34 protein-coding genes are annotated in these 41,690 nt (G+C 70.6%); 17 read left to right on the forward strand and 17 right to left on the reverse strand.

Going from position 1 to position 41,690, the window contains the following annotated elements; all coding sequences use genetic code 11:
- Window positions 1–100 precede the first annotated feature (100 nt).
- The 4 genes from Aut01nite_RS41680 to Aut01nite_RS41695 all read right to left on the reverse strand — a co-directional run bounded on the left by Aut01nite_RS41680 (window position 101) and on the right by Aut01nite_RS41695 (window position 2,455).
- The gene (locus tag Aut01nite_RS41680; RefSeq protein WP_236642840.1) at window positions 101–1,024 is read right to left on the reverse strand and encodes a methyl-accepting chemotaxis protein; all 924 of its coding nucleotides are present in this window, start codon (window positions 1,022–1,024) and stop codon (window positions 101–103) included.
- On the reverse strand, window positions 1,021–1,563 hold the full coding sequence (locus tag Aut01nite_RS41685) for a PAS domain-containing protein (protein WP_043527376.1): 543 nt from the start codon (window positions 1,561–1,563) through the stop codon (window positions 1,021–1,023). The genes Aut01nite_RS41680 and Aut01nite_RS41685 overlap by 4 nt, the downstream gene beginning before the upstream one ends.
- An 80-nt stretch (window positions 1,564–1,643) precedes the next feature.
- Window positions 1,644–1,997 (reverse strand): DoxX family protein, encoded by a 354-nt coding sequence (locus tag Aut01nite_RS41690; RefSeq protein WP_043527378.1) that lies wholly within the window; start codon window positions 1,995–1,997, stop codon window positions 1,644–1,646.
- Entirely contained in the window at window positions 1,994–2,455 is a 462-nt protein-coding gene (locus tag Aut01nite_RS41695) for a DUF6232 family protein (RefSeq protein WP_043527380.1), read from the reverse strand. The genes Aut01nite_RS41690 and Aut01nite_RS41695 overlap by 4 nt, the downstream gene beginning before the upstream one ends.
- 79 nt (window positions 2,456–2,534) lie before the next feature.
- On the opposite strand from Aut01nite_RS41695, the gene Aut01nite_RS41700 reads away from it, so the two are divergent.
- Complete coding sequence (locus Aut01nite_RS41700; RefSeq protein WP_043527382.1) at window positions 2,535–3,308, forward strand: enoyl-CoA hydratase/isomerase family protein; 774 nt, start codon at window positions 2,535–2,537, stop codon at window positions 3,306–3,308.
- A 42-nt stretch (window positions 3,309–3,350) separates the two neighbouring features.
- A complete protein-coding gene (locus Aut01nite_RS44565; RefSeq protein ID WP_268871715.1) occupies window positions 3,351–5,645 on the forward strand; it encodes an Hsp70 family protein in 2,295 nt (764 codons plus the stop codon).
- Between the two features lie 577 nt (window positions 5,646–6,222).
- Here the strand turns inward: Aut01nite_RS44565 and Aut01nite_RS41710 are convergent.
- The 3 genes from Aut01nite_RS41710 to Aut01nite_RS41720 all read right to left on the reverse strand — a co-directional run bounded on the left by Aut01nite_RS41710 (window position 6,223) and on the right by Aut01nite_RS41720 (window position 7,464).
- A complete protein-coding gene (locus tag Aut01nite_RS41710) occupies window positions 6,223–6,555 on the reverse strand; it encodes a PLDc N-terminal domain-containing protein (protein ID WP_043527384.1) in 333 nt (110 codons plus the stop codon).
- 38 nt (window positions 6,556–6,593) lie between these two features.
- A complete protein-coding gene (locus tag Aut01nite_RS41715) occupies window positions 6,594–6,947 on the reverse strand; it encodes a DUF202 domain-containing protein (protein WP_052163991.1) in 354 nt (117 codons plus the stop codon).
- A gap of 142 nt (window positions 6,948–7,089) precedes the next feature.
- A complete protein-coding gene (locus tag Aut01nite_RS41720) occupies window positions 7,090–7,464 on the reverse strand; it encodes a YidH family protein (RefSeq protein WP_043527386.1) in 375 nt (124 codons plus the stop codon).
- A gap of 411 nt (window positions 7,465–7,875) precedes the next feature.
- Between Aut01nite_RS41720 and Aut01nite_RS41725 the strand changes: the two genes are divergently transcribed.
- From Aut01nite_RS41725 to gatA, 9 genes are all read left to right on the forward strand, one after another.
- Entirely contained in the window at window positions 7,876–8,652 is a 777-nt protein-coding gene (locus Aut01nite_RS41725; RefSeq protein WP_043527388.1) for an electron transfer flavoprotein subunit beta/FixA family protein, read from the forward strand.
- Window positions 8,653–8,672: 20 nt separating this feature from the next.
- Window positions 8,673–9,605: an electron transfer flavoprotein subunit alpha/FixB family protein gene (locus Aut01nite_RS41730; protein WP_043527389.1), complete on the forward strand. Its 933-nt coding sequence runs from the start codon at window positions 8,673–8,675 to the stop codon at window positions 9,603–9,605.
- A 389-nt stretch (window positions 9,606–9,994) separates the two neighbouring features.
- Window positions 9,995–11,170 carry a cysteine desulfurase family protein gene (locus tag Aut01nite_RS41735; RefSeq protein ID WP_043527391.1) on the forward strand — a complete coding sequence of 392 codons (1,176 nt, stop codon included), beginning with the start codon at window positions 9,995–9,997 and terminating at the stop codon, window positions 11,168–11,170.
- A gap of 9 nt (window positions 11,171–11,179) precedes the next feature.
- A complete protein-coding gene (gene mnmA, locus Aut01nite_RS41740; RefSeq protein ID WP_043527393.1) occupies window positions 11,180–12,277 on the forward strand; it encodes a tRNA 2-thiouridine(34) synthase MnmA in 1,098 nt (365 codons plus the stop codon).
- Window positions 12,270–13,265 (forward strand): methionine synthase, encoded by a 996-nt coding sequence (locus Aut01nite_RS41745; protein WP_043527395.1) that lies wholly within the window; start codon window positions 12,270–12,272, stop codon window positions 13,263–13,265. Before mnmA ends, Aut01nite_RS41745 begins: the two co-directional genes overlap by 8 nt.
- A 61-nt stretch (window positions 13,266–13,326) precedes the next feature.
- Window positions 13,327–15,762 carry an NAD-dependent DNA ligase LigA gene (ligA, locus tag Aut01nite_RS41750; protein ID WP_083999305.1) on the forward strand — a complete coding sequence of 812 codons (2,436 nt, stop codon included), beginning with the start codon at window positions 13,327–13,329 and terminating at the stop codon, window positions 15,760–15,762.
- 170 nt (window positions 15,763–15,932) lie between these two features.
- Window positions 15,933–18,110: a putative bifunctional diguanylate cyclase/phosphodiesterase gene (locus tag Aut01nite_RS41755; protein ID WP_052163992.1), complete on the forward strand. Its 2,178-nt coding sequence runs from the start codon at window positions 15,933–15,935 to the stop codon at window positions 18,108–18,110.
- Window positions 18,083–18,382 (forward strand): Asp-tRNA(Asn)/Glu-tRNA(Gln) amidotransferase subunit GatC, encoded by a 300-nt coding sequence (gene gatC, locus Aut01nite_RS41760; protein ID WP_043527397.1) that lies wholly within the window; start codon window positions 18,083–18,085, stop codon window positions 18,380–18,382. The genes Aut01nite_RS41755 and gatC overlap by 28 nt, the downstream gene beginning before the upstream one ends.
- Before the next feature lie 2 nt (window positions 18,383–18,384).
- Complete coding sequence (gene gatA / locus Aut01nite_RS41765; protein WP_043527399.1) at window positions 18,385–19,848, forward strand: Asp-tRNA(Asn)/Glu-tRNA(Gln) amidotransferase subunit GatA; 1,464 nt, start codon at window positions 18,385–18,387, stop codon at window positions 19,846–19,848.
- A 40-nt stretch (window positions 19,849–19,888) separates the two neighbouring features.
- On the opposite strand, the gene Aut01nite_RS41770 is transcribed toward gatA, so the two are convergent.
- The 5 genes from Aut01nite_RS41770 to Aut01nite_RS41790 form a co-directional block, all read right to left on the reverse strand.
- The gene (locus Aut01nite_RS41770; protein WP_043527510.1) at window positions 19,889–21,337 is read right to left on the reverse strand and encodes a M1 family metallopeptidase; all 1,449 of its coding nucleotides are present in this window, start codon (window positions 21,335–21,337) and stop codon (window positions 19,889–19,891) included.
- Between the two features lie 26 nt (window positions 21,338–21,363).
- Window positions 21,364–22,131, reverse strand: a complete 768-nt coding sequence (locus tag Aut01nite_RS41775; RefSeq protein WP_043527401.1) for a hypothetical protein — start codon at window positions 22,129–22,131, stop codon at window positions 21,364–21,366.
- A gap of 24 nt (window positions 22,132–22,155) precedes the next feature.
- Complete coding sequence (locus Aut01nite_RS41780) at window positions 22,156–24,228, reverse strand: hypothetical protein (protein ID WP_043527404.1); 2,073 nt, start codon at window positions 24,226–24,228, stop codon at window positions 22,156–22,158.
- Window positions 24,225–25,094, reverse strand: a complete 870-nt coding sequence (locus Aut01nite_RS41785; RefSeq protein ID WP_052163993.1) for a hypothetical protein — start codon at window positions 25,092–25,094, stop codon at window positions 24,225–24,227. The genes Aut01nite_RS41780 and Aut01nite_RS41785 overlap by 4 nt, the downstream gene beginning before the upstream one ends.
- A gap of 106 nt (window positions 25,095–25,200) precedes the next feature.
- Complete coding sequence (locus Aut01nite_RS41790) at window positions 25,201–25,833, reverse strand: Crp/Fnr family transcriptional regulator (RefSeq protein ID WP_052163994.1); 633 nt, start codon at window positions 25,831–25,833, stop codon at window positions 25,201–25,203.
- A gap of 175 nt (window positions 25,834–26,008) precedes the next feature.
- On the opposite strand from Aut01nite_RS41790, the gene gatB reads away from it, so the two are divergent.
- On the forward strand, window positions 26,009–27,508 hold the full coding sequence (gatB, locus tag Aut01nite_RS41795) for an Asp-tRNA(Asn)/Glu-tRNA(Gln) amidotransferase subunit GatB (protein WP_043527406.1): 1,500 nt from the start codon (window positions 26,009–26,011) through the stop codon (window positions 27,506–27,508).
- 62 nt (window positions 27,509–27,570) lie between these two features.
- Here gatB and Aut01nite_RS41800 read toward each other — a convergent pair whose 3' ends face one another.
- Window positions 27,571–28,341, reverse strand: coding sequence for a hypothetical protein (locus tag Aut01nite_RS41800; protein WP_043527407.1), 771 nt, complete (start codon window positions 28,339–28,341; stop codon window positions 27,571–27,573).
- A gap of 146 nt (window positions 28,342–28,487) precedes the next feature.
- On the opposite strand from Aut01nite_RS41800, the gene Aut01nite_RS41805 reads away from it, so the two are divergent.
- Complete coding sequence (locus tag Aut01nite_RS41805) at window positions 28,488–29,498, forward strand: PPC domain-containing protein (RefSeq protein ID WP_152628838.1); 1,011 nt, start codon at window positions 28,488–28,490, stop codon at window positions 29,496–29,498.
- A gap of 190 nt (window positions 29,499–29,688) precedes the next feature.
- Here Aut01nite_RS41805 and Aut01nite_RS41810 read toward each other — a convergent pair whose 3' ends face one another.
- From Aut01nite_RS41810 to Aut01nite_RS44125, 3 genes are read right to left on the reverse strand one after another with little or no spacing between them, the layout of a single operon-like run.
- Entirely contained in the window at window positions 29,689–31,287 is a 1,599-nt protein-coding gene (locus Aut01nite_RS41810) for a metallophosphoesterase family protein (protein ID WP_052163995.1), read from the reverse strand.
- 48 nt (window positions 31,288–31,335) lie between these two features.
- Entirely contained in the window at window positions 31,336–32,520 is a 1,185-nt protein-coding gene (locus Aut01nite_RS41815) for a PQQ-dependent sugar dehydrogenase (RefSeq protein ID WP_052164006.1), read from the reverse strand.
- Window positions 32,521–32,557: 37 nt separating this feature from the next.
- Complete coding sequence (locus Aut01nite_RS44125) at window positions 32,558–33,586, reverse strand: PH domain-containing protein (RefSeq protein WP_236642843.1); 1,029 nt, start codon at window positions 33,584–33,586, stop codon at window positions 32,558–32,560.
- A gap of 702 nt (window positions 33,587–34,288) precedes the next feature.
- Between Aut01nite_RS44125 and Aut01nite_RS41825 the strand changes: the two genes are divergently transcribed.
- Entirely contained in the window at window positions 34,289–36,766 is a 2,478-nt protein-coding gene (locus Aut01nite_RS41825; RefSeq protein ID WP_043527412.1) for a putative bifunctional diguanylate cyclase/phosphodiesterase, read from the forward strand.
- A 7-nt stretch (window positions 36,767–36,773) separates the two neighbouring features.
- Here Aut01nite_RS41825 and Aut01nite_RS41830 read toward each other — a convergent pair whose 3' ends face one another.
- On the reverse strand, window positions 36,774–37,787 hold the full coding sequence (locus Aut01nite_RS41830; RefSeq protein WP_043527413.1) for a LacI family DNA-binding transcriptional regulator: 1,014 nt from the start codon (window positions 37,785–37,787) through the stop codon (window positions 36,774–36,776).
- Between the two features lie 273 nt (window positions 37,788–38,060).
- On the opposite strand from Aut01nite_RS41830, the gene Aut01nite_RS41835 reads away from it, so the two are divergent.
- From Aut01nite_RS41835 to Aut01nite_RS41845, 3 genes are read left to right on the forward strand one after another with little or no spacing between them, the layout of a single operon-like run.
- Entirely contained in the window at window positions 38,061–39,350 is a 1,290-nt protein-coding gene (locus tag Aut01nite_RS41835; RefSeq protein WP_052163996.1) for an ABC transporter substrate-binding protein, read from the forward strand.
- Window positions 39,351–39,406: 56 nt separating this feature from the next.
- Window positions 39,407–40,390, forward strand: coding sequence for a carbohydrate ABC transporter permease (locus Aut01nite_RS41840; protein ID WP_043527415.1), 984 nt, complete (start codon window positions 39,407–39,409; stop codon window positions 40,388–40,390).
- Window positions 40,387–41,238 (forward strand): carbohydrate ABC transporter permease, encoded by an 852-nt coding sequence (locus tag Aut01nite_RS41845; RefSeq protein ID WP_043527417.1) that lies wholly within the window; start codon window positions 40,387–40,389, stop codon window positions 41,236–41,238. The genes Aut01nite_RS41840 and Aut01nite_RS41845 overlap by 4 nt, the downstream gene beginning before the upstream one ends.
- The last annotated feature ends 452 nt before the right edge of the window (window positions 41,239–41,690 follow it).

Genomic DNA, 41,690 nt, shown 5'->3' on the forward strand with positions numbered 1-41,690 from the left:
CCCCGGCGTGTCGATTCGGGCGTTCTACCAGCGCGGCTGACACCCTGGCGTGTGAATTCGGGGCGCGGACAGCGGCCCGGATTCACACACCGGGTCGTGGTCAGGAGTCGCGGATCGTGGTGACGAAGCGGGAGACCTCGGCCCGCAGCACCTCGGCGAGCTGCGACAGGCCGCCGTCGCCGGCGCGGTTCCCGCCGTCCACCGCCAGCGCGATGCTCTCCACCAGCCCGCTCATCTCCCGGATCCGATCGGTGACCGCCTCCAGCACCCGGATCGCGTCGGCCGCGGACTGCTGCACCGTGTTGACCTGGTTCATGATCTCGGAGCTGGAGGCGCTGGTCTCGTTCGCCAGGTTCTTCACCTCGTTCGCGACCACGCCGAAGCCCTTGCCCGCCGTCCCGGCCCGCGCCGCCTCGATCGTCGCGTTGAGGGCCAGCAGCCGGGTCTGTGCCGCCACCTGGTTGATCAGATCGACCGCGTGCCGGATCTCGTCCGACGAGGTGCGCAGCGACGACACCGTGCCCAGGCCGTGCTCGGCGTCGGTGACCGCGTCCCGGGCGAAGTCGGCCAGATTGTTCGCCGACCGGCCCATCTCGGTCGCGGCCGTGGCCACCTGCTCGGAGACGGTCAGCACCGCGGACTCCAGCTCGTCGGCGAGCGCCTGCCGGGCCCGCGCCGCGTCCGCGAACTGGGTCGCCGTCCGGCTCATCACCTGGTTCGAGTGGGTGATCTGCTCGGCCGCCGCCCGGTACGCCCCAGCCAGCCCCTGCGTGAGGAACCGCCGGTGGAACCGCCCCTCGGATGCGGCCGCCGACGCGGCGCCGGCCTCCCGGACGAACGCGTCGATGTGGTCGAGCAGCCCGTTGATCGCCGCCCGCACCCGGGTCGCCCGCTCCGACTCACCGATCGGCGGCACCCGCGCCTCCAGATCACCGTCGCAGGCCCGCTCGCAGACCTCGGTGACGATCCGCACCGCCTCGTCCAGGGCGGCCATGTCGACGCCGGGCGCCTGCCGGGCCCTCACCGGACACCGCCGTCGGTGATCTCCCAGATCAGTTCGTCGTAGGTGCGGCCGCGCTCGGCGAGCATCCGCTCCAGAGCCGCGGTCCCGGCGGCCACCGCGTCCGGGGTCCGGGTCTGCGCGCGCTCCGCCGTCAGCATCCCGGCGTACACCTCCCGGATCGTGCGGACCGCCGACGGCGCCGGGCTGCGCCGGTTGGAGTGGTAGCCCAGCAGCCGGCCGGACCTGTCGAACGACGGCGTGACGTGGGCGAACACCCAGTAGTGCGCGCCGTCGGCGGCCAGGTTCAGCACGTACGCGAAGATCTCCCGCCGGTCCTGGATGGTGTCCCACAGCAGCTGGAACACGGCGCGGGGCATGTCCGGGTGCCGGATCACGTTGTGCGGCCGCCCCAGCGCCTCCCCTTCGGCCAGGGCCGAGACCCGGAGAAAGACCTCATTGACGTACGTGATGACGCCGCGCGCATCGGTCTTGGAGACGATCAGCTCGTTCTCCCCGAAGGTCCGCTCGACGCCGGTGGGCCGTACCTCGGTCGCTCTCATGGTTTCCTGATCGTCGCGAATCAGGAGGTTTCGCACCGGGGAATCACCGAATCAGCGAGCCACCCGCAAGGCCCAGGCGATCAGCGAGCCACCCGCAAGGCCCAGGCGATCAGCGGGGCCTGCAAGGGCAACCGGCCGAAGGCGATCGCCCGCCGGGCCGGGGCGGCGTGCCGCCAGTCCACGGCCATCTTCACATTCGCCGGGAAGACCGCGACGAACAGCGCCGCCGCGGCCAGCCCACCGGCGCGGCGGGTCCGCGGATGCGCGACGGCGGCGGCCACCGCGAGCTCGGCGACCCCGCTCAGATAGGTCCAGGTGCGCGGCGAGCCGGGCAGCGACCTCGGCACGATGCCGTCGAACGGCCGGGGCGCCACGAAATGCAGCACACCCGTGCCCGCCAGCAGCGCCGCGAGACCGGCGGCGTCCCGCCTCACCGGCGCACCGCCGGCTCCAGCGCGCGCTGCAGGGCGCGGTAGACGCGGCCGAACCGCTGTGCGTTGTCGGTGCGCATGAGCAGCACGTCACCCTCCCGGACCCGGCCCCAGATCTCGATGCTGCGGCTGCCCCGATCGTAGGAGGCATCCACCCGATCCAGAAGAAGGTCGGCGACCGGGACCACGGCCACCCCGACCAGGATGCCGCCGACGGCCAGGGCGACCGTGTCACCCAGTGAGATGTCGAGCGCCAGCGCCAGCAGCACGGCGAACACGCCGATCACCACCGGCAGGAGGATGGTCAGGCCCAGCGCGCCCCGCCAGGCGATGACACCCCAGGAACGGGAGCCCTTCGAATACCAGACCTGGAGGAGCTCGGACAGCCGGAACTCGCGCCCGTTCATCCAGACACCGGTCGATGTGATCAGCACTTCCGGGTCCCGGTAGTACGTGGTCATTTTCGCCTCCCCAGAGGGCCCACGTTATCCCGTACCCGTCGTAGGCTGGCAGGCAAACGGCGCGGTTCAGGGGGTTCCTGTGGGGGAGTTCGTGCGGCTCGAGATCACCGACGGCATCGGCACGATCCGGTTGGAACGGCCACCGGTGAACGCACTGAACACCCAGGTGCAGGAGGAGCTGCGGGAGGCCGCGCAGGCCGCGGCCACCGACCCGTCGGTGCGGGCCGTGGTGGTGCACGGCGCCGGGAAACACTTCGCGGCGGGCGCCGACATCACCGAGTTCACCACCGTGACCTACCCCGAGATGGTCGCCCGGGCCGGCGCGCTGTCCAGCGCCTTCGACGCGGTGGCGCGGATCCCCAAGCCGGTGGTCGCCGCGATCACCGGCTACGCGCTCGGCGGCGGCTGCGAGCTGGCGCTCGCCTGTGACTGGCGGGTGATCGCCGAGGACGCGAAACTCGGCCAGCCGGAGATCAAACTCGGCATCATCCCGGGCGCCGGCGGCACCCAGCGGCTGGCCCGGCTGATCGGCCCGGCCAAGGCCAAGGACCTGATCTTCTCCGGGCGGATGGTGGACAGCGAGGAGGCGCTGCGGATCGGCCTCGCCGACCGGGTGGTTCCGGCCGCGGAGGTGTACGAGACCGCGGTCGCGCTGGTCAAGCAGTACACGACGGGTCCCGCCCTGGCCCTGCGCGCCGCGAAGCAGGCGATCGACGGGGGCCTCAGCCTGGACCTCGCCTCCGGTCTGGCCCTGGAGTCCCACCTGTTCGCCGGCCTGTTCGCCACCGACGATCGGCTCGAAGGGACCACCGCGTTCGTCGAGAAGCGGAAGCCTGAGTTCAGCGGCAGCTAGTCGATATCCCGGATACGTGCCGCGATTGCCTAGACTGCGGGCATGTCCCTCGACCAGGGTGGTCCGCGGTACGCCCTCGGCGTCGACTTCGGCACCTCCAACACCGTGGCCGTCGCGCGATGGCCGGACGGCCGCGCCCGGCCGATCCTGGTCGACGGCTCGCCGCTGCTGCCGTCCGCCGTCTTCGCCGGCTCGGAGGGCGACCTGCTCGTCGGCCGGGACGCCGTGCACAGTGCCCGCCTCGACCCGGCCCGCTTCGAGCCCAACCCGAAACGGCGCGTCGACGACGGCCTCGTGCTGCTCGGCGAGCGTGAGTTCGAGGTCGTCGACCTGATCGCCGCGGTGCTGGCCCGGGTCGCCGAGGAATGGCACCGGGCGGTCGGGCCGTACCGTCCGGACGTCACCCTCACCTGCCCCGCCAGCTGGGGCGCCACCCGTCGCACCCTGCTCGCCGAAGCCGCCGCCCGGGCCGGGCTGGAAGGCGCCCGCCTGGTCGCCGAGCCGGTCGCCGCCGCCACCTACTTCGCCGAGGTCCTCGGCCGCGACGTGCCGATCGGCTCGGTCGTGATGGTGCACGACTTCGGCGCCGGCACCTTCGACACCAGCGTGGTCGCGCGGACCTCCTCCGGATTCGAGGTGCTCGCCGTCGACGGGCGGGACGACCTCGGCGGCCTCGACGTCGACGCCGCGGTCGTCGAACACCTGCGCACCGACGACTGGGGCCGGCTGATGGAACCGGCCACCGTCGAGGAACGCCGGGCCCGCCGGCAACTCTGGGACGACGTGCGGATCGCCAAGGAACGGCTGTCGCGGGCACAGTCGGCCGACTTCGTGGTGCCGCTGCTCGACGTGGAAGCGCACCTCACCCGGGAGGAACTGGAGACGGTCGCCCGGCCGGTGCTCGAACAGACCGTACAGATCACCCAGAATCTGCTGCAGTGGGCCGACCTGCCGGACGGCCGGCTCGCCGGTGTCTTCCTGGTCGGCGGCGCCAGCCGGATCCCGCTCGTCGCGACACTGCTGCACCGGGCGCTCGGCGACCCGCCGGTGGTCATCGAACAGCCCGAACTGGTCGTCGCGGAAGGCAGCATCCTCGCCGCGGCGGCCCTGCTCAGCACCGAACCGGCCGCGCCCGGCCCCACCGAGGAACTGCGGCTGCCGTCGCGATATCTACCCGCCCGCGCCGAGGACGACCAGGCCGCCCCACGACCCGGCGATCCGGCGACCGTCGTCACCCCGAGACCGGTGGTCGTGCCGAATCCGGCCACCGGCGACCGCGCGACCGTGGTGGCACCCGAACCGGTCCAGGACGACCGGGCGACGGTCGTCGCGCCCCAGCCGGGCCGGGACCAGGGGGCGACCGTCGTCACGCCTCATCTGAACGCGGACGACGGGGCGACGGTTGTCGCGCCTCATCCGAACGTGGACGACCGGGTGACCGTCGTCGCGTCTCATCTGAACGCGGAGGACCGGGCGACGGTTGTCGCGTCTCATCCGAACGTGGACGACCGGGCGACGGTTGTCGCGCCGAAACCGGGCGTGGACGACGGGGCGACAGTGGTCGCGAGCAAGGCGACCACGCCGGTTCAGGCCGTTCCGTCGGCACAGGGGCCCGAGGCCGGTCGGCCGGGCGGCGACAGCGAGCCGAAGACCGGGAAAGCCGAGGCGAACGGGGCGGCGGCACTGCCGAGACGCCAGCCGCGTTCCGGGGACCAGCCGGGGCGGCCCGGGGGCCAGCCGGGGCGTTCCGGAGACCAGCCGGGGCGGCCCGGAGACCAGCCCGCGCGTTCCGGGAACCGGCCCGCGCGGCCCGGTGACGGGCCCGGTGGCACGTCGCGGCAGAACCGGGTGGACACCCCGCCGCATCTGCGGCCGCCGGTCGACCCGTGGCCGCACGCCGCGGACGCCTGGCGCCCCGACCCCGACGCGACCGTCGCCACCAGCCCGCCGGAGCACGAGAGCCGGACACCCGTACCGCCGCGGCAGCCCGGATCACCGCAACGCCCGTCCCGGCCGCAACCGCCGGTGGTGGCGCACGCCCGGCCGATCTCGCCGGTGGCGCCACCAGCCGCACCCGCGGTGGGTTCCGCACGTCCGCCGTCGCCGGTGCGGGCGACCGCCGCGCCGGCCAAGCCCGCTCCCGAGCCGGCCCGGGTCCGCCGCCCGCGTCGCCGCAGCAGGGTGGTCCGTGCTCTGCAGGTGCTGCTCAGCCTCGTGATGATGGTGACCGTGCCGTTGGTGGCGCTGGTGCTCGCCTACGGCTACGGCAATGCGAAGCCGATCGAGCAGGACGCCATCCAGGTTTTCGAGGACATCCGGGAACTGCTCGGCCTCTGAGAAGCGGTGCCCGGCCGGTGAGACGTCGGGCCTCAGGGGATCAGCCTGCCGTTCGCACTGCGGGCCGGCGGTTGCACGGCCGGCGTCGAGACGGGGACGGATGCCGTGACGGTCCGACCGCGTCCGAGATGTCGCTCTGCTTTCCCGGGAAGGTTTCCGGCCTGCTCCGGCAGCGGGCCCGCCACTTCCCACCGCCCCGCGAGGCGTCCCCCGCCCGCGACGCGGTCCCCTGACTACTCACCTCGCTGGGCCGGGGTCGGCGGCCGATCGTGGGGTCGAACGGGTCAGCAGCCACAACCAGCCGGGGTAGCCGGGACGGGCATGCATGAGTGGCACCCGGGGACGGTCGTGAGGGGATGCCTGCCGTGGCCGCCGCGAGTCACGGGACGCAGTGTGGCCCGTACCGGAGCACGGTGGGAGAGAAGCCCCGGGGACCGGAAGTGGACAACCGCCGTAGTGGTGTTGAGAAGGCTCGGCCAGGTGTGGGCGGGTTCGCTTGGCGGGAGTGAGCTCGGTGACGGCGCCCCGGGTTCGGGATCTCGGGCTTGGTTTTCGGGCTTCGGTGAGCGGCGGGGGGTCAGGGTTGTTGCTCGTCGTCCTGGTGCATCTCGCGTTCCAGGCGGGCCAGCAGTTCGCGGTCGCGGCGGGACTGCTCACTGTCGACGGAGCGCAGGAATTCGGCGTCGTCGTCGGGGGAGGAGGGGCGGCGGGTGGTGCGCCGACCGGTGGTGCTGAGCGGGCGGCCGGTGAGGAAGTAGGCGATCGGGCCGGCGATCGGGACGAGCAGGATCAGCAGAACCCAGAGCACGCGGGGCAGATTGCGGACGCGATCGGCCGAGAGGCTGCTGATGAGTGCCAGGATCAGCAGCACGAGCGCGATCGCGGCGAAGAAGATGAACACCCGGACCATGCCGCAATGATGCTCCTCGCAAGCGCCGGCGGCGACGATCAGAGCATGACAACCCATCCGCTGAGGACCGCGAGGGCCGTGATGACGAGCGCGTAGGCGCGGATCGTCCGGGGTGACGGCTGCGGGAAACGGCGCCGAAGATCCCGCGCCCGGTGGAGGGCGACGGCCACCATCGCCGCCCAGCCGCCCATTGCGGCCGCCGCCACCAGGGACTCGCCAACCCCGGCGCCGGGCGCGAACGCGGGCCGCAGGAGAAGCAGCGCGACCGCGGCGGCCGAGAGGCCGGTGCGGCGCCAGGCCAGCCGGGTGCGGACCGCCGACGCGCCCGGATCACGGGCCACCCGGGCGCAGGCGCCGGGATCGCGGCGATGGTCGGCGCACGGCCCGGACATCAGAAGCCCCGGGCGCCCGGGCGGGGCAGCGAGGACATCCGGGCGTATGCGCTGGGGATCGGGGATGCCTGGGTGGGTGGACCGGGCGGCGAGGACGGCTGGGCCGGGTTGGGCATCGGGGATCGAGCGCGTGGGCCGGGCATCAGAAGACCTGGATCAGGACCGCGATGATGATGGCTAAGGCACCGAGGGCGACGGCCACGGCCAGCACGGCGGGGAAACGGGATCGGGGCAGGTCGGTGCCGTGGCGCATGGCTCGTTCGGTGCGGACCCAGTGGTCGACGGCGCGCAGCGCCACGAGGGCGCCGAGCACCAGCAGCAGGATGGCGATGATCTCCCGCAGGTGGGGGACCGGCAGCGGGGGCAGGAACTGCGCGCAGGCCAGGCCGCCGGCGATGAGGGCCAGGCCGGTGCGGATCCAGGCCAGAAAGGTGCGTTCGTTGGCGAGGGAGAACCGGTAGTCGGGGGTGCTGCCGGACTGCGACGGGTCGAACCATTCCCTCAAGCCACCGGACACGTTGCCGATTATTGACCCACTGGGTCAAGAAGGTCGTGCCAGAGACTGCGGACTTCGTCACTCACGCAGGCTTCTCGGGGGCGTCCACAACGGCACCACGGCGAGTCGGGCCCCGCTCGACCATGGGACTGCGGTCCCGTCTGATCGGAACGTGAGGGACTATGGGGCGTAGATGGGCTCATGCCCCTCGCGAGCGAGACGTTTTGACCGGGCATGTCTGACACCTCCTCATCGCCCACTGTAGCGATCGTGATCGCCACGTGGGTGAGGTGTGTCACTCTGGGTGGCCGGCAACAGTGAAGCTACTGACGGGTAACCTGGCTGACATGTCCGCCGCCCCGGCATCGTTCCGGCGCCAGGACAGGGTCGACCGCAACGGTGCGTTCAATACAGGAGGGTCGTAGGAACGCGATGAACATCGTCGTACTGGTGAAGCAGGTACCCGACTCCGGTGCCGAGCGCACTCTCAGCGCTGATTTCTCGGTGGACCGGGCGTCGTCGAGCAACGTCATCAACGAGATGGACGAGTACGCCATCGAGGAAGCGCTGAAGATCAAGGAAGCGCACGGTGGCGAGGTGACCGTCCTGACCGTTGGTCCGGCCGGAGCGACCGAGTCCATCCGCAAGGCCCTCTCCATGGGACCCGACAAGGCCGTCCACGTCCAGGACGACACCCTGCACGGTTCCTGCGCGGTCGCCACCTCCAAGGTGCTCGCCGCCGCGCTGCGCACCCTCAACCCCGACCTGATCCTCAGTGGCGCCGAGTCCACCGACGGCCGGGTCCAGGTCGTTCCGCACATGCTGGCCGAGCTGCTCGGCGTGGCCGCTCTCACCGGCGCCCGCAAGCTCACCGTGGACGGTTCGCAGCTGACCGTCGAGCGCCAGACCGACGAGGGCTACGAGGTCGTCACCGCGGCCACCCCGGCCATCGTCAGCGTCTGGGACACCATCAACGAGCCGCGGTACCCGTCCTTCAAGGGCATCATGGCCGCCAAGAAGAAGCCGGTGCAGGCGCTGTCCCTGGGGGACCTGGGCGTCGCGGGCGACGAGGTCGGCTTCGCCGGCGCCACCAGCCAGGTGCTGGAGTTCTCGAAGCGGCCGGCCCGCACCGGCGGCGCGAAGGTCGTCGACGAGGGCAACGGTGGCGAGCAGCTCGTCGCGTACCTGGCCACCGAGAAGTTCGTCTGAGTTCGAGGGGATAGAGAACAATGGCTGAAGTACTGGTCGTCGTCGAGAACGGCGTCAAGAAGGTCACCCTCGAGATGCTGACGATCGCTCGTGGCCTCGGGTCCGTCTCGGCTGTCGTGTTCGGCGACGCCGACACCGCCAAGCTCGGCGAGTTCGGTGCCGAGAAGATCTACACCGCGTCCGGTGAGGACGTCGACGGTTACCTGGTCGCCCCCAAGGCCACCGTGGTCGCCGAGCTGGTGAAGCGGGTGCAGCCGGCCGCCGTGCTGCTCGCGTCCACCCAGGAGGGCAAGGAGATCGCCGCCCGTCTGGCGATCAAGTTGGACAACGGCCTGCTCACCGATGCGGTCGCGCTGGACGCCGACGGCACCGCCACCCAGGCGATCTTCGCCGGTTCGGCGATCGTCAAGTCCAAGGTGACCAAGGGCCTGCCGATCGTCACCATCCGCCCGAACTCGGTCACCCCGGAGCCGTCCGCCGCGTCCCCCGCGGTCGAGCAGCTGACCGTGGCCGTGTCGGACACCGACAAGCTCACCAAGGTCGTCCAGCGGGTCGCCGAGCAGAAGGGCTCCCGCCCCGAGCTCACCGAGGCCGGCATCGTCGTCTCCGGTGGCCGCGGCGTCGGCAACGCCGACAACTTCAAGCTGGTCGAGGAGCTCGCCGACCTGCTCGGTGGCGCCGTCGGCGCGTCGCGTGCGGCCGTCGACTCGGGTTACTACCCGCACCAGTTCCAGGTCGGCCAGACCGGCAAGACCGTGTCGCCGCAGCTCTACGTGGCTCTCGGCATCTCCGGCGCGATCCAGCACCGGGCCGGCATGCAGACCTCGAAGACGATCGTCGCGGTCAACAAGGACGCCGAGGCGCCGATCTTCGAGCTCGCCGACTTCGGCGTGGTCGGTGACCTCTTCAAGATCGTCCCGCAGGCCGCGGACGAGATCCGCAAGCGCAAGTAACACCCCGCTTCTCGCACGGCCCGGCGTCGAACCCCGGCGTGTGGAGTCCGGCCGCCATCCGCGCCCGGACTCCACACGTTCGAACGGGGTTTCCCGCCGGGCCGTTCCGGTTCGCGGGCAGGCTCCGCCGACGGGGTTCCACCGGGCCGTTGCGACCGGCGGGGCGGTCGGGTGGGGTGGCCGTGACCACCGCATCCGGCCCGGCGGTCGCGGGTCGGCCCGGTCCCGGGACCACCTCGCGCGGTACGGGCGGGACGGGGAGTTCGGCGGGGGCCGCGCACGGCGTACAGAATCAAGGTGTGGAATCTGATCTCGATCTCGATCTCGGGGTCGAGGGTGTGATCTTCCCGGACGGGGATCGCGCGGGGAGACGGCCTAAGCTGGGGGCGATGGCCTACCTCGATCATGCGGCGACCACGCCGATGCTGCCCGCCGCGCTCGACGCCTACGTCGCGGCGGCCCGTGCGCTCGGCAATCCGTCCTCCCTGCATGCGGCCGGGCGCGGGGCCCGGCGGCTGGTGGAGGAGTCCCGGGAGCGCATCGCCGCGGCCCTGGGCGCCCGGCCTTCCGAGGTGATCTTCACCAGCGGCGGCACCGAGGCGGACAATCTCGCCGTCAAGGGGATCTTCTGGGCGCGGCGTGACGCCGACTCCCGGCTGCGGCGCGTGGTGGCCTCCGCGGTCGAGCACCACGCGGTGCTGGACGGGGTGGAGTGGCTCGGCCGGCACGAGGGCGCCGAGGTCACCCTCCAGCCGGTGGACGAGCTCGGGCGGGTCGATCCGGAGGCGTTCGCCGAGCTGGTGCGCGCGCATGCCGGCGAGATCGCCGTGGTCAGCGTGCAGTGGGCGAACAACGAGGTCGGCACGGTGCAGCCGGTGGCCGAGCTGGTGGCGATCGCGGCCGGGGCGGGCATCCCGTTCCACACCGACGCGGTGCAGGCGGTCGGTCAGGTCGCGGTGGACTTCGGCGCGAGCGGCGCCGCCGCGCTGACGCTCACCGGGCACAAGGTCGGCGGTCCGGTCGGGGTCGGCGCGCTCCTGCTGGGCCGGGACGTCTCCTGTACGCCGTTGCTGCACGGTGGCGGCCAGGAGCGCGACGTCCGTTCCGGCACCCTGGACACGCCGGGCGTGGTGGCGTTCGCCACCGCCGTCGAGGCCGCGGTCACCAGCCGCGAGGAGCACGTGGGGCGGATCACGGCGCTGCGCGACGAGCTGGTCGCCCGGGTGCGGGCCGCGATCCCGGACGCGATCCTCAACGGCGACCCGGATCAACGGCTGCCCGGCAACGCGCACTTCTCCTTCCCAGGCTGCGAGGGCGACGCGCTGCTGCTGCTCCTGGACGCTCAGGGGATCTACTGCTCGACCGGTTCGGCCTGCTCGGCGGGGGTGGCCCAGCCGAGTCACGTGCTGCTGGCGATGGGCGCCGACGATCGGCGGGCCCGCTCGTCGCTGCGGTTCAGCCTCGGTCACGACAGCACCAAGGCGGATGTGGACGCGCTGCTCGCGGCGCTGCCGGGCGCGGTCGAGCGAGCCTGCCGGGCGGGAGCCTGGAAGACACCCAGATAGGCTGGCGTCATGCGAGTTCTTGCGGCCATGTCGGGTGGTGTCGACTCCGCGGTGGCGGCCGCCCGCGCCCGGGATGCCGGCCACGACGTCACCGGTGTGCACCTGGCGCTGGCGCGTAATCCACAGACCTTCCGGACCGGGGCGCGCGGCTGCTGCACCCTGGAGGACTCCCGGGACGCGCGGCGGGCCGCCGACGTGATCGGCATCCCGTTCTACGTGTGGGACATGGCCGAGGAGTTCCACGACAGCGTCGTCGACGACTTCGTCAACGAGTACGCCGCGGGCCGCACGCCGAACCCCTGCCTGCGCTGCAACGAGAAGATCAAGTTCGCTGCGGTGCTGGACCGGGCGGTGGCCCTCGGCTTCGACGCGGTGGTCACCGGCCACCACGCCCGGCTGGGCGCCGACGGGCTGCTGCGCCGCAGCGTCGACCTGCCGAAGGACCAGTCCTACGTGCTCGCCGTGCTGACCCGCTCGCAGCTCGACCGGGCCGTCTTCCCGCTCGGTGACTCGACGAAGGAGCAGGTCCGGGCGGAGGCCGCCGAGCGTGGGCTGGCCGTCGCCGACAAGCCCGACTCGCACGACATCTGCTTCATCTCCGACGGCGACACCCGTGGCTTCCTGGAGAGCCGGCTCGGGTCGGCGCCCGGCGACATCGTGGACGGGCGGACCGGGGAGAAACTCGGGACCCACAACGGGGCGTACGGGTTCACCGTCGGCCAGCGCAAGGGCCTCGACCTGCGAGTCCCCGCCTCCGACGGCCGCCCGCGGTACGTTCTGTCGATCACCCCGGTGAACAACACGGTCACCGTGGGCCCGCGTGAGGACCTCGAGGTCGACGTGGTGACGGCGGACCGGCCGATCTGGCACGCGTCCTCCGGCGTCGCGGACTGCGAGGTGCAGTTGCGGGCGCACGGTGAGGTGGTCGGCGCCTCCGTCACGGTGACCGGCGACGCGCTCGTCGCGACGCTGAAGGCGCCGGCCCGGGGAGTCGCCGCCGGGCAGGCCATCGTGGCGTACCAGCCGGACCCCGGCGGGGACATCGTCCTCGGATCGGCCACCATCACGGCCGGATCGCGTTCTCTTCCGGCGGCGTCGCATGTCTGACTTCCCTTGGGCGCCGGGGTCGGCCACCGGGATCGGCTCGCTGCCGGGGGACGACATCGCCGAGGCGCAGCGGATCGTGTTCGGCGAGTTGCCGGCGCTGCCGCATCTGGCCGAGCTGCCCGAGCGGGGGCCGGGCGCGGACATGATCGGCCGGACCGCGGGTCTCCTGGTCGACCTGCCGGTGCAGGTCTACGCCGGGCGGTGGCAGATCGCGGCACGGGCTGGGAAAGATCTACGGCGGACGTCCGACCTGCTGGAACGTGACCTGGACCAGCTCACCGAGCAGGCCGGGGGATACACCGGCCCGCTCAAGATCCAGGCGGCCGGTCCGTGGACCCTCGCCGCGAGCCTGGACCTGCCGATCGGCGGCCGGCTGCTGCGCGACCCCGGCGCGGTCCGTGACCTGACCGACTCGCTCGCCGAGGGACTCCGGCGGCACGTGGCCGAGGTGCGCAAACGGGTGCCCGGCGCGACCGTGCTGCTCCAGCTCGACGAGCCGTCCCTGCCGACCGTGCTGGCGGGGCGGGTGCCGACCGAGAGCGGCTTCAGCGTGTACCGGAAGGTCGACGGCCCGGCCGCCGCCACCGGTCTGCGGACCGTGGTCGAAGCGGTGGGCACCCCGGTGATCGTGCACTGCTGCGCGCCGGACGTGCCGCTCCAGGTGATCCGGGACGCGCGGGCCACCGCCGTCGCCTTCGACCTGTCGCTGCTCAAGGACCTCGACCCGCTCGGCGAGGCGATCGAGGCCGGGCTGGGGATCTTCATGGGCGCCGCGCCGACCCGGGCGCCGGCCGGGGAGCGGCCCGAGTCGAAGAAGATCGCCGAGAGGGTGCGCACGGTGTGGCAGCGCCTCGGCTTCCCGGCGGCCCGGCTGCCGGAGCAGGTGGTCGTCACCCCCGCGTGCGGGCTGTCGGGCGCGCCGATCGGGTACGTTCGCGCGTTGCTCAAGGCGTGCACGGAGGCCGGCCGCCGGCTCGCCGAGGTCTGACCGGGCCGCCCCTCCGCGTCCTCCGTCCTTCCTTCGAGGGCTTGACGGCGGGCTGCGAGAAATGTCGGTGGGTGGGACTAACGTGCCAGTTGGATTCACTGACACGGAGGTTCCGGTGCCCGACGATTCGACTCCTTCGCTGGACACGCCTGCCGGTGCCGACCCGGCGCAGGCGGCCGCTGCCCGGCACACCGAGCTCGCTGACGAGATCCGCGAGCATCAGCATCGTTATTACGAGCTTGATGCGCCGACGGTGTCGGATGCGGAGTTCGACCGGCTGCTGCGGGAGCTGGAGGGCCTGGAGGAGCGGTTCCCCGAGCTGCGCACGCCCGAGTCGCCGACGCAGCGGGTCGGTGGCAAGGTCTCCGGCGACTTCCCCACGGTCGAGCACATCGAGCGGATGATGTCGCTGGACAACGTGTTCAACCTCGACCAACTGGCGGTCTGGGCCGAGCGGACCGAGCGGGACGCGGGCGGCCCGGTCCGGTTCCTGTGCGAGCTCAAGATCGACGGTCTGGCCATCAACCTGACCTATGAGAAGGGCCGTCTCGTTCGCGGCGTCACCCGCGGCACCGGGCGGGCCGGCGACGACGTCACCCCCAACGTGCGGACCATCCGCGACATCCCGGAGCAGCTCACCGGCGACGACGTGCCCGACCTGGTCGAGGTGCGGGGCGAGATCTACTTCCCGGCCGAGGCGTTCGCGGCGCTCAACGCGATGCTGGTCGAGCAGGGCAAACCGACGTACATGAATCCGCGTAACGCCGCCTCCGGCAGCCTGCGCCAGAAGGATCCACGGGTCACCGCCGCGCGCGGGCTGGGCATGGTGGTGCACGGGCTGGGCGCGCGGGAGGGCTTCAGCCCGGCCTCCCAGTCGGCGGCCTATGCGGCGATGAAGGCGTGGGGTCTGCCGGTCAGCGAGCGGTGGCGGCTGGTCGACGATCTGGCCGGGGTGCGCGAGTTCATCGATCACTACGGCAAGCACCGGCACGACGTCGAGCACGACATCGACGGCGTGGTGGTCAAGGTCGACGACGTGGCCATCCAGGGCCGGCTCGGTTCGACCAGCCGGGCGCCGCGGTGGGCGATCGCCTTCAAATATCCGCCCGAGGAGGTCACCACCAAGCTCCTCGACATCCAGGTCAACGTCGGGCGCACCGGCCGGGTTACCCCCTATGCGGTGGTGCAGCCGGTGACGGTGGCCGGGTCCGAGGTCGAGTTCGCGACCCTGCACAACGCGCAGGAGGTCGTTCGCAAGGGCGTGCTGATCGGCGACACGGTGGTGCTGCGCAAGGCCGGTGACGTCATCCCGGAGATCCTCGGCCCGGTGCTCGATCTGCGGCCGGCGGACGCGCGGGCGTTCGTGATGCCGACCGAGTGTCCCGACTGCGGCACGCCGCTCGCCCCCGCCAAAGAGGGCGACATCGACATCCGGTGTCCCAATTCGCGGTTCTGCCTCGGCCAGCGTCGCGAGCGCCTGGCCTACATCGGTGCGCGAGCGGTGCTCGACATCGACGCCCTCGGCGAGAAATCGGCGCGGGCGCTGATCGACTCCGGAGTGATCGCCGACGAGGGTGATCTGTTCGCGCTCACCGAGGAGGATCTGCTCCGAGTTCCGTTCTTCGTGAGGAAGGACGGGACGCTCGGGGCCAACGCGGCGAAGATGCTGCAGAGCCTGGCGGAGGCGAAGACGCGGCCGCTCGCCCGGATTCTGCGGGCCCTGTCGATCCGGCACGTCGGCCCGGACGCGTCCGGCGCGCTGGCTCAGGAGTTCGGCTCGATGGAGGCGATCGAGGCGGTCGTCGCTCAGACCTCGGCGGCCCCGATCACCTCCCCGTCCTCCTCCCCAGCGGACCCCTCGCCCTCCGCCTCGGATGAGCCGTCGATGGCGCCCGGGTCTGCGCCGCCCGCCGGCTCACCCGTTCCTTCCTCGCCGTCGCCGGACTCCGGGGAGCGGGCGGAGCCGACGGTCCCGGATGAGCCGGCGGGCTCGGAGATCGTCGGCGAGCCGGCGGCCGCGGGCGATGCCGATGATGAGACGCCGGCCGCCGGGAAACGGAGGGTCAAGGAGGTCGATCCGCTCGCGGCGGTGGAGAAGGTCGGGCCGACCATCGCGGAGAGTCTGCGGGAGTGGTTCGCCGTCGACTGGCACCGGGAGATCGTCGAGAAATGGCGGGCGGCCGGAGTGAAGATGGCCGACGAGCGGGTGGAGACCGGGCCGCGGACGCTCGATGGGCTGTCCGTGGTGGTCACCGGCACGCTGGCCGGTTATACCCGGGACAAGGCGGCTGCGGAGATCACCAATCGGGGCGGCAAGGTGAGCGGTTCGGTGTCGAAGAAGACCGGGTTCGTGGTGGTCGGTGACAACCCCGGCAGTAAGTACGACAAGGCGATCGCGCTCAAGGTGCCGGTGTTGGACGAGGCTGGTTTCGGGGTGCTGCTGGCCGACGGGCCGGTGGCGGCCCGCGCGGTGGCGGAGACCACTCCGGAGAGCTGACCGGGAGTGGGTTCGCGGGTGGGCCGCGGTCACCCGGGAGGATGAAACGTGGGAGATCGTACGTTCAGGAGTATATGAGCGAGTAGCAACGTTTAGGTGCTTTAGGGCAAAAAGCGCCATATGGATCTATGGTGTATGCGACCGGTGATCGAGGCCATCGTGGAGGTCGCATGGATGCCGCTCGCCCGCGGACGGCCGTCTCGCGGCACCGCCGGACAGCCGTCCTCTCCACCGTGTCGGCGGGGATCGCCGCCGCCGTCCTGCTCTGGTCCGGTGGTGCGCTGCCGCCCGCGTTCTGGGTGATGGCGGTGCTCGCCGTGGTGGCCGACGTCCGGCCCTATCTGGTGCCGGGCCGCCGAGCCAGCGCGGTGATCCTGCCGTCGATCTGCTTCACCTTCGCGGTGGCGCTGGCCTGGGGAGCGGCTCCGGCGTGCGCGGTCCAGGTGGTCGCCGTGGCGGTGGCGGGGGTGCGGATGCGGCACTCGGTACGCCGTACCCTGCACCTCGCTCTGCAGCACGCCGCGGCGCTGATCGCCGCGGCGACCGTCGCGGGTCTCGCGTCCCCACGCCTCGGCGGCAGTCTCGAGGGAGCCCCGGCCGGTGGTGACGGCGGCCCGGCCGGTGGGGACCGGAGCGGCCTGAGCGGCGGGTGGGACGGCGGCGAGGGCGGCCTCCTCGGTGCGATCGGTGGGGGGCCGGAGTGGTGGGACGCGGTCGTCATCTGCGCCGCGGCGCTCGCCTGGATCGGTGGGCGGTACGCGGTCGCGGCCCTGGTCCGCGGGCTCACCACCGATGGGCGCACCCCGGCACGGCGGCGTCGAGGGCGGGCCGATCTGCTGGCCACCGCCGCGTTGCTGCTGCTCGGGCCGGTGGTGCTGGTCGCCGCCCGGGTCAGTCCGGCGCTGCTGCCGCTCGCCCTGCTGGCGCTGCACGCCGTGCACCGGATGGTCCGCTGGGCGGGTGAGTCCGAGCGGGCCGCCCGCTTCGACGCGCTGACCGGGCTGCCGAACCGGCGCAGTCTGCAGGTGGCGATGTCGGAGCGGGCGCCGGATCGGCGGCGGGCTCTGCTGCTGCTCGATCTGGACCGGTTCCGGACGGTCAACGACGCGCTCGGTCACGGCGCCGGCGACCGGCTGCTGACCCGGGTCGCGGACCGGCTGACGTCGGTGGTTCCGGCGCACGACATGGTGGTCCGGCTGGGAGGCGACGAGTTCGCGGTGCTGGCCACCCGGGTCGAGGACCCGGCGTCGGCCCGGCGCATCGCCGAGCACCTGACCGAGGCGCTGAGCCGCCCGTTCCCGCTGGACGGCACCCCGGTCGAGTTGAGCGCGTCGATCGGGATAGCGCTGCAGTCCGGCCGCCGGGACGGCAGCACCCTGCTGCGCGAGGCCGAGTCCGCGATGTACGAGGCGAAGCAGCGCGGCGATCAGGTCGCGGTGCACGGGCCGGACGCCGCCGGGCTCACCCCGGACCGGCTGACCCTGGTCGCCGACCTGCGGACCGCGTTGCGCCGGGAGCCGCCGGACGACGGGATAGTCCTCTACTACCAGCCGCAGATCGCGATCGCGACCGGCGAGGTGGCCGGAGTGGAGGCGCTGCTGCGCTGGCGGCACCCGCGGCGGGGCACGGTCGGGCCGGAGGAACTGCTCCGGGCGGCCGAGCCGACGCCGGTGATGCGGCTGCTCACCGCGCGGGTGCTGGAGGAGGTGGTGGTGCAGCTGGCGGCGTGGCGCGACGAGGGCGCCCCGCTGCGGGCGGCGGTCAACGTCAGCGCCCGCGACCTGCATGCCGGGGACATCGCGGACCGGGTGGGTGATCTTCTGGAGCGGTACGGCGTACCCCCGCGGCTCCTGCAGTTGGAGATCACCGAGAGTGCGCTGATGGCCGATCCGCACCGCGTCCTGGAGACCACCACGCGGCTGAGCCGGATGGGGGTGGCGATCTCGCTCGACGACTTCGGCACCGGGTACTCGTCGTTGCAGCATCTGCGGCGGCTGCCACTGGCCGAGGTCAAGATCGACCGCTCGTTCGTGCTGGGCATGGCGACCGACCCGGGGGACGCGGCGATCGTACGGTCGGTGATCGGTCTCGCCGGGGATCTCGGTCTCCGGTCCGTCGCCGAGGGGGTGGAGGACGAGGTCACCTGGCGCCTGCTCGCGGCGGCCGGCTGCCACAGCGCGCAGGGCTGGTTCCACGCCCGCCCGATGCCCGCCGCCGATCTGAGGAAATGGCTGGCACGGTACCGCCCGGTCCGACCCGGGAAACGCGGCGAAATAGACTCAGGCTTCGCACGTACTACGCCGAACAACGAGGGGGCAGGATGGCCGCCATCTCCCGCGAAGAGGTAGCGCACCTGGCGCGCCTGTCGCGGCTCGCCGTGACCGAAGAGGAGCTGGATCGATTCGCGGGTCAGCTCGACGTGATCCTGCAGTCGGTCGCCCGGGTCGGTGAGGTGGCCGCGGAGGACATCCCGCCGACCTCGCACTCGGTTCCGCTGACCAACGTGTACCGCGACGACGTGCCGGTGCCGAGCCTGACGCAGGACGAGGCGCTCTCCGGCGCTCCGGACGCGTACGAGGGCCGTTTCCGGGTGCCGCGCATCCTGGACGAGGAGGAGTGACCATGAGTGACCTGACCAGGCTCTCCGCCTCCGCGCTGGCTTCGCTCATCGCCTCGCGTGAGGTCTCCGCCGTCGAGGTGGCCACCGCCCACCTGGACCGGATCGCCGCCGTCGACGACCGCGTCAACGCCTTCCTGCACGTGGACCGCTCCGGGGCGCTGGAGGCGGCCGAGGCCGTCGACCGGGGCGAGATCACCGGGCCGCTCGCCGGTGTGCCGATCGCGGTCAAGGACGTGGTGACCACCAAGGGCGTCCCGACCACCGCCGCCTCGAAGATCCTCGAGGGCTGGAAGCCGCCGTACGACGCGACGATCGTCGAGCGGCTGAAGCGGGCCGGCATGCCGATCCTCGGCAAGACCAACATGGACGAGTTCGCGATGGGCTCGTCGACGGAGTACAGCGCGTACGGCCCGACCAACAACCCGTGGGACCTGGGCCGCATCCCGGGTGGCTCGGGTGGCGGTTCGGCGGCCGCGCTGGCGGCCTACGAGGCGCCGCTCGCGATCGGCACCGACACCGGCGGCTCGATCCGCCAGCCCGGCGCGGTCACCGGCACGGTCGGCGCCAAACCGACCTACGGCGGCACCTCGCGGTACGGCCTCATCGCGTTCTCCTCGTCGCTGGACACCCCCGGCCCGTGCGCCCGTACGGTCGAGGACACCGCCCTGCTGCACGCGGTGATCGCCGGCCACGACCCGCGCGACTCCACCTCGATCCAGCAGCCGGTGCCGGACGTCGTCGCCGCCGCCCGCCTGGGCGCGACCGGTGACCTGACCGGCGTCAAGCTGGGCCTGGTCAAGGAGTTCGCCGGCGACGGCTCCGAGCCCGGCGTCGTCGCCGCGTTCCGGGAGTCGGTGGAGGCCCTGGTCAAGCTGGGCGCCGAGATCGTCGAGGTGTCCTGCCCGCACTTCCAGTACGCGCTGCCCGCCTACTACCTGATCGCCCCGAGCGAGGCCTCGTCGAACCTGGCCCGCTTCGACGGCGTGCGGTATGGCCTGCGCACCGGAGACGACGGCAGCCGTTCGCTCGAGGAGGTCATGTCGCTGACCCGGGAGGCCGGTTTCGGTCCCGAGGTGAAGCGCCGGATCATCATCGGCACGTACGCGCTGTCCAGCGGCTACTACGACGCCTACTACGGCCAGGCGCAGAAGGTCCGCACCCTGATCACCCGCGACTTCCAGGCCGCGTTCGAGCAGGTCGACGTGCTGATCTCGCCGACCACCCCGTTCGTGGCGTTCCCGTTCGGCTCGCGGACCAGCGACCCGTACCAGATGTACCTGGCCGACCTGTTCACCATCCCGACGAACCTGTACGGCGGCCCGGCCATCTCGGTCCCGTGCGGTCTCTCCGAGGGCCTGCCGGTCGGCTTCCAGATCATGGCCCCGACCATGGCCGACGACCGGATGTACCGGGTCGCCGCCGCCCTGGAGTCGGCCGTCGGCACGTTCACCCCGCCGGCTCTCTGAGTTTGTGGGGAAGGGGGCCCGCGGGTCCCCTTCCCCGGGCTCAGGCGGGTGTCCTCGGCGAGTCCAGCCAGGTGTCGATCAGCTTGGTGAAGTCCTTGCCGGTCTGCTTGTCGACGAAGGCGATGAAGCCGGCCCGGTCCTGGTTGGTGTTCCGGTTGTCCCGCGCCCACGCGGTGGCCAGCGCGAAGAACGCCTTGTCACCGAGCGCGTCGTTCAGCTCCTTCAGCATCGCGGCCGGGCAGATGTAGACGTTGCTCTCGGCGAACGTGCCCGCCTTCGGCTTCCCGGGCGGCCCCACCTCGGCCCGCAGTTCGGCGTCGGCCTCGCGCAGGTACGACTCCAGCTGGGCGTCGGTCGCCTTCTCCTGCTCCTGCTGGTAGAGCAGCTCGAAGTACATCGCGAAGCCCTCGCTGAGCCACAGGTCGGTCCACGTCTTCGGGGTGACCGTGTTACCGAACCACTGGTGGGCGTACTCGTGGACGAGCACCTGCTCGAAGTAGGCGATCTCCTTCGCGGGGATGGTCTTGCGGCCCATGCTCAGCATCTGCTGGGTCTCCATGGCCGAGATCGAGCCGTTCATCAGGGCGCCCGCGGTGGGATAGGGATAGGTGCCGAGCCGCTTCTCCAGCCAGGTGATCATCGCCGGGGACTTGCGCAGCGCCGGCAGCCACACGTCGTCGGCGCCCGGCAGCACGAAGTAGGTCAGCTTCATCCCGTGCGGGCCCGCCTGCTCCACCTTGCGGTAGCGGTCGACGGAGAGGGTCGCCACGTACGCCGCCACCGGATCGGTGCTCGTGTAGTGGTAGGTGTTGCCCTCCACCGGGCCCGGCGTGCCGTGCCCGGCCGCCATCCAGCCCTTCGGCACGGTCACCGCCATGTCGTAGAGCGCCTCGTCGGACGGATGCTCGTTGGCCGGGTACCAGGTCAGGGCGCCCCACGGCTCCTGCATCGTCCACAGGGCCCCGCTCTTCTCCGCACGCATGCCGATGCCCTCGGAGGCGTCGCCGCGGTTCGACGGGATCGCCACCTGCTTGGGAGTGCCGTGGTACGCGACGGTCAGGGTCACCGGCTCGTCCGCGACGACCGGAGTGGGCACGACCAGCTTCGCCTTCTCGACGGTCCCGGTGGCGGCCTTGCCGTCGACGGTCACCTTGTCGACGGTGAGCCCGGTGAAGTCGAGCGTGATCCGCGGAGCGTCGGTGACCGGCCGGATCCGCAGGGTCGCGACCCCGGTGAGGATCTTGCCGGCGGGCTGCCAGTCCAGCTCCAGCCCGTAGTGCAGGACGTCCAGCCCGGCGTTGCCCTTCTCCGGGTAGAGCGGGTCGGTGACCGGCGTGGACCGGCCCGCCGCCCAGACGCCGTAGTCGGTGCCGGCCGCGCGGGAGGCGGTGGGCGCGGCGGTGGACGGCGCGGGGGCGGGTGGGGACGACGTGCAAGCGGTGGTGAGAACCGTCGAGGCGAGCGCGGCGACGGCCAGGGTGCGGCGCATCCGCGCACCGTACACCGAGATCGATCTTATTGACTCCTTTCGTCCCGGGCCGCGTTGCCGTCTATCAGCCGCGCCCGATCGGCGAGATCCCCCAGCTTGTGCTCGGTGAAGATGCGATGGAGCTGATGCTCGAGAAGGTAGCGAGCGGACGGGTTCGCCCGGCGCTCGAACTCCGCGAAGATCTCGTCCCAGCTGTCGCCGTTGCTCTCCCGTACCTCCTGACGGTGGCCCGTCAGATCCGCGCGGAGCTCCTGGAAGGTGCGTGCGATTTCCGGAAGCTGACGAACCGCGTCCGGATTCTGACGGAACCACCATGCCGTGGCCTTCGTGGGATCGTCGATCATCCGGCTCAGGTAGGCGATCTCCGCCTCCTCCGTCTCGCGTTCCCACACCCGTAGGGTTTCCGACCGGCGAAGCTCCTCGTAGCGCCGGATCACCTCGATGTGCTGGGTGGCGGCGTAGACCCCGAGACAACCGGCCCAGGCGACCACTCCGGTGGATTCGACCTCGTCCTCCCCGTTCAGGGCGACCTCGAGCTCCCGGCGGACCCGCTTGGCCTCGGTGATCGGATACTGGCGGGCGATCCGGCGGACCCGGCGATCGATGCCGGTCTGGGCGATGAGGAACGGATCGGGTACGGAGACACCCTCCCCTGTCCAGTAGCGCACCACCAGATGCACCTCGAACGGGAAGTGGTCGTCGCGGCTGGCCGGACGGATGACGAGATTGGGACTCGGGGCCGGAGCCGGTACGGCGTCGAACGGAACAGCTGGACGCTCCGGAGGACCATCCATCGAGCGTTGCCACCAGCGAAACATTTAGCGGTCCTCCTCCTCGCCAGCCCAGCTGGCGGGCAGCATTTCGTCGAGTTGTAGGCGAACCTGCTGGAACAGGTCATTCAGCGGGCCGTCGACAGCGGGGTCCTGATCCGCCGGGCGAGTGGCGTAGAAGAGCTGACCGATCCGGCGGAGATCCGTCCCTGCGGCGTCGCACAGAACCTGGATGCTCGTGTCCCGCTCGCCCGGAAAGGCATCGGCGAATCGGAGCAGGGAGCGGATGAGGCCGGCGACTGTCTCCGATGGCAGACAGTCCATCGACTTCCGCCAGAAGGCGACACTGTCGGCAGCGGAACCGGACCGTGCTCGTAACGTGCCCGGTGTGGCCATAGCACGAGCAGCGGCCGCTGCTGCCACCTCGGCCCGGCGGGGATCGTCGTCGGAGAACCACTCAGTCAGGTACCGCAGAAGCTGTGCGAGATCCATCTCACCTGCCAGACGGATCACTGCCTGCTCTACCGCCGTCGTCACTTCTTCCTCGGGACCACGCGCCAGATGCTTGAGGCGGGTCATTGCCGCTGCCTGGTGGGAGATGTCGAACCAGCCAATAGCCTCGGCCAGTGCGGCGCGAAATCGGGGAGATTGACTTCGGTAATAGGACTTCTCGTACGTACGGCGGCGCATGTCGTGGCCGATGCGCGGGTGGAGGCAGGCAGCCCTGAGCACCAGCACCGTGGCCCCGCGCCGGGCGGAATGGAAGCGAGCAGAGACATTGGTCCATCGTTGGGCCACTTGCACCGCGATCTGCCCACTGCCATCGTGTGCCGCCAGGGCGACCACACTCCGCGTCAAGCCGTCGAGATCGGTCGCAGACTGTCCCAGGATGATGGACGGAATTCGATCAATCCAGTTGAGGAGTACGGGCTGTAGCTTGGGATATTCGCGCCATGCCAGGTTCAGCAGAGCTGACCCGAATCCAGCACGCTTGAACCGCGTGGTGCCGGCTTGCAGGAGGTCCTCGTCGAGTGACTGCAACTCGGTGACGACATCGGTGCCTTCGAGCACGTTGACCTGATCAACCGGATATCGGCTCGCCTGGAGCAGGAGATCGCGTGCCGCCACGATGGTCAGGGGTTCGCAGCCCTCCAGCAGTGCGGTCGCCAGAAGGAGTGCCCTGGTGGGGCCGGGAAGGTGTTTGTGCAACTGCTCCCGAGCCTGCTCCCGCCAATTCGACAGCGCCCCATCGATGTGCCCGATGATGCCGCCGACGTCAGTGATGCCGCTGGCATGTGCTTGGGCCGCCAGTTTCGCCAACCAGGTGGCATGTGGTGGCCAGGCATCTTTCAGGTGTCGCGTGATCCGCTCATCGGAGACCAGGTCATCGACGATGGCCGGTGGCAGGCGGTTCGCCTGAGCGCGAAATACCGTCTCCGGCGGGGTTCGCCTCAGCGTGTGAACCCGTCTCGGGAACTGCTTGTGTGCCTCCTCGGCGTGATCGTCCGAGATCGCCATGATCGCGACGCAACCGGCGGCGGCAAGCTCGGGCTCCAGCACGCTCAACTGCCGTAGACGGTCCGCGGTTGCCGGGCTGCTGCCCTGAGCGGCGAAGTCGAAGTAGAGCGCGACGTCGGCGGCGCTGCGGGCGGTCTCCTCCAGCTCCATCTCCTCGTCCTCGAACTCCTGGAGATCCAGGGCTTCACCGGACGGGGCGCTCTCGTTGATGCGATGAACCAGATAGGCGGCTGCCGCCCGCTGGCCACAGCGGCGTACCTCCGCCGGGCAGAGCAACACCAGCACCCGGTCGGTCGCCAGGCGCGACGTCATTTCTTGCAGCCCATCCGGCGGCCGATACCGGCGAAGCTGCTCAGCGAGGGTCTCGGCAGTGGTGTGACGCTTTTTCAGGATCGAGGTGACCGCGGCAGTCACTTGCTGGAAGATCACGGTGCTGTCGACGTACTGGTCGCGGGCCACGTGCACGGAGTGCCGGCTCTGATCCACATCGCGGCCCGCATGTACCGGCGAGTAAGTCTCGATATCCTGGTAGGTGCCGATATCGGTCTCTGCGTCCAGATCGGGCGGGTCGTCGGACAACGGCGCGGTATCGGTGTCCATCACCGGCCCTCCCGCCGGACGGTCATATTGCGGGCCGCCTGGTATTGATCGCCGTGGACGGTCGTGGTGTGCGTGGACTGGTTGACGTCTCGGCCGGCTGTGACGTTGCCGTGCCCGATGACCCGTACCGGGGTCGTTCCGCCCGCAATCGGCTTCTTTCGCTTGCCGGAGGGGGCTGGGGAAATTTCCACAGGATCCGTGGGGAGCACCCCGATCAGTCCGCGCCGGAGGAGATCTCCGGAGAGCGCCGGCACGTGCAGGAAGGCTGTCGCCGCGAAGTCCTTGCCACTGATCTCGAGCGGACATGCGACGAACTGTGAAGCTTTCAGCCGCCTGGTGTGACCGGGTGCGACGACATCCGACATGACCCGCTCCGAAAGCGCGACCGCGAGCATCGTCACGTCGGGGTCGGAATGCTCCAGGAGGGCGCGCAGTGCACCCGCGTCCACCACCCGATGCGTGGTGATCATGGCCGACCCGACTGGCGAGTCAACGTTCGCCAGCACTCGCGCCGGCCCGAGGTTCACGCTCAGCCGCATTCGAAGGCGCATACCCCGTGACCGTAGGCGGGCGGTCCTGGCTGCCAGCACCTCCTGCAGGCTGGCGAGATATCGGTCGATCACGTGGGGCAGGAGCCGGGGCGCGAACCCGATGATGAATCCGTCTCCGGTGCTGTCGGGGAACATCTTTTGTTCCCATAGCTCTTCGAGTCCGCAACGGTGACAGGCGTCCTCGAGCACCTCGGGGATCAGTTGGGCGAGTTCGTCCTGCTGAAGGTCGTTGTGGCGGCTGAACTTCTCGACGTCGACAACCATGATCGCCGTCAGGTCAGGCAGATCGGTGGCGTCATCGGGGTGGTGTTCCGGCATCAGGTCCTCCCAGCGGTGCGGTCCGTATCGAACAGATCCGATCGTTGGCGGCGGAGGGCGTAAGCGTTGTCCAGATTTGGACCCAGGGCGGGGAAAGCGTCGGCGGTCACAGTTCACGCTGGAGCGCTTCGAGATCGAGGACTGTCATGTGGGACCGCGTGATGGACACGATGCGTCGGCGTTTCCACTCGGCGAGGACCGGAGTGATGGAACTCCGTGCCAGGCCCAGCCCGCGCGCGATCTCTTCCTGCGACATGGGGATGGTCAGCGGTTCCGGCGACCGGGAGCGGCCGGTGCTGACGATCTCGAGAAGGAGCGCGGCGAGACGTTGCGCGGGGCGGCACCGGGTCAGTTGCCAGGTGACCTTGGCAGCTTCCCGGGTCTTGGCTAGGACGTACCGGTCCAGTTGACGATGGTTCTGGTGGGCAGCGAGCCAGGCGGTGAAGTGGCTGTCCGTGACCAGGCTGCCTAGGCACGGCTCGATGGCGATCACTGAAGCGGACCGGGGCTCGCGATCTCCGTAACCGAACTCGCCGAGTAGATCACCCGGGCCCCGGATCGCCAGAAGGATCTCCGAGCCGGAGGCGGCGTGGTAGACCACCCGCGCGCGGCCTTTGATGATCGCGACGACCCAGCTGCCCTCTTCGCCCTGCCGAAGGATGTGCTGGCCCGGTTGGTAGGTGTGCCTGACGCCGCTCTCGACCAGCGCGGCCCAGCTAGATGGCGGCCAGGAGGTCACAGGATGTGGTTCATCGTGCACGCTAAGTCATACTTGTCGATGTTTCTCGTCTCGACAAGAGGGCGTGATCATTTGGGCGGTGGAACGCTCGTAAACCCGGCGACGGGGCGCCATAGTGGCCGACTAGGCTTGTCGGTTGTCCGTAACGACGTCCCAGAGCCGGAGCCGCATCCACATGACGACCATCGCGCTGCCGTCCTACGAAGACGCCACCAGCCGTTACGAGCCGGTCATCGGCCTGGAGACGCACGTCGAGCTGGGCACCCAGACCAAGATGTTCTGCGGCTGCAAGACCGACTTCGGCGCCGAGCCGAACACGCAGGTCTGTCCGGTGTGCCTGGCGCTGCCGGGCGCCCTGCCGGTGGCCAACCGGGCCGGCATCGAGGCGACCATCCGGATCGGCCTGGCGCTCAACTGCGACATCGCGCAGTGGTGCCGGATGGCCCGGAAGAACTACTTCTACCCCGACATGCCGAAGAACTTCCAGACCTCGCAGTACGACGAGCCGCTCTGCACCGACGGCTACGTCGACGTCGAGGTCGGCGGCAAGACCTATAGGGTGGAGATCGAGCGGGTGCACCTCGAGGAGGACACCGGCAAGACCCTGCACGTCGGCGGTGCGACCGGCCGCATCCACGGCGCCACCGAGTCGCTCGTCGACTACAACCGGGCCGGCATCCCGCTGGTGGAGATCGTCACCAAGCCGGTCACCGGCCTCGGTGACCTGGCCCCCGAGATCGCCAAGGCCTACGTCGCCGAGCTGCGCGACATCATCCGCTCCCTCGGCGTCTCCGACGTGCGGATGGAGCAGGGCTCGATGCGCTGCGACGTGAACACCTCGCTGAACAAGCCCGGCGAGGAGTGGGGTACGCGTACCGAGACGAAGAACGTGAACTCGCTCCGTTCCGTCGAGCGCGCCGTCCGCTCCGAGATCATCCGGCAGGCCGGCCTGCTCGACGAGGGCGTCAAGATCTTCCAGGAGACCCGGCACTTCCAGGAGACCACCGGCGACACCCGGCCCGGCCGCTCCAAGGAGACCGCCACCGACTACCGCTACTTCCCCGAGCCCGACCTGGTCCCGATCGCCCCGGACCCGGCCTGGGTCGCCACGCTCCGGGAGTCCCTTCCGGAGAAGCCGAGCATCAAGCGCGCCCGCCTGCGCGAGGAGTGGGGCATCTCGGCGATCGACATGCAGTCGGTGGCCAACGCCGGCGCGGTCGAGCTGATCGAGGAGACCATCGCCGCGGGCGCGTCCCCGGCCGGCGCCCGCAAGTGGTGGATGGGCGAGCTGGCCCGCCGCGCCAACGAGCAGGACATCGAGCTGTCCGCGGTCGGCGCCACCCCGGCCCAGGTGGCGGCCCTGCAGAAACTGGTCGACGCGGGCAAGCTCAACGACAAGCTGGCCCGCACCGTGCTGGAGGGCGTCGTCGCGGGCGAGGGTGACCCGGCCGAGGTGATGGCCGCCCGCGGCCTCGAGGTGGTCAACGACACGGGCGCGCTCACCGCCGCCGTCGACGAGGCGATCGCCGCGAACCCGGACATCGCCGCGAAGATCCGTGACGGCAAGGTTGCCGCCGCCGGCGCCCTGGTAGGCGCGGTCATGAAGACCACGCGAGGCCAGGCGGACGCCAAGACCGTCCGCGAGCTCATCCTCTCCCGCCTCGGCGCTTCCTGACCCCTTCCGGCTTGTACGGGTGAGCGCCCGGTCCCGCCTTCACCGGCGCCGGGCGCTCCGCCTCACTTCCGCTCTTCGGGCCCCTGCTCCACTGCCCGTTCCGCCACGGCAGTCTCCGCCGGGGCCGTGGCCGTCGGCGAGGCCGTGAGTGGGGCCGTCGCCGTGAGCGGGGCCGTGACCGTGAGCGGGATCGCCGTCGACGCCGTGCGGGCGACCGGATCGGGCAGCGTCGGCACCACGGCCGGTGCCACCTGCTGGAACCCGGCGCTCCTGCGGCCCGGCCGGCCCAGCTCCCACACGCCCGACGTGGCGAACGCGTGCCGGACCCGTGCGGCGATGATCAGGATGCCGGTGACGAGCACGGCGATCCCGGCGACGCGGACGGCGTTCTGGACGGCGCTGACCTCGACGGCCCGGCGAAGCGTGGCGGTGCTGTCGACGACCTTGGGCGCCAGAAAGAATCGGATCACCAAGGAGACGACGAACGCCATGTTCCACGCCGCCAGCGTCCAGTGCTGGGTCAGGTGGGCCGGATCGGCGGTGTAGCCCCGCGTGATCGCGGCGGTGCGCTTGCGCCAGACGAGCAGGCCGAAGAGGCAGCTGAGCAGGAACAGCAGGTTCAAGCCCGCGATGACCGTCTCGTACTCGACGTACCAGTTCAACGGTCCGGACATCACCAGGTCATCGGTGATCAGCTGGAAGGCGATCGCGATGTGGGCGGTGAGGAGCAGGGCGCTGAGCACGCCTGTCCCGCCGGCGGCCAGCAGCAGTGCGAGTGTGCCGAGTTCCCAAGCTTGCGGTGGACGTGCGGGCACCAGCCCTCTGTCGCTCATGAATCATCCCCATGGGTCGATGTGATCCCGCGACCTTAATTGATCTTGTGGATCCCCGTCGTCCCACTTTCCCGCGCTTCCGTGGCGGGGTGGGCAAGCAGCCGGATTCACCGAGCATTCCGGCCACTTTGTCATATTCTGCCGCAATGGCAGCTACCTTCGCGGTGACCGTACTCGCCGCAGCGACCCTTGCCGCACCTCCGCCCGGCGCCCCACTCACCACCGGCGGGCCGGGCGTGCTGCTCGATCTCACCCGCAACCCCGGGGTCGTACGCTTCGACGCCACCGCCGGGCAGCGGCTCACCGTGCTCGCCCAACGCCGCACCCTGAGCGCCGCCGACAACACCGACCTGGTGATCCAGCGCGACGGCGCCGAGATCGCCGCCGGCACCCTGCTCACCACCTGGTCCAACGTCAGCGTCGACTTCACCGCGCCGGCGAGCGGCGGCTACACCGTCCGGGTCACACCCCGCGCCAAGGACCGCGGCACCCTGCTGCTCCACCTGACCGGCGCCACCACCGGCGACCTGACCGTCGGCGGGCCGTCCCGCCGGATCACCATCACCAGGCCGGGGGAGCGGGCCTTCCTGACCTTCCCGGCGACGGCTGGCCGGCGGCTCACCCTGGTCGCGCGGCGCGGCACCCTGCCCAAGGACGAATACACCCATCTGGAGGTACGCGGCCCCGACGGCGCCGTGGCCACGGCCGGCGCGGTGGGCTACGACAGCGACCACCGCACCCTCGACTTCGACGTCACCACGACCGGGCGGCACACCGTCGAGATCAACCCGGACACGATCCACACCGGCACTCTGACGGTCCAGCTCGCCGGCACGATCAGTGCCGTGATCGCCCCCGGCGCACCCGTTCCGATCACGATCGGCCGGCCCGGCGAGCGCGCCTACGTCACCCTCCGGGCCGCCGAGGCCGAACAGTTCCACCTCGTCGCCCGCCGTGGCACGCTGACCGGCACCGATCAAACCCGCCTCCGGGTACGGACCCCGGCCGGCCTCACCGTCGTCGACGGCCTCCTCGACGGCGGGAAGTCCAGCGTGACGCTCGGGTTCAGCTCCTCGGCCGGCACCTACACCATCGAGATCGACCCGGAGGGCCTCGACACCGGCACACTCACGCTGGAACTCCGCCGACTCCCCTGAGCCCGGCCGCCCGACGGTCGTGCCCCCTCAGCGGCACCTGAGCCCGGCCGCCTGACGGCTCAGCGGCACCTGAGCCCGGCCGCCTGACGGCTCAGCGGCTCCCTGAGCCCGGCCGCGCGCCGGTCGTACCCTCGCAGCTCTTGCAATCCCTGGCGTCGCCCGGGGGCCGGCGCCAGCCCGGCGGCTGCTCCTACTGCGAAGGCTGAACGCTCGGAACCACCGGGACGGCGTCCGGCTCCAGGCCGATCACGTTGCGCTGCATCTCCACGTTCGACTCGCCGGTGCCGCCGAGCCGGATGTCGTCGTAAGCCTTCAGATCGTTCTTCTCGTCGAAATACAGCACCGACAGGCTCAGCGGGGTCGGCTCCTCGTCCTCCAGACCGCGCAGCCCGGCACCGCCGGTGGAGCCCTCCACCATGATCCGGGTCGTGATCGGCGTGGTCGCGGTCGCCGACGGAAGCGGCGCCGGAGACGACGACGCGGACGGGTCCGGGGCGACCGGCGTGGGCGCCGGCAGCATCGACACCGACCGGGCGTGCTGGTGACCGGAGAGGACCAGCGGCACCACCCCGGAGAGCGGCTGCGCCATCGCCGGGTCGTGCACGAGTGCGATGTCCACCTTCTTGCCCGAGTTGCGGATCGTCGTGGCCAGCCGCTGCCCGGCCTCGGTCAGCAGCTGCGGACCGGCGTCGTCCCCGGTCGCCGAGTTGCCCTCGCTCTTGTCCGGGGTGAACTGCGGGTCGCCGATCCCGGCGATGGTCAGGCCGTCGATCTCGGTCAGGCCGTCGTCCAGCACGATCGCGTTGCTCTGCGCTTTCACCGCGGCCTGGATGGCGGCCGAATCGTGGTTGCCCCGGACGTAGATGTAGGGCACCTGGATCGACGGGATGGAGGCCACGTACGACGTCTCGGCGCTGCTGCCCCAGTCGACGATGTCTCCGGTGTCGATCACCGCGTCGATCTCGAAGGCCTGCACCACGGTCCGGATCAGACCCCACGACGACGGGTTCAGATGCAGGTCGGAGACGTGCAGCAGACGGGTCGTGTTGCCGGCCGGCTCATAGACCGGCAGCGCCGAGATCGTCGAGTAGACCCGGCTCACGTTACCGAGGATGGCCTGCAACTGCTCCGAGTACCGCCCGTAGTTGTCGGCGATCCGCCGGGCGTCACCGACCACCGCGGGCGCGTTGATCAACAGGCCCTCGTAGCGGGGCTCGCTGATCGACTCGGGCCGCAGGGTGGCGGCGGCCAAGCCGAAACTGCCGCCGGTGACCAGCAGCGCGGTCATCCCCGCCGCCGCGGTCCGGCGCATGTCACGGAACACGAGCGCACCCAGGATCAGCCCGCCCAGCACGGCCAGGCCCAGCGTCCGCAACCCGAGACGGGCCACCCCGGAGACGACCTCGTCGATCGCCCGGTCACCGGCGGTGCTGATCGAGGCCGGATTGTCGATCAGGGCCTCGGTCCGGCTCTGATCCAGCGAGCCGAGCGCGACCCGCAGATGAACCGGGCCCCGGTGACTGTCCAGGTGCAACGAACCCAGCGGCGGGATGTCGATCTCGGTGCCGCCGTCCACCGACGGCGAGACCGACATCTCCGCGCTGAACGGGCCGACGTTCAGATCGGCGCGGGCGAACAACATCACCGCGACCGCCGCGCCGGCGACACCGGCCAGCACGACCACGGTCGCCACCCGTATCCGGCGGGTCCACCGATGCCGCAACACCCGGCCGGCCACCTCGGCGACGGAACCCATCGTGCGCAGCCACCTGGGGCGTTCTCGCATCATCGGGGCCTCACCTGCCCGATCCGGGTCGGCACGAAACAGTCATGGCCGTCAACTCCGGCCGGCGCCGCCGTCGGAGAAGACCAGCCTGATGACGCGGTCGTCCTCAGGAGCGGGGGTGCCCGCGTCCTCCCGGTTGGAGGTGGTCACCCAGAACGAGCCGTCCGGTGCCGCGGCCAGGCCACGCAACCGCCCGAACTCGTCGGTCAGCAGCTCCTGCGGGCTCCCGAGAACCGTGCCGTTACCGGTGACGCTGAGCAGTTTGAACCGTTTGCCGACCACACACGCGGTGGCGACGAGCGTCTCCAGCGCAGCGACCCCGGCACACGACGAAGCCTCAGACGGCCAGGACACCAGCGGATCGGTCAACGTGGGATCGGCGCCGTTGCCGTCCGCCTTGGGCCAGCCGTAATTCTTCCCCTTCTGAATCACGTTCAGCTCGGCGTTGCGGGGCTGGCCTCGGTCGGTCGCGAACATCCGCTTGCGCTCGTCCCACGTGATGCCCTGCACATTGCGGTGACCGGAGGACCAGACCGGCGACGTCGCGACCGGATTGCCCGGCGCCGGCTTGCCGGCCGTGGTGATCCGCAGGATCTTGCCGCCCAGACTCTTCGCATTCGCCGCCTGGGCGCCGGTGGGGGTGCCGTCGCCGGTGCCGGCATAGAGGAAACCGTCCGGGCCGAACGCCAGAGCGCCGCCGTTGTGCTCGATGGAGCGGGGGATGCCGGTCAGAATCGGTTGCAGGGCGCCGTCACCGGCCAGCTTGCCGATCCGGTTGTCCCGGTCGGTGGAGTAATAGACATAAAGCGTGCGGTCCGTCTTGTAACCGGGGGAGACCGCGATGCCGAGCAGGCCACCGTCACCGGCGGCACGAACCTCGTTGAGCCGCTTCACCTCGGTGACCTCGAGCCCGGAAGCCGTCGACTCGGGACCGATCCTCAGAATGCGGGCGGTGTCCCGCTCGGTGACCACCGCCCCGCCGTCCGGCAGGAAGGCGATCCCCCACGGGACCTCCAGCTTTCCGGCCAGCACGGTGACGGCGGCCTGACGCTCGCTCTCGTCGCCGCCGGCGGTCGGCGCGACCGACGGGCGCGGCAGATTGGGCGGGGACCCGGCCTGGTCCGGGCCGGGTGGCCCGAAGCTGCACCCCGCGGTCAGCGCAAGCACCGCCACGGAACACGCGGCCACGGCACGGCTCCGGCGCAATCGCACGGCCGATCCACCCCCTTCAGTCATGCCGACCAGGGTAGCCGTGGGATCTGACAAGACCGCCTCATCGACCGCCGGCCCCGGAAGAACCGGCGGCCGAGGCCGCATCCGGCCGCTCCCCGGAGCCGCCACCCACATCCGAGCGCCCCGCCTCCGAGCCTCCACCCGCCTCCGAGCGGCTCGCGTCCGACCGACCTGCGTCCGACCGACCTGCGTCCGAGCGTCCCGCGTCCGAGCGTCCCGCGTCCGAGCGGCTCGCGTCCGAGCGGCTCGCGTCCGAGCGGCTCGCGTCCGAGCCAGCGGCCGCAGGCGTGCGGATGGCCGAATCCTGACGGGCGGCCCCAGCCGACAGGGATGCTGCCGAAGAAGCGGCATCCGGCACATCGGCCGATTCCCCCTCTCCAGCGGAGGCGGCGGCCGTCGACTCATCAGCAGACGAGCCGGCATGCGCCGCATCATCGGAGGAGACCGCATCCGTCTCACCGGCGGAGGGAACCTCATCGGGCTTCCCAGCGGAGCCGGTGGAGCGGCCAGTGCCCGGCTCCCCGGCGGAGGATCCGGTGTGGGTGGCGAGCGCCTCGTCGGTGGAAGTCCCGGTGTGGGTGGTCTCCGGCTGGCCGGTGGAAGTCCCGGTGCCGGTGGAGACCGGCTCACCGGCGGAAGGGGCGGACGCGGTGGGCTCCGGCCGGCCGGTGGGAGAGGTCGCCTCGTCGTCGGCTGAGGAGGGAGAACTGATCGGATGGCCGCTCGCCCGCAGCACCAGGGGCAGGTTGTCCCGGGTCACACCGGTCAACCGGATCATGTTGCCGTTGTCGAGCAGTGCCGAGACGCGGCCGCGGGCATCCGGGGCGAGTTCGACGATCCGGTTCCACGGCACCCGGGTCCCGCCGATCAGGGCCCGGACCCGTAGCTCGTCGGGATAGACATCGGTGCCGGCCCGCCACGTCCACACCAGGACGGCGATCGGGATCAGCAACAGCGGGCTCAGCGCCCAGGACGACCCGGCGAGCGGAACCGTGCCGACGAACGCGATCAACGCGGCGACCAGGACGGCGCCGGACTTGCGGACGCGAATGACGGGACGACTGCTCACCGCCTCATCTTCCCACCCGGCCGAAGCGCCTTCCCACCCGGGCAAACCGGTACACCCGGGGCGAGACGGCTCGTCGGAGCGGGCCATCGGAGCATGACGGATGGTCCACGCCGAGCCGCCGCAACCAGATGCTCCTGACGGATTCCTATCCCACCTGTCATCGGGTCGATCCCACCCCGCCTGTCATCAAGAATGAACAGGACAGTCCACGCAGCGGCTGATCTCGCCCGGCTGGTCGTCACCGCTGTCTCGACCGGCGGGAGACAGCGGTGAGAGCCAGCCGGGGTTCTCCGGCTGGTAGTCAGGGCTGTCTCGGCGCCGAGACAGCCCTGACTACCAGCCGGAAGCAACTCGGCGGCTCCGAAACAGCGGTGAGAGCCGGCCGGAAGTAACCAGCGCCGGGCTGGCCCGCCCGTCAGCGGACAGTCCCGGATGAGCAGGCGCGCCCATGGCGAAGAGGGCGGCGGCCCGGAGGGGCGCAATGGCGAAGGGGCGGGGGCGAAGGGCTCGAGGGGGAGTGGGCGAATGGTGAAGCGGGCGGGGCGGTACGCGGAACGGTGGGGAGGATGAGTTGACCGTCATCGTTGGGTGACAGATCGTGTAGGGCGACACGCCGTGCCGTAACCCGATTCGGGGAGCATCGTTGACCCGGCGAAGACGAAGTGCCCTGAGCCTGAGACCCCGGAACCGGAGGACTCGTCGATGACCGCCGCGCTTTCTGGCCCGGTGGTGCTGGCGTGGGCGGTCGGCCTCGCCGGTCTCACCGCCGGCGTGCTGCTGATCCGCGCGGCCCTCGCCATCCACCACGCCGAACGTGCTTTCGCGGGTTGCCGTGGCGCCGGTTTCGTCGGTATGGGCGCGCTGGCGACCGGGCTGACCGGTCTGGTTCCGTGGCTGTTCCCGGCGGATCCGGTGCCCTGGCTGACGGCCGGCCTGGCGGTGGCCACCGCCTGTTTCGTGGTCGGCACGTCGCTGTTGCCGGGTGCGGCCCGTGATTGGACGGCCCGGCTGCGGCGGGCGTACGACGGGGTCGGTCTCGGGGTGAGCGTCGGCTTCGCGGTCTATCTGATCCCGGCGGTGGCGGCCCGTCCGGCGGCGGTGCCGGCGCTGCTGATCGCCGCCGGCGGTGTGGCGGTCGTCACGGTGATGGTGTTGCGGGCGCGGCCCCGGCCGTCGCCGGTGCTCTGGTGTGGCGCCGGTTCGGTTCTGACCATGCTGTCGTTGACGCTGCTGGCGTTGCAGGCGAACATGCTGCTCGCCGGCGTGGGTGTGCTGGCGGGCCTGGCGGCGTCGGCGGCGGGCGGCTCGCGCCGTGATCTGCCGCCGCCGCCGCTGGAGCCGCGTCATCCGGATCAGTACCTGGCGAGTTATCCGTTGCTGGCGGTGCCGGCCGGGGTCGGGGTGATCGCCGCGATCTGGCATCTGCTGACCGTCGACGAGTTCGGCACCGAGGCGATCATTTTCGGTCTCGTGATGGTGAGTGTGCTCGTCGTCCGGGAGCTGCTGGTGGTCCGGGACATCCGCCGGTACGCGGGCCGTCTGCGCACCGCCGAGGCACACTTCCGTTCCCTGGTCGCCGGCGCCACCGACCTGACCCTGGTGCTGGACGAGCGCCTGGTGGTGCGCTGGCAGTCACCGGCCGCGGCCCGGCTCTTCGGGTTGCGGGACGAGCAGGTGCTGGGCCGGGAGTTCGGCGCCCTGATCCATCCGGACGACGTCACCGACGCGGAGGCGGTGATCCGGTCGGTGCTGGCGGGTGAGCCGTCGGGTGGGCCGCCGGTGCTGCTCAGCGCCAAGTTGCGGGACGGCGCCGAGTTGTGGCGGGAGACCGAGTCGACCATCTCCGACCAGCGTTCGGTGCCGGAGGTGGCGGCGCTGGTGGTGCACGTGCGGGACGTCGGTGACCGGCGGCACCTGGAACGCACCCTGGATCGGCTCTCCTTTCTGGACCAGCTGACCGGGCTGGCGAACCGGCGCGCGCTGATGCGGGATCTGCTGGACCTGCGCCGCCGGCCGGGTCAACGCGGCACCCTGCTGGTGATCGACCTGCACGGGCTCTCCGAGATCAACGACCGTCACGGCCGGGAGGTGGGCGACGCGGTGCTGGTCGAGGTGGCGCGGCGGCTGCGCGGGCTGATCGGCGGGGACGACGTGGCGGCCCGGCTGGGCGGTGACGAGTTCGCGGTGCTGTGCGCCGAGTCGGCGGTGCCGGCGTACGCCCTGGCCTGCCGGATCGTCACGGCGCTGGGCGAGCCGTGCCCGCTGCCCGGCGCCACCGTCGAGGTGCACACCAGTGTGGGCCTGGCCGAGCTGGCCGGCGGCGCCGACTCCGACGAGGTGTTGCGGCACGCCGATCTGGCCCGGCAGCGGGCCCGGCAGCTGGGCCGGGACCGGGTCGAGTGGTACGACCCGGATGTGGAGATCCAGTTGCACCGCCGGATGGAGCTCGAGCAGCAGCTTCTCGGCGCGGCCGGGCGCGGCGAGCTGGACCTGGCCTTCCAACCGGTGTCCCGGCTGCCGGACGGCGGTCCGGCGGGGGTGGAGGCGTTGCTGCGCTGGCGGCACCCGGAGCTGGGCACGATCCCACCGGCCGAGGTGCTGCAGATCGCCGCGTCGCTGGGGATCACCGCCGAGATCGACGAGTGGGTGCTGGACCGGGCCTGCCGTCATCTGGCGTCGTGGTCGCTCGAGGACGGCTTCTGGCTGTCGGTGAACGTGGGGCCGCGGGAGTTGCTCACCGCCCGGTTCCCGGAGAAGGTGGCGGAGATCCTGAACCGGCACGGTCTGGCCCCGGAGCGGCTGGTCGTCGAGGTGGCCGAGACGTGGATCGCCGAGGACGTGCCGGCGATCGTGGCCGCGCTGGCCGGGCTGCGGAAGCTGGGTGTGCGGGCGGCGCTCGACGATTTCGGCGCGGGGCAGACGTCCCTGTCGCACCTGCGCCGGCTGCCGGTGGACATGCTGAAGCTGAGCCCGACGGTGATGACCAGCCCATCGGTGATCGAGGTGGTGGTCAGTCTCGGTCGCCGGCTCGGGCTGGACGTGGTCGCCAAGGGCCTGGAGACGGCGGAGCAGATCGAGGCGGCCGGCCGGGCGGGCTGCCGGTTCGGGCAGGGGTTCGCGCTGGGGCATCCGGGCCCGGCGGAGCGCGTCGAGGCGTACCTCGAAAGTCGTCGCTCCTGAAAAGGTCTCAGCGGGGTGGCGCGGTGCTTCCGCGAGGGGTCAGGTGCACCCGGCCCGCCTCGGCGTTGCCGACCTTGTTGCCGTCGATGGCGTTGAGCAGTTCCCGTGCGGCCTGGGCGCCGTAGGCCGCGATGTCCCGGCTGAGCGCGGTCAGCGGCGGATGGACGAGGCTGCACAGTGGTGAGTCGTCCCAGGCCACGATGGACAGATCGCCGGGGACGGAGAGTCCCATCTCCTGTGCCACGGCCAGGCCGGCGACGGCCATCACGTCGTTGTCGTAGATGATCGCGGTGGGCCGGTCGCCGCCGATGAGCAGCCGCCGGGTGGCCCGGCTGCCCTCCTCGCCGGTGTAGTCGGCGGGGATGGTGACCGCGTCGTCCAGCCCGAGGGAGGCGCACACCTCTTCGAAGGCCTTCGTCCGGTTCTGGGAGTGGAGCAGGCCGGGCACACCGCTGACCCGGGCGATCCTGTGGTGGCCGAGGGCGACCAGGTAGCGGACCGCCTCGGTCATCGCGCCGGCGTCGTCGGACCAGATCTGCGGGATCGACCCGGTGTCGCCGGGTCCGCCGATCACGACCGCGGGGAGCTGGATCTCCTCCAGGACCGGGATGCGGATGTCGTCCTCGCGGGTGTCGGTGACGATCACGCCGTCGATGCGGCGCTCGCCCCACCAGCGGCGGTAGACCTCGACCTCGGCCTCCGGGGAGGTCACCACCTGGAGGGTCAACGCGTACGACCGCTCGCCGAGCTCGGCCTCGAAACCGCTGATCAGGCCCATGAACCAGGGCTCGATGCCGAGGAGCCGGGCGGGCCGGGACAGGGTCAGGCCGACGGCCCGGGCACGGGCGCCGGAGAGTGCGCGAGCGGCGCTGTTGGCGTTGAATCCGATCTCCTGGGCGATGGAGAGGATCCGTTTGCGGGTCGCCTCGGAGACGCCCGGCTGCCCGTTGAGGGCATAGGACACCGCGCCCTTGGACACGCCGGCTCGCCGTGCGATGTCGGCGATCGTGGGCCGCTTCACTCGATCTCCTCTGTCCCCACTGGTGCTGAGCTTATCGGTCACCGGGTGCGGAACGAGAGCCGCCTGGAGCGCTGAACACCCGACTTGAGCGGTTAAGTGTTACGGGATCGGTCTTCCGATGTAAACCATCGATGTTTGGAAGTCCGTTAAATCCGGCTTGGACGGCACTGGGAGCGTTCCCGTAACCGGCTATTGACAGCCGTGAAAGGTCGGCTTACCGTTCCCACAACTTACCCGGTTCAGTGATATGGATCTCCTTGCGGAGGAAATGACATGCAGACCTTTGGACGTCGCGCCCTGGGCGTGACCGCCGCCGGCCTCGCCGCGGCCCTGGCCATCTCGGGATGTAGCGGGGAGAAGCTGGCAGGCAACGGCGGCGACTCGGGCGGCGGCGAAGGCCAGATCACCCTCAAGGTCAACTACTTCGGTGACATGGGCCAGCAGATGCTCAAGGAGCGTTTCGAGAAGGCCAACCCGAACATCAAGATCACTCTGAACTCGGCCGAGTTCAACGCCCACCACGAGGACCTGCAGAAGAAGCTGGTCGCGGGCAGCGGCGCGGCCGACGTCGTGGCGGTCGACGAGGGCTTCATGGTCAAGTTCAAGGCCCAGGGCGACCAGTTCGTCAACCTGCTCGACCACGGCCTGGGCAGCGCCGAGTCGCGCTACCTGCCGTGGAAGTGGAAGAACTCGCTGACCGCGGACGGCAAGCAGATCGGCATGGGCACCGACGTCGGCGGCCTGGCCATGTGCTACCGCACCGACCTCTTCAAGGCGGCCGGCCTGCCGACCGACCGCGACCAGGTCTCGGCGCTCTGGCCGACCTGGGACAAGTTCATCGCGACCGGCCAGACCTACACCAAGGCGTCCGGCAAGAAGTTCATCGACTCCGGCACCAACCTGTTCAACCCGGTGCTCGGACAGCAGCCCGTCGGCTTCTACGACGAGAAGGACCAGCTGCAGATGGAGGGTGGCCCGAAGGTCGCCTTCGACGTCAGCATGAAGGCGATCGAGGCGGGCATCTCCGCCAACCTGGTCAGCTTCCAGCCGGGCTGGAACCAGGGCTTCAACGCTGACAAGTTCGCCGTGCTCGCCTGCCCCGCGTGGATGCTCGGCCACATCCAGCAGACCGCTCCGGGCACCAAGGGCAAGTGGGACATCGCCGCGATCCCCGGTGGCGGCGGCAACTGGGGCGGCTCGTGGTGGACCATCCCGGCGCAGACCAAGAACGCCGCGGCCGCTGCCAAGTTCATCGAGTTCGCGACGGCGCCGGAGCAGCAGATCGAGGTCTTCAAGACGGTCGGCAACCTGCCGTCGCAGCCGGCCCTCTACAAGGACCAGGCGGTGCTGGACTTCAAGCACCCGTTCATGAGCAACGCCCCGACCGGGCAGATCTTCGCCAAGACCGCGGAGAGCCTCAAGCCGCAGTACCTCGGCGTGAAGCACGGCAAGACCCGTGAGGACGTCGAGAAGGTCATCACCCAGGTGGGGGAAGGCAAGGTGAAGCCGGGCGAGGCCTGGCCGAAGGCCGTCGAGGCGGCCCAGAAGGTCGCGTCGTCCTGATTCATCTTGCAGGCGGGGCGACGCGAGTCGCCCCGCCTTCGGCTTAGGAGTTCCCCGTGTCCCTGACTCAGATCCGTCCGGCGCCGCCTGCGCCGGAGCAGCGGTCCGCGTCGATCAGCAAGTCGAAGCTGTGGTGGCACCGCTTCGACACCAAGGCCGTCCCGTACCTGTTGATCGCACCGTTCTTCGTCCTCTTCGCGATCTTCGGGCTGTTCCCGCTCATCTACAACGCCGTGGTGTCGTTGCGTCACTGGCGGCTCGACGACCCGAAGAAGACGGGCTGGGCCGGCTTCGAGAACTACACCAAGGTGTTCGCCGACGACGTGTTCTGGAACGCGCTCGGGAACACCTTCGGCATCTTCATCCTCTCCACCGTCCCGCAGCTCGTCCTGGCGCTGATCATCGCCAACCTGCTCAACCACAAGCTGCGGTTCACGACGTTCTGGCGGGTCGCGGTCCTGCTGCCGTACGTCACCCCGGTCGCCGCGTCCACGCTGCTCTTCGCGATGTTCTTCCAGCGCGACAGCGGAATGGCCAACTGGTTCCTGTCCATGGTCGGCTTCGGCCAGGAGGAGCCGCTGAACTGGCGTGCCGAGAAGTGGAGTTCCTGGATCGCCATCGCGACGATGGTGAACTGGAAGTGGATCGGCTACAACGCGCTGCTCTACCTGTCGGCGATGCAGGCCATCCCGAAGGACGTCTACGAGGCGGCGGCGGTCGACGGTGCCGGCCCGCAGCGGCAGCTGTGGCAGATCACCGTGCCGATGATCCAGCCGGTGCTCATCTTCACCGTGGTGCTCTCCACCATCGGCGGCCTGCAACTGTTCAACGAGCCGATGCTCTTCGACGAGAACCCGGCCCTGGCCAGCGGCGGTTCGGACGGCCAGTGGCAGACCATCGCCCAGCTCATCTATCAGGTCGGCTGGCGTAACGGGAACCTCGGCTCCGCGGCCGCGATGTCCTGGATCCTCTTCCTCATCATCCTCGTCGTGGCCGGGATCAACGCCCTGCTCACCAAGCGTCTCGGAGGTGGCCGGTGAGCACCCTGACGTCTCGCGCGCCGCAGGACACCCGCGGCAGCTGGAAGACCTACCTCGGCCTGGCCGTGGTGCTGTTCATCTCGGCGTTCCCGCTGTACTGGATGTTCGTCATCGCCACCAGCGACGACGCGGCGCTGGCGAGTTACCCGCCGGCGCTGATCCCCGGCGACCAGTTCCTGGTCAACCTGCGCGAAGTGTTCACCCTGCAGAACGTCTACTTCGCCGCCTCCCTGATCAACAGCGTCATCGTGGCGGCCGTGGTCACCGCCTCCACGCTGTTCTTCTGCTCGCTGGCCGGTTTCGCCTTCGCCAAGCTGCGGTTCAAGGGCAACAACGTCCTGATGTTCGTCGTCATCCTCACGCTGACCGTGCCCAACCAGCTCGGCGTGGTGGCGCTCTACATCGTGATGGGCAAGATCGGCTGGAACGGGACGCTGCTCGCGGTCATCGCGCCCGGCCTGGTCACCGCGTTCGGCGTCTTCTACATGCGCCAGTTCATCGACCACGCGGTCCCCACCGAGCTGGTCGAGGCGTCCCGGATCGACGGCGCCTCGACGCTGCGGGTGTACTGGAGCATCATCCTGCCCGCGGTGCGTCCCGCCCTGGCGGTGCTCGGCCTGCTCACCTTCGTGGCGACCTGGAACGAGTTCCAGTGGCCGCTGATCACCCTCGGCGGCACCGAGTTCCCGACCTCGATGGTCGCCCTGTCCGACCTGGCCAGCGGAAACTTCGTGATCTTCCGCCGGGTGCTGGCCGGTGCGTTCGTCGCCACCGTCCCGCTGCTCCTGCTGCTTCTCCTCGGCGGCCGCCAGCTGGTCCGCGGCATCATGGAGGGCGCGCTCAAATAGGACCCGTCGCGCTGAGAGAAGGCCCGTTCATCGCTTGCGGTGGGCGGGCCTTCCGGTTGCCGAGGACCGAGACCACCGCGGAGGTACGTGCCACACCTCCCACAACCGCATCAACCTCGAACCCCGCCTCCGGCGGCTATCGCCCGCGACTCCACACCACCCTCTCAGCGAAGCCCGAACCCGGCCCGGAGCTGATCCCGCCGCACCGCCGCTCGCCCGGTTCGCGAATCCCGGCTGGCCGTCAGTGCGATTCGCGAATCCCGGCTGGCTCTCAGTGCTGACCCTGCCGGCCAATTGCTTGCCCGCCGGTCGTCGATCTTGTGAGGTTGTGGTGAATCGGTTCGCCCGAAACTCACAAGATCTCGCGCGTAAGAAGTGGAAGGGGTGGAAGGGGTGCATCCGTCGCGGGCGTGCGGGTTCTCGTCCGCTGGGTTGGATCTGGTGAGCGGGTC

This window comes from Actinoplanes utahensis (genome assembly GCF_016862455.1).
GTDB classification, from domain to species: domain Bacteria; phylum Actinomycetota; class Actinomycetes; order Mycobacteriales; family Micromonosporaceae; genus Actinoplanes; species Actinoplanes utahensis.

Coding starts and splice junctions, on each gene's coding strand:
- gatB (WP_043527406.1), top strand. CDS start 26,009: ATGACGACCATCGCGCTGCCGTCCTACGAAGACGCCACCAGCCGTTAC.
- Aut01nite_RS41685 (WP_043527376.1), bottom strand. CDS start 1,563: ATGAGAGCGACCGAGGTACGGCCCACCGGCGTCGAGCGGACCTTCGGG.
- Aut01nite_RS41815 (WP_052164006.1), bottom strand. CDS start 32,520: ATGACTGAAGGGGGTGGATCGGCCGTGCGATTGCGCCGGAGCCGTGCC.
- Aut01nite_RS41710 (WP_043527384.1), bottom strand. CDS start 6,555: ATGGTCCGGGTGTTCATCTTCTTCGCCGCGATCGCGCTCGTGCTGCTG.
- Aut01nite_RS41735 (WP_043527391.1), top strand. CDS start 9,995: ATGGCCTACCTCGATCATGCGGCGACCACGCCGATGCTGCCCGCCGCG.
- Aut01nite_RS41785 (WP_052163993.1), bottom strand. CDS start 25,094: ATGCCGGAACACCACCCCGATGACGCCACCGATCTGCCTGACCTGACG.
- Aut01nite_RS44565 (WP_268871715.1), top strand. CDS start 3,351: ATGTCCCTCGACCAGGGTGGTCCGCGGTACGCCCTCGGCGTCGACTTC.
- Aut01nite_RS41730 (WP_043527389.1), top strand. CDS start 8,673: ATGGCTGAAGTACTGGTCGTCGTCGAGAACGGCGTCAAGAAGGTCACC.
- Aut01nite_RS41805 (WP_152628838.1), top strand. CDS start 28,488: ATGGCAGCTACCTTCGCGGTGACCGTACTCGCCGCAGCGACCCTTGCC.
- mnmA (WP_043527393.1), top strand. CDS start 11,180: ATGCGAGTTCTTGCGGCCATGTCGGGTGGTGTCGACTCCGCGGTGGCG.
- Aut01nite_RS41745 (WP_043527395.1), top strand. CDS start 12,270: ATGTCTGACTTCCCTTGGGCGCCGGGGTCGGCCACCGGGATCGGCTCG.
- Aut01nite_RS41715 (WP_052163991.1), bottom strand. CDS start 6,947: ATGTCCGGGCCGTGCGCCGACCATCGCCGCGATCCCGGCGCCTGCGCC.
- Aut01nite_RS41770 (WP_043527510.1), bottom strand. CDS start 21,337: ATGCGCCGCACCCTGGCCGTCGCCGCGCTCGCCTCGACGGTTCTCACC.
- Aut01nite_RS41825 (WP_043527412.1), top strand. CDS start 34,289: ATGACCGCCGCGCTTTCTGGCCCGGTGGTGCTGGCGTGGGCGGTCGGC.
- Aut01nite_RS41810 (WP_052163995.1), bottom strand. CDS start 31,287: ATGATGCGAGAACGCCCCAGGTGGCTGCGCACGATGGGTTCCGTCGCC.
- Aut01nite_RS41695 (WP_043527380.1), bottom strand. CDS start 2,455: ATGACCACGTACTACCGGGACCCGGAAGTGCTGATCACATCGACCGGT.
- gatC (WP_043527397.1), top strand. CDS start 18,083: ATGGCCGCCATCTCCCGCGAAGAGGTAGCGCACCTGGCGCGCCTGTCG.
- Aut01nite_RS41755 (WP_052163992.1), top strand. CDS start 15,933: ATGGATGCCGCTCGCCCGCGGACGGCCGTCTCGCGGCACCGCCGGACA.
- Aut01nite_RS41775 (WP_043527401.1), bottom strand. CDS start 22,131: ATGGATGGTCCTCCGGAGCGTCCAGCTGTTCCGTTCGACGCCGTACCG.
- gatA (WP_043527399.1), top strand. CDS start 18,385: ATGAGTGACCTGACCAGGCTCTCCGCCTCCGCGCTGGCTTCGCTCATC.
- Aut01nite_RS41725 (WP_043527388.1), top strand. CDS start 7,876: ATGAACATCGTCGTACTGGTGAAGCAGGTACCCGACTCCGGTGCCGAG.
- Aut01nite_RS41800 (WP_043527407.1), bottom strand. CDS start 28,341: ATGAGCGACAGAGGGCTGGTGCCCGCACGTCCACCGCAAGCTTGGGAA.
- Aut01nite_RS41835 (WP_052163996.1), top strand. CDS start 38,061: ATGCAGACCTTTGGACGTCGCGCCCTGGGCGTGACCGCCGCCGGCCTC.
- ligA (WP_083999305.1), top strand. CDS start 13,327: ATGTCGGTGGGTGGGACTAACGTGCCAGTTGGATTCACTGACACGGAG.